The 57671-nt window shown below is 58.3% G+C and carries 49 protein-coding genes, 1 tRNA gene and 1 pseudogene (1 of these 51 running past the window's edge); 25 read left to right on the top strand and 26 right to left on the bottom strand.

Features of this window, described 5'->3' with window-relative positions:
* From AC2FIB_RS17715 to AC2FIB_RS17690, 6 genes are all read right to left on the bottom strand, one after another.
* On the bottom strand, positions 1-684 hold the 5' portion of the coding sequence (locus AC2FIB_RS17715; protein WP_496842530.1) for a replicative DNA helicase. 807 nt of this gene lie to the left of the window's left edge; 684 of the gene's 1491 nt are visible here — the first part of the coding sequence; its start codon is at positions 682-684; the stop codon falls past the left edge of the window.
* 225 nt (positions 685-909) lie between these two features.
* Positions 910-1590 carry an orotate phosphoribosyltransferase gene (locus AC2FIB_RS17710; protein ID WP_496842529.1) on the bottom strand — a complete coding sequence of 227 codons (681 nt, stop codon included), beginning with the start codon at positions 1588-1590 and terminating at the stop codon, positions 910-912.
* Between the two features lie 143 nt (positions 1591-1733).
* On the bottom strand, positions 1734-2915 hold the full coding sequence (locus AC2FIB_RS17705) for an ammonium transporter (RefSeq protein ID WP_496733473.1): 1182 nt from the start codon (positions 2913-2915) through the stop codon (positions 1734-1736).
* A 160-nt stretch (positions 2916-3075) separates the two neighbouring features.
* A complete protein-coding gene (locus AC2FIB_RS17700; RefSeq protein ID WP_496733472.1) occupies positions 3076-3552 on the bottom strand; it encodes a CinA family protein in 477 nt (158 codons plus the stop codon).
* Positions 3549-4046 carry a phosphatidylglycerophosphatase A family protein gene (locus AC2FIB_RS17695; RefSeq protein WP_472723883.1) on the bottom strand — a complete coding sequence of 166 codons (498 nt, stop codon included), beginning with the start codon at positions 4044-4046 and terminating at the stop codon, positions 3549-3551. Before AC2FIB_RS17695 ends, AC2FIB_RS17700 begins: the two co-directional genes overlap by 4 nt.
* On the bottom strand, positions 4043-5173 hold the full coding sequence (locus AC2FIB_RS17690) for a bifunctional 2-C-methyl-D-erythritol 4-phosphate cytidylyltransferase/2-C-methyl-D-erythritol 2,4-cyclodiphosphate synthase (protein ID WP_496842528.1): 1131 nt from the start codon (positions 5171-5173) through the stop codon (positions 4043-4045). Before AC2FIB_RS17690 ends, AC2FIB_RS17695 begins: the two co-directional genes overlap by 4 nt.
* Before the next feature lie 184 nt (positions 5174-5357).
* On the opposite strand from AC2FIB_RS17690, the gene dusB reads away from it, so the two are divergent.
* The 5 genes from dusB (at position 5358) to ntrX (ending at position 12602) form a co-directional block, all read left to right on the top strand.
* The gene (gene dusB, locus AC2FIB_RS17685) at positions 5358-6341 is read left to right on the top strand and encodes a tRNA dihydrouridine synthase DusB (protein WP_496842527.1); all 984 of its coding nucleotides are present in this window, start codon (positions 5358-5360) and stop codon (positions 6339-6341) included.
* Positions 6338-7402, top strand: coding sequence for a two-component system sensor histidine kinase NtrB (locus tag AC2FIB_RS17680; RefSeq protein WP_496733467.1), 1065 nt, complete (start codon positions 6338-6340; stop codon positions 7400-7402). Before dusB ends, AC2FIB_RS17680 begins: the two co-directional genes overlap by 4 nt.
* Positions 7403-7440: 38 nt before the next feature.
* On the top strand, positions 7441-8808 hold the full coding sequence (locus AC2FIB_RS17675) for a response regulator (protein ID WP_496733466.1): 1368 nt from the start codon (positions 7441-7443) through the stop codon (positions 8806-8808).
* A gap of 99 nt (positions 8809-8907) precedes the next feature.
* A complete protein-coding gene (locus AC2FIB_RS17670) occupies positions 8908-11196 on the top strand; it encodes a sensor histidine kinase NtrY-like (protein WP_496733464.1) in 2289 nt (762 codons plus the stop codon).
* Complete coding sequence (gene ntrX / locus AC2FIB_RS17665; RefSeq protein ID WP_282118298.1) at positions 11193-12602, top strand: nitrogen assimilation response regulator NtrX; 1410 nt, start codon at positions 11193-11195, stop codon at positions 12600-12602. Before AC2FIB_RS17670 ends, ntrX begins: the two co-directional genes overlap by 4 nt.
* A gap of 12 nt (positions 12603-12614) precedes the next feature.
* Here ntrX and AC2FIB_RS17660 read toward each other — a convergent pair whose 3' ends face one another.
* Entirely contained in the window at positions 12615-13097 is a 483-nt protein-coding gene (locus tag AC2FIB_RS17660) for a hypothetical protein (RefSeq protein ID WP_496733463.1), read from the bottom strand.
* A 96-nt stretch (positions 13098-13193) separates the two neighbouring features.
* On the opposite strand from AC2FIB_RS17660, the gene trkA reads away from it, so the two are divergent.
* From trkA to AC2FIB_RS17635, 5 genes are all read left to right on the top strand, one after another.
* A complete protein-coding gene (gene trkA, locus AC2FIB_RS17655; protein ID WP_108858467.1) occupies positions 13194-14570 on the top strand; it encodes a Trk system potassium transporter TrkA in 1377 nt (458 codons plus the stop codon).
* The gene (locus tag AC2FIB_RS17650; RefSeq protein ID WP_496733461.1) at positions 14570-16108 is read left to right on the top strand and encodes a TrkH family potassium uptake protein; all 1539 of its coding nucleotides are present in this window, start codon (positions 14570-14572) and stop codon (positions 16106-16108) included. The genes trkA and AC2FIB_RS17650 overlap by 1 nt, the downstream gene beginning before the upstream one ends.
* Before the next feature lie 126 nt (positions 16109-16234).
* Positions 16235-16474, top strand: a complete 240-nt coding sequence (gene hfq / locus AC2FIB_RS17645; protein WP_005982826.1) for an RNA chaperone Hfq — start codon at positions 16235-16237, stop codon at positions 16472-16474.
* Positions 16474-17745 (top strand): GTPase HflX, encoded by a 1272-nt coding sequence (gene hflX, locus AC2FIB_RS17640; RefSeq protein ID WP_108858469.1) that lies wholly within the window; start codon positions 16474-16476, stop codon positions 17743-17745. The genes hfq and hflX overlap by 1 nt, the downstream gene beginning before the upstream one ends.
* A gap of 18 nt (positions 17746-17763) precedes the next feature.
* On the top strand, positions 17764-18048 hold the full coding sequence (locus AC2FIB_RS17635; protein WP_496733459.1) for a putative quinol monooxygenase: 285 nt from the start codon (positions 17764-17766) through the stop codon (positions 18046-18048).
* Between the two features lie 12 nt (positions 18049-18060).
* Here AC2FIB_RS17635 and AC2FIB_RS17630 read toward each other — a convergent pair whose 3' ends face one another.
* From AC2FIB_RS17630 to hemB, 4 genes are all read right to left on the bottom strand, one after another.
* Entirely contained in the window at positions 18061-18456 is a 396-nt protein-coding gene (locus AC2FIB_RS17630) for an SgcJ/EcaC family oxidoreductase (protein WP_496733457.1), read from the bottom strand.
* A 108-nt stretch (positions 18457-18564) separates the two neighbouring features.
* A complete protein-coding gene (locus AC2FIB_RS17625) occupies positions 18565-21027 on the bottom strand; it encodes a penicillin acylase family protein (protein ID WP_496733455.1) in 2463 nt (820 codons plus the stop codon).
* Between the two features lie 171 nt (positions 21028-21198).
* Positions 21199-21771, bottom strand: coding sequence for a lipid-binding SYLF domain-containing protein (locus AC2FIB_RS17620; RefSeq protein WP_058271789.1), 573 nt, complete (start codon positions 21769-21771; stop codon positions 21199-21201).
* Positions 21772-21913: 142 nt separating this feature from the next.
* The gene (gene hemB / locus AC2FIB_RS17615) at positions 21914-22912 is read right to left on the bottom strand and encodes a porphobilinogen synthase (protein WP_496733453.1); all 999 of its coding nucleotides are present in this window, start codon (positions 22910-22912) and stop codon (positions 21914-21916) included.
* Between the two features lie 118 nt (positions 22913-23030).
* Between hemB and AC2FIB_RS17610 the strand changes: the two genes are divergently transcribed.
* Positions 23031-23558, top strand: a complete 528-nt coding sequence (locus AC2FIB_RS17610; protein ID WP_496733451.1) for a component of SufBCD complex — start codon at positions 23031-23033, stop codon at positions 23556-23558.
* 19 nt (positions 23559-23577) lie between these two features.
* A complete protein-coding gene (mfd, locus tag AC2FIB_RS17605) occupies positions 23578-27036 on the top strand; it encodes a transcription-repair coupling factor (RefSeq protein ID WP_496733450.1) in 3459 nt (1152 codons plus the stop codon).
* Here the strand turns inward: mfd and AC2FIB_RS17600 are convergent.
* The 5 genes from AC2FIB_RS17600 to AC2FIB_RS17580 form a co-directional block, all read right to left on the bottom strand.
* A complete protein-coding gene (locus AC2FIB_RS17600; protein WP_496733448.1) occupies positions 27033-27689 on the bottom strand; it encodes an SH3 domain-containing protein in 657 nt (218 codons plus the stop codon). The two genes, mfd and AC2FIB_RS17600, sit on opposite strands and share 4 nt — an antisense overlap.
* On the bottom strand, positions 27686-29350 hold the full coding sequence (locus tag AC2FIB_RS17595; protein WP_496733447.1) for a hypothetical protein: 1665 nt from the start codon (positions 29348-29350) through the stop codon (positions 27686-27688). The genes AC2FIB_RS17600 and AC2FIB_RS17595 overlap by 4 nt, the downstream gene beginning before the upstream one ends.
* 57 nt (positions 29351-29407) lie before the next feature.
* On the bottom strand, positions 29408-30616 hold the full coding sequence (locus AC2FIB_RS17590; RefSeq protein ID WP_496733445.1) for a multidrug effflux MFS transporter: 1209 nt from the start codon (positions 30614-30616) through the stop codon (positions 29408-29410).
* 75 nt (positions 30617-30691) lie between these two features.
* Entirely contained in the window at positions 30692-31351 is a 660-nt protein-coding gene (locus AC2FIB_RS17585; RefSeq protein ID WP_496842524.1) for a DsbA family oxidoreductase, read from the bottom strand.
* Entirely contained in the window at positions 31348-32865 is a 1518-nt protein-coding gene (locus tag AC2FIB_RS17580; protein WP_496733441.1) for a class I adenylate-forming enzyme family protein, read from the bottom strand. Before AC2FIB_RS17580 ends, AC2FIB_RS17585 begins: the two co-directional genes overlap by 4 nt.
* Before the next feature lie 65 nt (positions 32866-32930).
* On the opposite strand from AC2FIB_RS17580, the gene AC2FIB_RS17575 reads away from it, so the two are divergent.
* Positions 32931-33554 carry a helix-turn-helix domain-containing protein gene (locus AC2FIB_RS17575; protein ID WP_058271780.1) on the top strand — a complete coding sequence of 208 codons (624 nt, stop codon included), beginning with the start codon at positions 32931-32933 and terminating at the stop codon, positions 33552-33554.
* On the opposite strand, the gene AC2FIB_RS17570 is transcribed toward AC2FIB_RS17575, so the two are convergent.
* Both AC2FIB_RS17570 and AC2FIB_RS17565 read right to left on the bottom strand, forming a co-directional pair.
* Positions 33543-33779, bottom strand: a complete 237-nt coding sequence (locus AC2FIB_RS17570) for a hypothetical protein (RefSeq protein ID WP_058271932.1) — start codon at positions 33777-33779, stop codon at positions 33543-33545. The two genes, AC2FIB_RS17575 and AC2FIB_RS17570, sit on opposite strands and share 12 nt — an antisense overlap.
* A gap of 469 nt (positions 33780-34248) precedes the next feature.
* On the bottom strand, positions 34249-36063 hold the full coding sequence (locus tag AC2FIB_RS17565; protein ID WP_496733439.1) for an extracellular solute-binding protein: 1815 nt from the start codon (positions 36061-36063) through the stop codon (positions 34249-34251).
* 293 nt (positions 36064-36356) lie between these two features.
* Between AC2FIB_RS17565 and AC2FIB_RS17560 the strand changes: the two genes are divergently transcribed.
* A complete protein-coding gene (locus tag AC2FIB_RS17560; RefSeq protein ID WP_496733438.1) occupies positions 36357-37130 on the top strand; it encodes a 3-hydroxybutyrate dehydrogenase in 774 nt (257 codons plus the stop codon).
* Positions 37131-37194: 64 nt separating this feature from the next.
* Positions 37195-38220, top strand: a complete 1026-nt coding sequence (locus AC2FIB_RS17555) for a patatin-like phospholipase family protein (protein ID WP_496842523.1) — start codon at positions 37195-37197, stop codon at positions 38218-38220.
* On the opposite strand, the gene AC2FIB_RS17550 is transcribed toward AC2FIB_RS17555, so the two are convergent.
* The 4 genes from AC2FIB_RS17550 to AC2FIB_RS17535 all read right to left on the bottom strand — a co-directional run bounded on the left by AC2FIB_RS17550 (position 38221) and on the right by AC2FIB_RS17535 (position 41445).
* On the bottom strand, positions 38221-38898 hold the full coding sequence (locus AC2FIB_RS17550; protein WP_113790156.1) for a DUF502 domain-containing protein: 678 nt from the start codon (positions 38896-38898) through the stop codon (positions 38221-38223).
* A 67-nt stretch (positions 38899-38965) separates the two neighbouring features.
* Positions 38966-39880, bottom strand: a complete 915-nt coding sequence (locus tag AC2FIB_RS17545; protein WP_496733433.1) for a pseudouridine-5'-phosphate glycosidase — start codon at positions 39878-39880, stop codon at positions 38966-38968.
* Entirely contained in the window at positions 39877-40770 is an 894-nt protein-coding gene (locus AC2FIB_RS17540) for a PfkB family carbohydrate kinase (protein ID WP_496842522.1), read from the bottom strand. Before AC2FIB_RS17540 ends, AC2FIB_RS17545 begins: the two co-directional genes overlap by 4 nt.
* Positions 40771-40824: 54 nt before the next feature.
* Complete coding sequence (locus AC2FIB_RS17535) at positions 40825-41445, bottom strand: thiamine phosphate synthase (protein ID WP_282151322.1); 621 nt, start codon at positions 41443-41445, stop codon at positions 40825-40827.
* A gap of 153 nt (positions 41446-41598) precedes the next feature.
* On the opposite strand from AC2FIB_RS17535, the gene AC2FIB_RS17530 reads away from it, so the two are divergent.
* The 4 genes from AC2FIB_RS17530 to AC2FIB_RS17515 all read left to right on the top strand — a co-directional run bounded on the left by AC2FIB_RS17530 (position 41599) and on the right by AC2FIB_RS17515 (position 46399).
* Positions 41599-42342: an RNA methyltransferase gene (locus AC2FIB_RS17530; RefSeq protein WP_496733429.1), complete on the top strand. Its 744-nt coding sequence runs from the start codon at positions 41599-41601 to the stop codon at positions 42340-42342.
* 62 nt (positions 42343-42404) lie between these two features.
* The gene (ctaA, locus tag AC2FIB_RS17525) at positions 42405-43550 is read left to right on the top strand and encodes a heme A synthase (protein ID WP_496733427.1); all 1146 of its coding nucleotides are present in this window, start codon (positions 42405-42407) and stop codon (positions 43548-43550) included.
* A 5-nt stretch (positions 43551-43555) separates the two neighbouring features.
* Positions 43556-45025, top strand: coding sequence for a carboxypeptidase M32 (locus tag AC2FIB_RS17520; protein ID WP_496842521.1), 1470 nt, complete (start codon positions 43556-43558; stop codon positions 45023-45025).
* Between the two features lie 159 nt (positions 45026-45184).
* Positions 45185-46399, top strand: coding sequence for a DsbA family protein (locus AC2FIB_RS17515; protein WP_496733423.1), 1215 nt, complete (start codon positions 45185-45187; stop codon positions 46397-46399).
* Between the two features lie 28 nt (positions 46400-46427).
* Here the strand turns inward: AC2FIB_RS17515 and gyrA are convergent, their stop codons facing one another.
* Positions 46428-49157, bottom strand: a complete 2730-nt coding sequence (gene gyrA, locus AC2FIB_RS17510; RefSeq protein WP_496705394.1) for a DNA gyrase subunit A — start codon at positions 49155-49157, stop codon at positions 46428-46430.
* A gap of 193 nt (positions 49158-49350) precedes the next feature.
* Here gyrA and AC2FIB_RS17505 point away from each other — a divergent pair, with 193 nt between their 5' ends.
* A complete protein-coding gene (locus AC2FIB_RS17505; protein WP_058271768.1) occupies positions 49351-49620 on the top strand; it encodes an usg protein in 270 nt (89 codons plus the stop codon).
* Positions 49621-49711: 91 nt separating this feature from the next.
* Positions 49712-50407 carry a lipid-binding SYLF domain-containing protein gene (locus tag AC2FIB_RS17500; RefSeq protein WP_496733422.1) on the top strand — a complete coding sequence of 232 codons (696 nt, stop codon included), beginning with the start codon at positions 49712-49714 and terminating at the stop codon, positions 50405-50407.
* On the opposite strand, the gene AC2FIB_RS17495 is transcribed toward AC2FIB_RS17500, so the two are convergent.
* Positions 50408-51361 carry a radical SAM protein gene (locus AC2FIB_RS17495; RefSeq protein ID WP_496733420.1) on the bottom strand — a complete coding sequence of 318 codons (954 nt, stop codon included), beginning with the start codon at positions 51359-51361 and terminating at the stop codon, positions 50408-50410.
* 161 nt (positions 51362-51522) lie between these two features.
* Between AC2FIB_RS17495 and zwf the strand changes: the two genes are divergently transcribed.
* The 4 genes from zwf (at position 51523) to AC2FIB_RS17475 (ending at position 57068) form a co-directional block, all read left to right on the top strand.
* The gene (zwf, locus tag AC2FIB_RS17490) at positions 51523-52977 is read left to right on the top strand and encodes a glucose-6-phosphate dehydrogenase (RefSeq protein WP_496733418.1); all 1455 of its coding nucleotides are present in this window, start codon (positions 51523-51525) and stop codon (positions 52975-52977) included.
* Entirely contained in the window at positions 52974-53645 is a 672-nt protein-coding gene (gene pgl, locus AC2FIB_RS17485; RefSeq protein ID WP_496733416.1) for a 6-phosphogluconolactonase, read from the top strand. The genes zwf and pgl overlap by 4 nt, the downstream gene beginning before the upstream one ends.
* A 5-nt stretch (positions 53646-53650) precedes the next feature.
* Positions 53651-55264, top strand: coding sequence for a glucose-6-phosphate isomerase (gene pgi, locus AC2FIB_RS17480; RefSeq protein ID WP_496733414.1), 1614 nt, complete (start codon positions 53651-53653; stop codon positions 55262-55264).
* A gap of 184 nt (positions 55265-55448) precedes the next feature.
* Entirely contained in the window at positions 55449-57068 is a 1620-nt protein-coding gene (locus AC2FIB_RS17475; RefSeq protein WP_496733412.1) for a long-chain-fatty-acid--CoA ligase, read from the top strand.
* Between the two features lie 20 nt (positions 57069-57088).
* Here AC2FIB_RS17475 and AC2FIB_RS17470 read toward each other — a convergent pair.
* Together AC2FIB_RS17470 and AC2FIB_RS17465 are read right to left on the bottom strand one after the other, a co-directional pair.
* Positions 57089-57163, bottom strand: a tRNA-Asn gene (locus AC2FIB_RS17470).
* A gap of 232 nt (positions 57164-57395) precedes the next feature.
* Positions 57396-57590 (bottom strand): annotated as a pseudogene (locus AC2FIB_RS17465) (DUF4156 domain-containing protein); the annotation flags it as partial.
* Positions 57591-57671: the final 81 nt, after the last annotated feature.

The following is a 57671-nucleotide window of genomic DNA, read 5'->3' as shown; positions in this document are numbered from 1 at the left end:
CCCCATCGACGGACGACCGGCAAGAATGATCAGGTCAGAAGGGTGCAATCCACCCAGTTGTTTGTCCAAGTCGGCCAGACCGGTGGAAATCCCTGCCATGCCACCACCGCGCTGGTACGCTTCGTTGGTGACGTTGACGGCTTCTGTGACCGCCTTGAGGAAGGATTGAAATCCCTGTTCGGTCTGGCCCTGCTCGGATAACTGATAAAGCTGTTGCTCGGCCTCGACGATTTGTTCTTTCGGCTCGCTTGCGACATCAACCCGCGCCGCCTTGTCCGAGATATCCCGACCCAGCCGGATCAGCTCGCGCCGGATTGCCAGATCATAAATCATCTGGGCATAGTCATGCACCGCAAAGGCGCTGATCGATGCGCCCGCCAGTTTGACCAGATAGGCCGGGCCACCCAGTTCCTGTAAGCCCTCATCCTCGGCCATGAAGGATTTTAACGTCACGGGCGAGGCCAGCGCATTCTTGGCGATCCGGGTGGAGGCGACCTCATAAATCCGGGAGTGAACCGGGTCATAGAAATGCTCGGCCCCGATGATTGAGGCGACCCGATCATAAAGATCGTTATTGGTCAGGATCGCACCCAGAAGCTGCTGTTCGGCCTCAATGGAATGCGGCATGGATTCGGCGTTCTGAATCCGAGCTGCTGCCTGCTCGATGCTGCTTATCTCGTTCATTTTGTCCCCGCTGCCCTGCGGCGCTTTCTACACGCTATTTCGGCGTGTCGGCTATCTGGAAATACCTGTGGCTAACTATGGATAAAGCCTTGGGATAACTTTCCTGACAGTTTGGATACCTGTGTATGCGTAGCTTATTATGTAGGAATTGGGGGAAAAGTCACCAGATATCGTGGCCGGTCGACCGATTCTTCTGGGCTTATCCCCAATCTGTCCACAAGAGGTTTACGTGGATTTATTTGCTTCCTGCCAGCCACGCGGGTCCTTCAGGAAGGCTTCGACACCGTCAAGTGTTTCCTGATCAAAGGCTTTCTGCGCTTTGGCCTCGGCCAAAACATCCCACCATGTGCACAGGTGATGCAGTTGGATGCCGTGGTCGCCCAAGGTTTTTTCGGTCTCGGGGAAGATGCCATAGTAGAAGATGACAGCTGTATGCCCGCAGGTGGCACCTGTTTCACGGATCGCATCCACGAAGGACAGCTTGGACCCGCCATCGGTGGTCAGATCCTCGACCAGCAGCACACGCTCTCCTTCGATCATCGCGCCTTCGATACGGGCGTTGCGGCCATAACCCTTTGGCTTTTTGCGCACGTAGGTCATCGGCAGCGCCATACGCTCAGCCACCATGGCGGCGAAGGGGATGCCCGCGGTCTCACCGCCGGCGATATTGTCGAATGCCTCAAACCCGGCATCCCGCATCACGGTGACGGTCAGGAAATCCATCAGGGTCGACCGGATTCGCGGGTAAGAGATCAGCTTGCGGCAGTCGATATAGGTCGGGCTGGGCAAGCCGCTGGCAAGTGTGAAAGGCTCACGCGAATTGAAATGGACGGCCTTGATCTCCAGGAGCATCCGCGCGGTCAGGCGAGCGATTTCGGTGCTATCGGGGAAAGAGCTGGGGATCATGGTGCAACCTCGGGACAAAATGACGTTGCGGGCTGATAGCCTGTCCCCCGTCCCAGAGTCGAGAGGGGTGTGCGCAAAAGAAAAGCGGACCTCACGAAGAGGCCCGCTTTGGCCCTTGCGGGCAAGAGGCAGCCAAGGTGGGCTTAGCTGCTCATGTCATAGGCACGCTCGCCGTGTACCGAAAGATCGAGCCCGTTTGTCTCGGTTTCTGCATCTACGCGAAGCGGGGTGATCAGCGCAACCACCTTGATCAACACAAATGTGACAACTGCCGTAAAGACACCTACGATGACCAGCCCGCCCAACTGCGCGGTCCAGGCACCAAGGCCGAACACAGCGATCATGATGGTGCCAAAGATGCCGCCTACGCCGTGCACCGCGAACACGTCCAGAGTGTCGTCGATTTTCAGCTTATTACGGATGATGTTCACGGCCTCCTGACACAACACGCCTGCTACGGCACCGATGATCAGCGCCTGAACCGGATCGACATATCCCGAGGCTGGGGTGATCGAGGCCAGGCCCGCAATCGTACCTGTAACCAGGCCCACCATCGAGGCTTTGCCGTATTTGATGCGTTCATACAGCGCCCATGTCAGCGATGCGGTTGCGGCTGAGATATGAGTGACTGTTATCGCCATAGCGGCACCGCCATCTGCCGCCAATTGTGAACCGCCATTGAAGCCAAACCAGCCTACCCACAGCATCGCGGCACCGATCATGACATAGCCCGGATTGTGCGGCGGGGTCGTGCGGTTGCGGCGCGGGCCAAGCGCCACGGCGATGATCAGCGCGGCCAGACCTGCGGTTTCATGCACCACGATGCCACCGGCAAAGTCACGCACGCCGATCTCGCCCAGAATGCCGCCATCGGTCAAAATGCCGCCGCCCCAGATCCAGTGAACAACCGGTGCGTAACACAGCAGCATCCACAGGCCCGAGAAGATCATCACAAACCCGTAACCCACACGTTCGACATATGCGCCGATGATGAGGGCGGGGGTGATGATTGCAAAGGTCATCTGGAAGGCAAAGAACAGAACCTCAGGCAGGGTGCCCGACAGGCTGTCGACGTCAACTCCGTTCAGGAAGGCTTTGCCCAGACCGCCCCACAGACCCGATCCGCCGTCACCAAATGCGATCGAATATCCGGCGACCAGCCACAGGATGCTCATCAAACAGGCGATTGAGAAGCAGTGCATGAAAACGCTCAGCACGTTGCGGGCGCGCACGAGGCCGCCATAGAACAGGGCGAGGCCCGGCAATGTCATGAATAGGACCAGTGCAGTTGCAACTATGATCCAGGCGGTATCGGCTCCGTTCATCAGCCGGTCTCCTCTGTGGCGTCTTCAGCTTGCGTAGCTGGCGTTGAAGCGGAGAGAAGGCGGGGAAAAAAGAGGCAGAGGTGGTTTTTGACGCCTGTTTTAAGGGCCTTTTGTGAACCGGTGATTAAATGAGCGCCAAAATGAGTGGAGTGCTAGATTATTAAGCAATTGACGAAAGGCCGTGCGACAACAGGTCCAAGGCATGATCGCGGGCGGTCAGCCGCACCTTGTCACGCCCCAACGCCCCGAATTCCACGGTTTCGGTTATCGTCTTCTGCCCGTCCACTGCCAATCCAAAGCACACGCGGCCTTCGGGTTTGAAATCGGATCCACCTGGACCCGCGATGCCGGTGATGGACACAGTCAATTGCGCGTCTGAATTCCTCAACGCGCCATCGGCCATCTCTTGCGCCACTTCCTCGGACACCGCGCCATGAGTTTCCAGCGTTTCGGGCTGCACACCCAGCATCTGCTGCTTGGCTTCATTGGTGTAAGTGACAAACCCGCGATCCACCACGGCCGAGCTGCCTGGAATATCCGTCAGTGCGGCAGCGACCATGCCGCCAGTGCAGCTTTCGGCTGTCGCGATCATCACGCCTTGCGACTTGGCGCGGTCAAGCAAAGCGGCGACATTCATAGGCCCAGAACACCGTGTGAGATGCCGGCGAGAACCAGAACGCCGATCCCGGCAAAGACGCCGGCGATCACATCGTCCAGCATCACACCCATCGCGTCACCTTTGCGGTCAGCCCAACCCACCGGGCCGAGTTTCGTGATGTCGAACAGGCGAAACAGAAGGAAACCTGCGATCCAGCCGGGCCAAAGGGCTGTGATATCAATTCCATGCGCCCAAGATGGGTAGGAAATGGCCCAAAGCGCGATGAACTGCCCGGCTACTTCGTCGATGACGATTTCGGACGGGTCGTGATCTTCCTGCCCAGCAGTCATCACTTTGGTTGCCCACAGGCCACCGACAAAAACGGCCACAGTGGCGATGACCAACAAGGGAAAACCGCCCAGCGTATGCAAAACCCAGGCCAGAGGCAGGGCGGCCAGAGATCCCCATGTTCCGGGTGCCGGGCGCAGATATCCGACACCGCAAACCGTCCCGATCAATCGCGCGGCGTTCATGACTTCACCAGGCAAGCTGTCGCCAATGAGGCGATGCCTTCGCTTCGCCCGGTAAAACCAAGGCGTTCGGACGTGGTCGCCTTGACCGAAATCTGATCGACGCGCAACCCCATAATGCGCGCTATTTCTGCACGCATCGCGGGTGCGTGCGGACCGATCTTGGGGTATTCGCAGACCAGCGTGCAATCGACATTTGAGATGCTGTAACCCATCTGCTCGGCCAGCTCGACCGCGTGGTGCAGGAATATCTCGCTTGCGGCGCCCTTCCATTGCGGGTCCGTGGGCGGAAAGTGCTGGCCAATATCGCCCTGCGCCAGCGCGCCATAGATTGCATCAGTAACCGCATGCATGCCGACATCCGCATCCGAATGGCCCTGCAGCCCCCGGTCATGCGAAATCTTAACCCCGCACAGGATTACGTGATCTCCGTCACCGAACCGATGCACGTCGTATCCGTTGCCCAGCCTTACATCCATTTCTTTTCCCAATATGCGTTCCGCCCGGGCAAAATCCTCGGGTCTTGTGATTTTGATGTTATCAGCATCGCCTGGCACGATCATCACGTTCATGCCAGCGGCACGGGCGACCTCGACATCGTCCGCCGCGCCGCCAGAATGGGCCGCGTGCGCCGCGACAATCGCGTCATAGCGAAAACCCTGTGGGGTCTGCGCCGCAAAAAGACCCGTCCGGTCCTGCGTTCCGGTCACAGCGGCTTCGTCACCGGTCCAGAGCGCATCTGTAACGGCCAGACCGGGTGCTGCAGCCTCCTGCTTGGTCAGGGCGGTCAGGACGTCCGCAATAGTCTGGCCGCTCACGCAGGGGCGGGCGACGTCGTGAATCAGGACATGTTCGATCCCCAGCCCATCTAATGCATCCAGCCCGTTCCGTACCGACCCGGCACGATCGCTGCCACCTTTTGCCAGCAGCAGATCAGAGCCTAAAAACTCGTCCCAAGCGGTCTGATCATCCTCGGACAGCACCAGAACAATATGATCGACCTGATGGCGAAACCGGTCGATGGTCCAATCCGCAACTCTGCGTCCGGCCAATGGTCGCCATTGCTTGGGAATGCCGCCTCCGGCGCGCAACCCGCGTCCTGCGGCGACGATGATGGCGGCGGTGGTCATTGGGCGAATTCTCCGATGATTTGAGCGCAGTGTTTAAGCTGCGGTGAATGTAGAGGCAATCACCCGCGTCAAGTTGCTTAAAAAATAGGCAAGTGGTGATTTTGCAAGCTTGTTTCCTGCCGTTTTGTTGTTCATATGCGCCGAATTCGATATCTAAGACGCAACTGCCCAAGGATTAAGCACGTTGACCCTGCACCTCGCCGACAAAACCTTAAATCCGCCGGTCATGCTGGCCCCGATGGCCGGGATCACCGATCGACCGTTCCGCGATCTGGTGATGCGCTTTGGCGCGGGCATGGTCGTCAGCGAAATGGTCGCTAGTCAGGAAATGGTGCAGGCCAAACCGGGCGTGCGGGAACGGGCCGAGCTGTCTGCTGACGTTGAAAACACCGCTGTTCAACTTGCAGGGCGCGAGGCGCATTGGATGGCCGAGGCTGCGCGTCAGGTGGCCGATCGCGGGGCGCGGGTGATCGATATCAATATGGGCTGCCCGGCAAAGAAGGTGACGAATGGCTATTCCGGTTCGGCGCTGCTTAAGACGCCGGATCACGCGCTGACGCTGATTGAGGCCGTGGTCGAGGCTGTCGACATTCCGGTCACTCTGAAAACTCGTCTGGGTTGGGACGACAACTTGCTGAACGCACCGGATGTGGCGCGCCGGGCGCAAGGTGCGGGCATCCAACTGATCACAATCCACGGGCGGACGCGGTGCCAGTTCTACAAAGGACGCGCGGACTGGCAAGCGATCCGTGCGGTGAAAGAGTCGGTCTCGATCCCCGTCATCGCGAACGGGGATATCGTAGATACTGATGCAGCGCGCACGGCTTTGGACCACTCAGGCGCCGATGGCGTCATGGTTGGACGCGGGGCACAGGGTAAGCCATGGCTGCTGGCCCAGATGTGCCACGATTTATATGGCGCACAAGCGCCGGTCATCCCCGCTAATGGCGACCTGATCGACATGGTGCGCGGTCATTATGAGGCGATGCTGGACTTTTACGGCACCGATCTGGGGCTGCGCGTGGCACGTAAACATCTTGGCTGGTACATGGATGAGGCCGCGACCCCGGCAACCTTGCGCCGTGCGGTTTTGACCTCGCGGGATACAGCCGAGGTGCTGCGTCTGTTGGGCGATGCCCTGCACGGCGACGCAGAGGCAGCAGCATGACCTCGGACCAGAACATCTGGGCATCGCTGCCGGTTCCGGCTTTCATCATTGATGCCGATGACCGGATCACAGATGTGAATTCCGCCGGGGAGGGGTTCCTGAATGCGTCCCGCAATGCAGTCATCGGTCACCCGGTCTGGGACCAGATCGCCGTGGATGCCCCACTGGAAGAAGCGTTTTTGCGCGCACGCCAACAGGGCACACCGCTTTTCGTGAACGATGTGGATGTGGGGTCAGGCAATCGGGCGCCGCTGCAATGCGCTTTGCAAATTGCGCCGCTGCTTGGGCATCCGGGGTCGATGATCATGACCATGTCCCCACGCGAACTGGCGGGGCGGATGACACGGGGCAACACGGTAAAATCTGCGGCGCAATCGGCGATTGGCATGGCGGAAATGCTGGCACATGAAATCAAGAACCCATTGGCGGGGATCACCGGGGCTGCGCAGCTTCTGAGCATGAATATCAGCCAGCAAGACCTTGAACTTACAGATCTTATCGTTGCTGAAAGCCGCCGAATAGTGAAGCTTTTGGAGCAGGTCGAGCAGTTTGGAAACCTGACCCAGCCAGATTTCAAACCGGTCAATATCCATGACGTTCTGGACCGTGCGCGGCGCTCGGCGCTGTTAGGTTTTGGCGCGCATATGACGATTATCGAGGATTACGACCCCTCGCTGCCGCTGGCCTATGGAGACCCGGATCAACTTTTGCAGGTCGTACTGAACCTGCTCAAGAATGCATCCGAGGCGTCCCCCAAAGGCGGGACAATCCGCCTGCGGACGTATTTCGAACATTCCTTCCGCCTGCGCCGCAGCGACGGTTCGGGGCATTCTTTGCCCCTGCAGATCGAAATCATCGATGACGGCCCGGGGCTGCCGGACAAGATCCGCAGCGACATTTTCGATCCGTTTGTGTCGGGCAGGGAAAACGGCACCGGTCTTGGGCTGGCGCTGGTCAGTAAAATCATCTCGGACCACGACGGCTGGATCTTGGCTGAGTCGGTTCCGGGACACACCGTATTCCGCCTGTCCCTCAGACGCGCGCCGCGCGACGGGACCTGAGATGGACAACCGGGCAGAGATAGTAAGGAGAGCACCTGATGGATGGCACAGTACTGGTCGCAGATGACGATCGCACAATCCGAACCGTACTGACTCAGGCCCTGACGCGGGCCGGGTGCAAGGTTCATGCGACATCCTCGCTGACCACCCTGATGCGCTGGGTCGGCGAGGGCAAAGGAGACGTTGTAATCTCGGACGTGGTTATGCCGGATGGCAACGGGCTGGAGATGTTGCCCAAGATCGCGCAGGATCGTCCGGGGCTGCCGGTCATCGTGATCTCGGCGCAGAACACGATTATGACCGCCATTCAAGCGGCCGAGGCGGATGCATATGACTATCTGCCCAAACCCTTTGATCTGCCAGACCTGATGAAGCGGACCGCACGGGCCTTGGAGCAAAAGCAACGCGTGCAGGCGGATGCGGTCGTACCTGCCGAAGACTGTCCTGAGGAGCTGCCGCTGGTCGGGCGCACTCCGGGGATGCAGGCGCTGTATCGCCTTGTGGCACGTGTGATGAATACCGATCTTTCTGTCATGATTTCCGGTGAAAGTGGCACCGGCAAGTCCTTGATAGCGCGAGCTATTCATGATTTTTCGGACCGGCGCACGCTGCCCTTCGTCACTGCGACCGCTGGTGATCTGCGTGACCTCGAGGGACCTGCGCGCATTATGGCCAGGGTACGGGGCGGCACCCTGTTGATCGACGAGATCGCTGATATCGAAGATGAGGTCCAGGCACGTATTGTCCGGATGATGGACACGCCCGGCGATCATCTTCCGCGTTTTATGGCGACCAGCCAATCGGACCTGACCGAAGCGATGGAAAGCGGGCGGGTGCGTCAGGATCTGTATTATCGACTGTGCGGTGCGACGATCCACGTGCCAGCGCTGCGCGAGCGGGTGGACGATATCACCCTGCTGGTTGATCACTTCCTTGCCCGCGAAGAACGGGAGAATGGAACAAAGCGCTGGCTCAGCTCCGAGGCCGTAGAACTGGTCCGAAGGTATTCCTGGCCCGGTAATGTACGACAGTTGGAAAACGCGATCCGACGTTTAAGCCTGACCAGCCGGGTCGAAGAAATATCGAAAGCCGAGGTTGAGATGGTTTTGGGCAGTCAGCCCGAAGCGGAACCGATTCTTGGTGACGGCGAAAGGGAGAAACTCTCGGCCTCTGTGGCCCGTCATTTGCGTCGCTATTTCGATCTGCACGGCAATTTGTTGCCACCTCCGGGCCTGTATCAGCGCATCCTGCGCGAGGTTGAGGGCCCCTTGATCGAGCAGGCACTGGACGCAACCGGCGGAAATCAGGCGAAATGTGCGGATTTGCTAGGGATCAACAGGAATACGCTGCGCAAAAAAATCACCGATCTCGATATTCAGGTGACACGCCGACGCAAACTGATGTAATATCGCCACACAAAGCGTGGCATCCGGGTACAAGCCCGGCAACGACCACGAGATATGGCGGTACGCCGCGTAAGCGGCACATCAGGATGAGGGCAGACGGTGGCAACCCGAGCACAGAGCGGGCTGATCCTATCGATTGATCGGTGGCGGAAATCCCGAAAGCTGCGCAATTTTAGCACCTTGGGGCTGGTCCTTCTGGGGCCAATTCTGGCGTTGGCCACGTATCTGGTCATCGGTCCGTTTGATTTAGGTTCGGCAGCGCCCACGCTGCGGCTGATTCTGCTGGCGGATCTGGTCTATGTGCTGGTCGTTGCAGCACTTGTTCTGGGGCAGGTGTTCAGCCTGATCGCTGCACGCCGGGCAAAATCTGCCGGGTCTCGTCTGCACCTGCGGCTGATCGGTGCGTTCACCTTGCTGGCGCTGGTGCCGACAGTGACCGTCGCGATCTTTGCCGGCCTTACGGTGAATATCGGGCTTGAGGGATGGTTTTCGGATCGGGTCCGTCAGGTTGTCGGATCATCCCTGTCGGCGGCCGAGGCCTATGAGCTTGAACACCGCAGCGGCCTGACACAGGACGCTATCGTTCTTTCCCGATTCCTCGACAATGCGCGAACGCTGGACTTCTACATCTCGGACGCAGAACTGCGCGAGGTTCTGGCACAGGGACAATCGCAGATTCAGCGGGGCTTGCGCGAGGCCTATGTCATTGATGGCAGTGGAGAAATTAAATCCCGTGGCGACCGGTCCTACTTGTTCAACTATGAACCACCGACACCGGAGCAGATGGTTGAAGCAACCGACAGCGGCCTTCTGATCATTGCAGATTGGCAAAACAACGAGTTCCGCGCGCTGGCGCCGTTGCAGGCTTATCTGGACCGGTATCTCTATGTTAGCCGAGAGGTGGATGGCGAACTGCTGAAATTGCTGGATGACACCAAGGAAACGGTTCAGTTCTACCAACAGCTTGAAAGTGAAAGGGGCCGGGTTCTTTTTGAGTTCGGGCTCCTGTACCTAGGCTTTGCGGTCATCTTGATCCTTGCCGCGATGTCGTTGGGGATGTGGTTCGCTGAACGCCTGTCGCGCCCGGTTGGCCGTCTGACTACAGCCGCACAAAGGGTCGGCGCCGGGGATCTGAGCGTTCAGGTCATCGAAGAGGCCAGCGATGACGAAATCGCCATGTTAGGTCGTTATTTCAATCAGATGACGCGGCAACTTAAAGGGCAGCGAGAAACGTTGTTGGAAAACACGCGTCAAATTGAGCGCCGCCGCCGCCTGTTCGATTCTGTACTGAGCTCGGTGACGTCCGGTGTGGTCGGCGTCGATTCGGATGGATGCGTCACATTCGTGAACCGTTCAGCCGAGCGTCTTCTGGATTGGTCGCGCGGTGAAGAACAATTGGCCATCGGAATCGCGGTCCCCGAATTCCTTCCCTTATTCGAAAATCTGAAAGGCAGCGGTCAAGAGGCCGTGCAGGGTGAGGTTAAGGTCACGCGTAAGGGGCGGTTGGAAAACTTGCTGGTGCGAATGGCGATCCGGCGCGGCGAGGATGGAGGGCTGGAGGGCTACGTGGTGGCCTTCGATGATGTGACCGATCTGGTCAGCGCACAGCGTATGGCGGCCTGGGGCGATGTGGCCCGCCGTATTGCTCATGAGATCAAGAACCCGTTGACGCCCATCCAGCTCAGCGCGGAACGGATCAAGCGCAAATTCTCGCGCAAACTGGACGAAGAGGATTGTGACAGCCTTGTATCCATGACCGATGTGATCGTTCGGCAAACCAACGATCTGCGGCGGATCGTGGACGAGTTCTCAAAATTCGCGCGGATGCCTGAACCCGATCGGCATGAGGAAGACGTCGTCGGCTTGGTGCGCGAAGCTGTTCTGTTGCAGCAAGCCGGACAGCCGGATGTGCAGATCGACGCGACCCTGCCGGAAAAGCCCATCCTGGCGGATGTGGACGCGACGATGTTGAACCAGGCGTTGACAAATTTGATAAAGAACGCGGGAGAGGCCATCGAAACACTTAAGAAAAAAGGTCCGCCAGAAAATTTGAAGCCACAGATCGAAGTGGACATTTCCAACGATGATGCGGGGACGGTCATTACAATAGCGGACAATGGCATAGGGCTGCCCGAAGATCGGGCGCGGTTGTTTGAACCCTATGTCACTACACGCGACGAGGGCACGGGTCTGGGCCTGCCCATAGTCAAGAAGATCATAGAAGAACATGGCGGAGCGCTGACTTTGGAAGACGCGCCCGTATTCGACGGACAGGACCATTTCGGTGCGATGGCCGTGATCCGTTTGCCGGGGGGCAAAATTTCCCAGACTGGAGCGCCACAAAAGCAGGCAATTCATACTAACAAACTGAAAGCAGGCCAAAGATGAGCGACATTCTGATCGTAGATGACGAACGCGATATTCGCGAACTGGTGTCCGACATTCTGGAGGACGAAGGCTATTCAACCCGGCTGGCGGCAAACTCGGATGAGTGTATGTCGTCGATCAATTCCGAGCCACCGGGACTGTTGATCCTTGATATCTGGCTGAAAGACAGCCGCATGGACGGGATCGATATCCTGAAGTCGGTTAAACGCGACAACCCTGATGTGCCGGTGGTGATCATTTCCGGTCACGGCAACATCGAGATTGCTGTGGCGGCCATCAAGCAGGGCGCTTACGATTTTATCGAAAAGCCCTTTAACATTGATCAGTTGATGGTCGTGATCCGCCGCGCCATGGAGACCTCGCGCTTGCGCCGCGAGAATGCCTCGCTCAAGCGGCGTGAGGTCACCAACTCGGACATGATCGGCAAATCAGCCTCGTTCCGGGCAATGCAGAGCCAGCTGGACAAGGTCACCAAGTCGAACGGCCGCGTGATGTTGAGCGGGCCAGCTGGGTCGGGCAAAGAGATTGCCGCGCGTTACATCCACGCCCATTCCAACCGCGCCAACGCTCCTTTCGTCACCGTTAACTGCGCAGGGATTGAGCCTGAACGCGTCGAAGAGGTGCTATTCGGGCGCGAGTCATCGGAACGCGGGATCGAATCCGGCTTGTTGGAAGAGGCCCATGGCGGAGTGATCTATTTTGACGAAGTGGCGGACATGCCCTTGGGTACGCAATCTAAGATTCTACGGGTCCTGGTCGACCAGCAATTCCAGCGGGTAGGCGGGTCTGACAAGGTACGAGTGGACCTGAGGGTCATCTCGTCGACAAATCGCGATCTTGATGCTGAAATCGAAGCTGACCGGTTCCGCGAAGAGCTGTATCACCGCCTGAACGTCGTTCCGATCGCCGTGCCTTCGATGGAGGACCGGCGCGAGGATATTCCGGTTCTGGCACAGCATTTCATTGAAATGTGCAACGAATCCCAAGGCTTGCCAATTCGCGAGATCTCGGAAGAGGCGGTGGCATTGTTGCAAACCATGACCTGGCCCGGCAATGTTCGGCAGCTGAAGAACCTGATCGAGCGTGTCCTGATCCTGGGCGATGGAACAGGTCCAATCGAAGCCCGCGAATTGCCAACCGAAGAAGAGAAAACCGACGACTCGGGTCGCGTGGTTTTGTCTGGTGCACTGGCAACCCTGCCGCTGCGCGAAGCGCGCGAGGCGTTCGAGCGTGAGTACCTGTTGACCCAGATCAACCGTTTCGGTGGCAATATCAGCCGAACCGCCAGCTTTGTTGGCATGGAGCGCAGCGCGCTGCACCGCAAGCTCAAATCGCTTGGTGTTGTGACCTCGAACAAATCCGGGGCACGGGTGGCGCAAATCGACGAACCGGAACCGGCGGAATAATCCGCCGGGACATTACCCTGCCTGTCCCGGGTTGATGATCTGAAACGAGCCATCGTCGAACTTCACATAGCAGGATTGGGTTCCCAGCGGCGGCAGCTTCGTTGTGCGCGCAGGTGGAACCTGTGATTTAACACTCTGTTTGCAGGGTGGCAGGCTGATCGGACGAAAGCCTTTTTTGGCCATGCATTGGGCCTCGACCTGATTGCGCAGACCGGCATTCACGTCGACCGTATAAACGCGCCCGGGCTCCCACCAACCAGGCGAACGATAGCAGTGTCCCCGGTTGTCGCAATAAGTACGTCCCGGCCAGTATGTGGGCGGGCTTTGCCGCACCTGATTGGCGACGGGAACGTCATTTACCGCCTTGACCTGACATTGCGTGGTCTCGGACTGCGTGCGCGACACGCTTTCACCTTCGCGGTAATACAGCGAAAGTGGGCCGCTGCAAGCGGACAGGACAGTCAGCGGAATTAGTAAGTGAAGCACTGATTTCATAGGGTTATCTTGCCCCAGCTTTGTCAGAATGACAATTCAATTGACCACTATAGGGGCATCTGTCATTCAAGGATTTCAGGCAGAAGGGCCAGAAACATGAAGGTCATCATATGCGGTGCCGGTCAGGTCGGCTGGCAGATCGCACGTCACTTGTCGGGCGAACTGAATGACGTAACGGTGGTGGACAACAATCCCGATCTGGTGCGCCGGGCGACGGAAACGCTGGATGTTCAGGGGATTGCCGGATTTGCCAGCTATCCTGACGTGCTGGAACGGGCAGGCGCACGGGATGCCGATATGATCATCGCAGCGACCCATTCAGACGAAGTGAATATGGTCACCTGTCAGATGGCGCATTCGATCTTTTCCATCCAGCGCAAGATCGCGCGGTTGCGGGCGAAATCGTATTTGCAGGCGATCCATTCGGATCTGTTCCGTCGTGACCACTTGCCCATCGACGTCGTGATCAGCCCGGAACGCGAAGTCGCAGCCGCTGCCATGCGCCGCCTTTCGGCCCCGTCCGCCTTTGATACTGAAATGTTCATGGATGGGCAGGCGCAGCTGCTGGGCATTCGCATCGACGAAGATTGCCCCATCGTGAACACCCCCTTGCGGCAGCTCACGGACCTGTTTTCGACCCTCAGCTCAATTGTCGTTGGTGTTCGGCGCGATGGCACGCTGTTTGCGCCTGAATCCGAAGATCAGCTGTTTGTCGGCGACGAATGCTATGTCTTTACCAATGTCAAAGACGTGGACCGCACGATGGAGGTTTTTGGCAAGGCCCAAAAGAAACAGGACCGCGTCGTGATCGTTGGCGGCGGCAATGTCGGGTTGGAAGTGGCCCGGACGTTGGAAGAGCGAGAAAGCCGGGTACGCGCCAAGGTGATCGAGCGTGATCGCCAAAGCGCTGAAATAGCCGCCGAAACACTGGAACGAACGATTGTCCTGAATGGCGACGGGCTGGATGCCGCCTTGTTGCGCGAGGCCGGGATCGAACGCGCCGACGCGATGCTGGCAGTCACCGATGACGACCGTGCCAACATGCTGGCTGCGGTGCGGGCCAAGGCCGAAGGTTGTGCCTTGGCAATTGCCTTGATCAATGATCCCAGCATGGTGGCCTTGATGGGGCCGCTGGGGATCGACGCTTACATTAACCCGCGTGCAACCACAGTCAGCTCGATCCTGCGCCATATTCGCCACGGTCGTGTGCGGCAGGTCTATTCTATCGGGGATGCCGAGGCAGAAGTGATCGAGGCCGAGGTGCTGTCGACTTCACCCATGGCAGGGCAGAAGCTGCGGGATATCGATTTTCCCGAAGGTGTTCTGGTAGGCGCCGTCCGAAAAGGCGATGAGCTTTTGCGCCCGACCGGCAGCCTGCGGATCGACGAAAAGGACGTGGTGGCAATCTTTGCGATGGCCAAGGACGTGCCCGAGGTCGAGCGCCTGATGCAGGTTTCAATTGATTTCTTCTGATGGCGCGCGCTCGGAGACAACAGATCACTTTGATACAGCGGCTGCCGCTGTTTCTGTTGATCTGGGGAATCGCGGCGCTGTCGATGTGGGTTCCGGCGATTTACGCACTGGCCTTGGATGATCACGACACGTCGCGATCGTTTTTCTATTCCGGTCTTCTGGGGCTGTTCGTGGTATCCACGATCGCTGTGGCAGCATCAAACCGGGTGCCGCGACGTGGGACGCTGGGGCAACTGGCCGTGTTGCTGGGGTGTTTTACCGTTCTGCCGCTTTTTCTGGCGATTCCGCTGCATGATGCCTTGGGCACCACCACTTTTCTGAACGCGTATTTTGATATGGTCAGCGCTGTGACCACCACCGGTGCGGACCTGTTTCCGGACCCGGATCGCCTGACTGCACCGCTGCACCTGTGGCGTGCTTTGGTCGGCTGGTTGGGTGGCTTGCTGATGTGGATTGCCGCGGCTGCGATTCTGGCGCCCTTGTCGTTGGGTGGGTTCGAGATTACAGCACGTGGCCAGCCTGGCCGTCCGGTGTCGGGCGTCGCACAAAGCGAAGAGGTCGACCCCCGCGGCCGTCTGATCCGTGTGACCCGGACCTTGACACCAGTCTATACCGGTCTGACCGCAACCATATGGATCCTGCTACTGATCGCCGGCGAAAACGGCCTGACTGCCGTGTGTCACGCCATGTCAACCATGGCCACGTCGGGGATATCTCCGGTCGGCGGGCTGGAGGGGGCGCAGGCCGGAATAACAGGCGAAGCGATCCTGTTTCTGTTCTTGTTCTTCGCCTTGTCGCGGCTGACGTTTTCGACCGATACGGCGACCACAGGCTATTCCCGGCTGGACCAAGACCCCGAATTCCGGATTGGCTTGATGATTGTGGGTGTCGTCGCGGCACTGTTGTTCGCGCGCGTCTGGGCCGGCGTTCTGGAAATCGGCAATCAGCTGGAACCGCTTCAGGCACTCAGCGTGATCTGGGGTATGATCTTTACGGCGTTGTCTTTCCTGACCACAGCCGGTTTCGAAAGCGCAAACTGGAATGATGCCCAGCAATTGTCCGGCCTTGGCACCCCCGGGCTGATCCTGATGGGTCTCGCCCTGATCGGAGGGGGGGTGGCCACAACGGCGGGCGGGGTCAAACTGCTGCGGGTCTTTGCCCTGTACCTCAATGGCGCGCGCGAGATTGATCGGTTGATCTATCCCTCATCCGTTAGTGGCATTGGCGGCGGTAACCGTCGCATTCAAAGCGACGGGGCCTTTATCGCCTGGATCTTCCTGATGATGTTCGCCTTGACCGCAGCACTGTTCAATCTGCTGCTGGCCGCGATGGGGTCGGGGTTTGAACAGGCGATGGTCCTCAGCGTTGCGGCACTCAGCACCACCGGGCCGCTGATCGAACTGGCCACCGATGTTCCCATCCGTCTGGTCGATTTGCCCTGGGGCGCAAAGCTGACCATGTGTGCGGCGATGGTGATCGGGCGATTGGAAACTTTGGCGATCATTGCGCTGATTACGCCAACCCTCTGGCGAGACTAAGAATCCTCACCTTTGCCGACACCTTATTTTTCATCTGGAATATCGGTTAACGACACTCCATACTCTGCCAGAGGGAGCGCGTTGGTCCGCAGCGCGTAGCAAGAACAATGGCGAGATTATAATAATATGGCTTCGGACAGACAGAATCTGCAGGACGCGTTCCTGAATAATGTACGGAAAGCAAAGGTCCCGGTCACAATTTTCCTGATCAACGGTGTGAAATTGCAGGGTGTCATCACCTGGTTCGACAATTTCTGCGTATTGTTGCGCCGCGACGGACAGTCGCAGCTGGTCTACAAACACGCAATTTCAACGATCATGCCGTCACAGCCGATCAACCTGTATGAGGGCGAAGACGCCTCTTGATGGAACACGACAGGACGCGCACCCGGGCTTGGGTGCTGCATCCGGAAATCAAATCAGATGAACAGCGCCGTGTCCCTGGACCGGCGTTGGAAGAGGCGGTGGCACTGGCTGCCGCTTTGCCCGATCTGGATGTGATCGGGTCCGATATTGTGCGTCTGCCACGTGCCCAGCCGGGGCTGTTGTTCGGGACCGGCAAGATCGAGGAGCTGGGCGAACGGTTTCATGACGCCGAGGTCGAGCTGGTTCTGATCGACGGGCCGGTTACCCCGGTTCAGCAGCGCAATCTGGAAAAAGCGTGGAAGGTCAAGATCCTCGACCGGACCGGGTTGATTTTGGAGATTTTCAGCGACCGCGCCCGTACCCGTGAAGGTGTTCTGCAGGTCGAGATGGCCGCGCTCAGCTATCAGCGTACGCGTCTGGTTCGCGCCTGGACCCACCTTGAACGTCAGCGGGGTGGATTGGGGTTTGTCGGTGGTCCCGGTGAGACCCAGATCGAGGCTGACCGAAGGGCCATCGACGATCAGCTTGTGCGCCTGCGCCGTCAATTGCAGAAGGTGATCAAGACCCGGACCTTGCACCGAGCTGCTCGGGCCAAGGTGCCATATCCGATTGTGGCGTTGGTGGGCTATACGAACGCCGGTAAATCAACTTTGTTCAATCGCCTCACCGGGGCCGAGGTAATGGCGAAGGACATGCTGTTTGCCACGCTGGATCCGACCATGCGGCGGGTTGAACTGCCCGATGGTCCCGAGGTGATTCTGTCGGACACGGTGGGGTTCATTTCGAACTTGCCGACCGAACTGGTCGCGGCCTTCCGCGCCACACTTGAAGAGGTTCTGGGCGCAGATATCGTCGTGCATGTGCGCGACATCAGCCATGAAGACACCGAGGCACAAGCCCGGGATGTCGAGACCATTTTGACCTCGTTGGGCGTTGATGACGAACGGCCCCGGCTTGAGGTCTGGAACAAAATCGACCTGTTGAACGAAGATGAGCGCGAGGCCACGTTTGCCCGGGCCGACCGCGACCCGTCGATCTTTGCCATTTCCGCCGTGACGGGCGAAGGCATCGAACCATTGCTGGCCGAGATCGCGGTTAATTTGCAAGGGGTTCGGCACGAGACAGTTCTGACGCTGGCATTTGCCGAAGGCAACAAGCGTGCGTGGCTGTTCCGTCAGGACGTTGTTCAATCCGAAGAGCAGACGGATGACGGATTTCAGATCACCGTATTGTGGACCGACAAGCAAGCGGCGCAGTTCGCCGCGCTTTGATCGACAAGCGAGGTCACGATGGCAAAAATTAAGGTGGTTCTGCGTGGTCATATTTCGGTGCCTGCCGACCGTGTCACACAGGTGCGTGAGGCGTTGCCGGACCACATCGCCCTGACTCGGGCCGAACCGGGTTGCATCACATTCGACGTTACAGAAGACGCGGATATTCCCGGTCGGTTCAACGTACACGAAATTTTTGAAAACCAAGCGGCCTTTGACGCCCATCAGGCGCGAACCAAAGCCTCGACTTGGTTCAAGGTGACAGAAGGCATTCCGCGCGACTACCAGATCACGCGCGTTTAGGCGGGGCGTCCGCTACTGCCCGTCTATCTGGCGCTGATAGTCGTCAGCATCGAACCAACCCAGCGACGTTTGCACCTTGTTGTCAGCGGTCAATTCCCATTCTTCCCAACCACGCGTGACGACGTGGTTGCCGGTCTCGGAGTGATGGCCTTCCAGCGTCCAGACAAAAATCGCGTGTGATCCGGCCCATCGCAGCATGTCGCAGCGCACTTCCAGATCCGGGAAGTCGGCGTAGAATCCGCGCGCCATTTCTGCGACGGCGGCACGGCCGACAATTGGTTCACCCCGGTTGATCGTGATCTGCCCGTCGGGTGCAAAAAAGCTGGCAACCGCATTTGGGTCGCCCGAGCTCCACGCGATTGCGTAATCGCGTGCGAGATTGTTCAACATATCCCGAAAACTGGCCATCTGTACCCCCAAGGTCCCGAATTGTCGGCTTGCAGATCGTAGGCGAAAACACCTGCGCGCGTCCACGGCAGCTTGCAAAAGGGGCAAGGTCCTGCCGAAGCAGTGAAATCAGCGCGGGGTCAGGTTGGTTACGCCGACCGCTGCCGCGCGGGCCAGATCCATGTCCAGTGACATGGGGATATACTCACCTCGCCGCCAAAGCTGGGCCTGGTCGTCGTAGTAGCGCGACAGGAAATGCCCCGACTGACCTGTGGCCGTGATAAAGACCGAACTGTTGGGATCGGCAAAATCATAGACACCGCGATATCCCGCACCGTGGACGTTTTGGAAAGGGTTGGGCCCTTCGCCCGATGTCCGCCCGCGCAGCAGAGTGTTGTCGCCGCCGCTAGTGGATTGGCGGATGTTGACGAAGAACCGCAGAACGGGAACCGTGCCCAGAACCGGGTGGTCATGCGTGGCCTGATGGGCGTCTCCCCAGCGCAGGGATTCCAGCGAACCACCGTATTTCTCGCTGATCCAGATCAGCGCATCGTCCAGCGCCAGTCGTGCCATGTCGGTACAGGTTTCCACGGGTGCGCTCTGACGCACGTCGCACCAGACCGACGCGCCGTCGATATCGCGGTACACCCGTTCGATGAACAGCGGCTCAACATGTTTGTATTCGGCCGCCAGCGGCCCCAGCTCGTCCGAGATCAGCCGGATTTGCAGCGCGCGCAACCATGCGGCATAGATCAGCGGTTCAGGCAGGTGCTCGTTCATCTCACCGTTCCACTCGGCCAGCAGGGCCAGCGCGACCTGACGCTGGCGTTCCGGTGTGCCCTCGGGCGCAGAGGCTCCGGTAAACCAAAGATCGGCGCCGATTAGCGGCAGAAGTGAACGGGCGGTAAAGCTGACGGTATCAAGTTGCGCTTCGATAAAGCTGTCGCGGGTGTGAACCTCGCGCGATTGCATCAGGCGTTCCCAACGGTGCACCCTTTGGGTGTCACCCCATTCGTATGAGACGTGGTTGGGAAAGGGGCGGTCGATGATCTTGTTGTTTGTATTGCCCAAAATCCCGCCTGCTGGCGTCACGAATTCGGGGTTGTTTGCATAAGGCAAGCGGCCTTGCCACAGGTTCTCGGCCAACCAACCGGGCGTTGGGATACGGCCGCGGCTTTGGTTGCGAAGATCTCGGTCAGGCATTGCGCCGATCAGCTTCATGCCGATCGTGTCCTTGTCGACCAGCGACAGGTTTTGCGACGGCGCAATGAACAGTTCGGCCACGTCGATGGCTTCGCGCACACTGCCCGAATTCATTAATGCCATCGAAGCCGTCATCGACGTGTCGCGCGGGCTGAGCGCGGTCCATGACAACGACGCGACGTGTCCGGGCGGCGTGATCGTTTCCAGATCGTAATGGCTGCCGGGCAAGACGGGTCCGTTGTCGGTCCAGCGCAGAGTCAGGGTGATGGGGGCTTCGTCTTTGATCTCGATGATCGAGGGGCGAGAGCGGAACCGTTTGAAACCATCAGGCGACAGGTACTCTTCTGGGTTTTCAGGGTTCAGCTGTTCGATGTGAACATCCTGATCGTCCAGGTAAGACGACGTCAGACCCCAGCCCAACCTATCACTGCGGCCCGTCATGATCGCCGGAACGCCCGGAATGGTCGCGCCGATAACACCGCCTTTGGCAAGCTCAAGCCGTGCCAGGTACCAAATGCCCGGTGCGGTCAGACCCAGATGGGGGTCATTGGCCAGCAGGGTGCCTCCGATCGCGGAACGCGAGGGCGCGGCCGACCACGCGTTCGACGCCCCGGCCAAGCCGCGTTTAGGGAATGGTGACAGCGGCGTGTCGGGCATTGGCGTGCCTTCGGCATAGCGCGGCAGTTCTGGGAACAAAGACGCATATTCCGGCAGCGCCGCAATACCCGCGCCCGGTACGTCTGGCAGGATATCGGCCAGCCGCTTTGGATCGTTCAGCATTAGGGATGTGCGGGCGCGCAGGACCTCATCTTTCAAATGGCCAGACAGTTGCAGGCTCATCAGTTTGATGATCGCAATGCTGTCGCCGGGCTGCCACGGCGATACAGATGCGTTGAAAAGGAACATCTCGGGCGCGCCGCGTCCCAATGCGTTCTCATTGATCTCATCCAGCCGGGCATTGACGCCCGCAGAATAAGCGCGCAGCGCAGCTTTGGTGTAATCGTCCTGCACCTCGACCGAGCGGTGGGCAAGACTGTAAAGGTCAAAACGGCGCAAGAGCTTGTCGATAGGGGCAGTGCGCTTGCCGAACACTTCGGATAAACGGCCCTGCGCAGTGCGTCGCATCACGGTCATCTGCCACAGGCGATCCTGCGCATGGGCATAGCCCAGGCCAAAGAATACGTCAGGGTCGCTTTCGGCCAGAATATGCGGAACATTGGCGGTGTCACGCACGATCTCGACCGGCGCACGCAGCCCGCTGACTTCGACGGTCTGGTCATAATCCGGCAGGGACTGGCTGGCCAGGAAGTAGACAAGACCCACAGCCGCAACGGCCAACAGGATCAGGCCCGTAGCAATCCGAACCAGCCAGCGAAAGACAAGACCCATGAACGCCCCATATCCCCATAAGAAATTATTGGCTGAACCCTACTGGAAGGACTGGGCAACCGAAAGAGGAACGCCGCGCGAACGTTGAGTTAACATGTTGAGATGAAAAACCCCGCCACATGGTTTTGAACATGTGGCGGGGTCCGTGGCAAAGGGGGGTGGTATTCGGTATCAGGGGATGATGCGCGTGTACTTGGTGCCTTCGACAGTCGCGCCGAATTTCAGACCAGCCTGTCCGAAAACGGCGGCCAATACTGGCTTGCGCAATTGGGTTGTGTCGGTCGAGAGCGAGTCGCCGGTGGCGTCGACGACATAGCCGATATCCGCCCCTGCGGTCCAACCGCTGGAACGGCGGAAGTCATCCAGCGCGTCCTGCGTCATGAAGAACAGGACATGCGCATATTGTTGCGCGCCGATCTGCAGACCAGCACTGCCGGATAGGGCCGAGTAGTAGTCGACCGTTGCACCGTTAATGCGCAGCGCGCCCTGGCCATAGGCACCGCCAAAGATGAACCCGGCCTCGGTGATCAGGGGCATCACCAGCATGCCGTCGGCTTTGTTGGCGATCTCGACGGTGTTGGGGTACTTGCTGAACATTTCGTTCAGCGTCACGTTCACACGGGCGTCGATCTGGGCCGCATTGGAATTACCTACACCATTTCCGCATGCTGCTGTCAGCGTAAGACCGGCCATGCCAAGCGCAAAGCCACGACGGTTTAGTCGGGGAGAGTTGGAACTGCTCATGTTTTTTTCTCTGTATAAACTGCCTGAAGTGTCGGGTGTTCCCGATCTTGTGTGCAAGAATACGCCGATTGCGTCCGTGTGTCACGGGAAAGCTGGTCCAACAGCGTTCACAATCGGCGAAAAGTCGCGACCGTCCGGGGTTTTAGCCCTGAAGGATGCGTGCGACCTGCGGTGCAAAGTAGGTCAGGATTCCATCGCAGCCTGCGCGCTTGAAGGCCAGCAGGCTTTCCAGCATGACTTTCTCACCATCAATCCAGCCGTTCTGCGCCGCCGCCTGTACCATCGCGTATTCACCGGACACCTGATAGGCATAGGTTGGCGCGCCAAACGTGTCTTTCACGCGGCGACAGATATCCAGATAGGGCATGCCTGGCTTGATCATCACCATGTCTGCGCCTTCTGTCAGGTCACGTTCGATCAGGCGCAGCGCCTCGTTCGAATTGGCCGGGTCCATCTGGTAGGTCTTCTTGTCTCCGGTCAGCGCACCGGACGCGCCTACTGCATCGCGGAAGGGGCCGTAGAATGCGCTGGCATATTTGGCTGCATAGCTGAGGATCATCACGTTGTGGTGCCCGGCAGCCTCAAGCGCGCGGCGCATTGCGCCGATGCGGCCATCCATCATGTCTGAGGGACCAATGATGTCGGCCCCGGCTTCAGCCTGCGCCAGTGTCATTTTGACCAGCGCCTCGACGGTCTGATCGTTCACGATCTCGCCATCAACGACATAGCCGTCATGGCCATTGATGTTATAGGGGTCCAGCGCCACGTCGGTCATCACGGCGATATCTGGAGCCGCAGATTTGATCGCCCGAATGGCCCGGTTCGACAGGTTGTCTGGGTTCCACGCCTCGGCGCAATCTTCGGTTTTCAGGCTGGGATCAGTATAGGGAAAGATGCAGATCGCCGGGATGCCCATAGCCTGTGCCTCGACTGCAGCCTTGGCGATCAGATCGACCGAGCGCCGCACAACGCCGGGCATCGAAGGTACGGGTTCTTCAATGCCTTCACCATCGCGCACGAAAACCGGCCAGATCAGATCGTCCGTCGTCAGCGCGTTTTCCCGCACCAAGCCACGAATGGCGTCGGATTGGCGTGCCCGGCGAAATCGCGTAAGGGGGTAGGGGGCGATGGTCGGTTTCATGTCGCGCTCTCCTTGAATATTCGTGCATTGGGTGGCATGAATTCCCGATGGTCTCAAGGGTAACATTGGACGCGCCTGCGCGAAGAACGCCCAAGGACAATGAACAAAGGGCTGATGCGTGGATTTGCACTCTTCGATTTTCGAACTCATTGACATGCGCAGCTTTTCGAATCTGTGGTACTGGATTGTGTTGGCGGTGCTCTGGTCGTCGGCCAGCCACTGGGCGATGGGGGTTCCCTACGATCTGCTTGTGCGTGCCCGTCGTGTTGGCGGTCAGTCCGAGCAGGACCTGCTGGATATCGTAAGGATCAACCGTAACAGGATGCTGTACATCGTTGATATGTCAGGCCTGGTTATTCTTGCCTTGAGCTGTTTCTTTTTTACCGGGCTTGCGATGCTGGGTTTCTACTATGGCGTCGAATTTGCACAGGCCCTGTTTTTGTTGCTGTTCCCTGTGAGTTTGGTGACCCTGATCAACATTCGCGCCGCACGCAAGTTGCAGCGCATCGAGCCGGTGCTCGAAAGCATATCGAAGATCCTTGTGCGCTGCCGGATTTACACCCAGATCATTGGCATGATCTCAATTGTCATTACTTCACTTTGGGGTATGTACCAGAACGTCTCGATCGGTGTTCTCGGGGGATGAAAATCAGAAAGGCAAGGCGATGACGGCTCCGAACCATGTGACGGTTGGTGGCGCTCCTGAAGGGTTTGACGCGCAGCTTGTTCTGAATGAAATCGCGCGCGTTGGCGGGCCGGCCTGTCATGTCGCGCGTGATGACAAACGGATGGAGGCGATGCGCGCCGCACTGGCTTTCTTTGCCCCCGATATGCCGGTCTTTGTGTTTCCGGGGTGGGATTGTCTGCCATATGACCGGGTATCGCCCAACGCCGACATAGCGGCGGCCCGTGTGGCGACTTTGGCGGCACTGGTTCATCAGATGCCGGATCGGTTTGTCCTGCTGACCACGCTGAATGCCGCGACCCAGCGGGTGCCTGCGCGTGATGCGCTGCGCGAGGCTGCTTTTACGGCCCGCGTGAACCATCGCGTCGACGAAACGGCGCTGCGGAACTTCCTTGTACGCATGGGGTTCACGCAAAGTCCGACAGTGATGGAGCCGGGCGACTATGCCGTTCGCGGCGGTATCATCGACATTTTTCCCCCGGGCGAATCCGGTCCCGTACGTTTGGATCTGTTCGGAGACGTGCTGGACGGCGCGCGCCGGTTCGATCCGGTTTCGCAACGCACGACCGAAAAGCTGGATGTTGTCGAATTGGCTCCGGTTTCCGAGGTCATTCTGGACGACGCCGCCATCACGCGGTTCCGCCAAAACTATCGCATCGAATTTGGCGCGGCGGGCACCGATGATCCGCTGTATGAGGCGATCAGCGCGGGCCGCAAGCATCAGGGCATCGAACACTGGCTGCCGTTCTTCCACGAAAAGCTGGAAACCCTGTTTGATTATCTGCCGGATGCGACGATCACTGTGGATGATCAGGTGACACCCACGCGGCTTGCCCGCTGGGATACAATAGCCGATCAGTATGAAACGCGGCGTCTGGCGCTGGAAAACCGTTCGCGCATGGATACGGTGTATAAGCCTACACCTCCCGGATTGCTCTATCTGGACGATGCCGCGTGGGAGCAGGCGGTCGGGGACCGGCGGGTGATGCAGTTCAGCCCGCTGCCTCAGGCCAGCGGTCCCGGTGTGATTGATGCAGGCGGGCGGATTGGCCGCAATTTCGCACCAGAGCGGCAGCAGGAAAACATTAGCCTGTTTGGTGCTTTGGCAAGCCATATCACCGACAAGATGGCCAAGGGGCCCGTCTTGATTGCGTCGTATTCTGAAGGGGCGCGAGAGCGTCTAACAGGCTTGATCGAAGATGAAGGCCTGGCCGAAGCCGTCCCTGTCACCAATGGCACCCGGATTGGCAAACGCGGATTGCATCTGGCTGTCTGGGCGCTTGAGCACGGGTTTGAAACGCCCGGTCTGACCGTGATCGCCGAACAGGACGTGCTGGGTGACCGCCTCATCCGCCAGCCCAAGAAGCGCCGCAAGGCCGAGAATTTCCTGACCGAAACCCAATCGCTTAGCCCGGGCGATCTGGTGGTGCATGTCGACCACGGGATCGGGCGATACATAGGGATGGAAGTGGTCACGGCGGCCGGTGCTGCGCATGAATGCCTGCTGCTGGAATATGCCGAACAGTCCAAGCTGTATCTGCCGGTTGAGAACATCGAGCTGCTGTCGAAATACGGTCATGACGAAGGTCTGCTGGACCGCTTGGGTGGCGGCGCTTGGCAGGCTAAGAAAGCCAAGCTGAAAGAACGCATCCGCGAGATGGCGGACAAGCTGATCCGTATCGCTGCGGAACGCGCTTTGCGCAAAGCTCCGGTCATGGATCCGCCGCCCCACGCGTGGGAGGAGTTCAGCGCGCGCTTTCCATATCAGGAAACCGATGATCAGTTGCGCGCGATTTCCGAGGTGATGGAGGACATGCATTCCGGCGCGCCGATGGATCGGTTGATCTGTGGTGACGTGGGCTTTGGCAAAACCGAGGTTGCCATGCGCGCGGCCTTTGTCGCCGCGATGTCCGGTGTTCAGGTGGCCGTGATCGCACCGACCACATTGCTGGCGCGTCAGCACGCGGCCAGTTTCAAGGAACGGTTCCGGGGCTTTCCGTTGGAGGTGCGGCAGCTATCGCGCTTTGTGTCCGCGAAAGATGCACAGCAGACCCGTGATGGTATGGCGCGCGGGACCGTCGACATCGTGATCGGCACCCATGCGTTGCTGGCCAAGGGTATCCGGTTCAACAATCTGGGCCTGTTGATCATCGACGAAGAACAGCATTTTGGCGTCGGTCACAAGGAACGACTTAAGCAGCTGCGCAGCGACATTCACGTTCTGACCCTGACCGCCACACCGATCCCACGGACACTGCAACTGTCACTGACCGGGGTGCGCGATCTGTCGATCATTGGCACACCGCCGATCGACCGTCTGGCCATTCGTACCTATGTCAGCGAATTCGACGCGGTCACTGTCCGCGAGGCGCTGCTGCGCGAACACTATCGTGGCGGGCAGAGCTTTTACGTTGTTCCCCGTATCTCCGACCTGCCAGAGATCGAGGAGTTCCTGAAAGAACAGCTGCCCGAACTGACTTATATGGTGGCACATGGGCAAATGGCGGCGGGCGAACTCGATGATCGTATGAACGCCTTTTATGACGGAAAATACGACGTGTTGTTGGCGACGACGATTGTCGAAAGCGGGCTTGATATTCCCACCGCGAACACGATGGTCGTGCACCGGGCGGACATGTTCGGGCTGGCGCAGCTTTATCAGATCCGTGGTCGGGTAGGGCGGTCTAAAACCCGTGCCTATGCGTACCTGACCACCAAGCCGCGTCAGAAACTGACGGCGACAGCCGAAAAGCGCCTGCGGGTTCTGGGCTCGCTGGATACTCTGGGGGCCGGGTTCACGCTGGCTTCGCAGGATCTCGATATTCGGGGTGCGGGCAACTTGCTGGGTGAGGAACAATCCGGCCAGATGCGCGACGTCGGCTATGAGCTCTATCAATCGATGCTGGAAGAGGCGATTGCCAAGATCAAAGCAGGCGAGATGGAGGGGCTGTCTGAAGCCGACGACCAATGGGCGCCACAGATCAATCTGGGCGTGCCGGTTCTGATCCCCGAAGATTACGTGCCCGATCTGGATGTGCGTTTGGGGCTTTATCGTCGCTTGTCATCGCTTTCGACCAAGGTCGAATTGGAAGGCTTTGCCGCAGAACTGATTGACCGGTTCGGCACGCTGCCGAAAGAGGTAAACACCCTGATGCTGGTCGTGCGTATCAAGGCGATGTGCAAGCGGGCAGGGATCGCCAAGCTGGATGGCGGGCCGAAGGGTGCGACAATCCAGTTCCACAACGACAAGTTCGCCTCGCCGGAGGGTTTGGTAGAGTTCATTCAGAACCAGCGCGGTTTGGCCAAGGTCAAGGACAACAAGATCGTCGTCAGACGTGATTGGAAGAAGGACAGCGACAAGATCAAAGGCGCATTCGCCATCGCCCGCGACCTGGCGGAAAAGGTCATGGCGGCGAAGAAGAAAAAGGCGAAAGCCTAGTCTCCGCTGACGAAAGTGCACAATTGCCATTCGCCCGCGTCGGATTTTACGAATGCGGCGCGGTGGCCTGTCATGGGCCAGAGAAAGTCGCCGTGCATGAATCCCCGCGTGCCGTCGGTCAGCATCACCGGTTGATAGTCGGCACCGTCGCGATAGTTCGGGACGATGACGATCTCGTAGCTGATGAGGCTCAGCGCTGGGGAGCCCGGCTCGGCAGCTTGCCGAAGAGTCACGTCCTCACCGGTCACAAAGTAGGCCACGTAAGGGTCCAATGAGGCAGGCAAAGTGATCTGCCATTGATGCGGCATCCAAAACTCGCCCTCGTCGTCGAAATAGCCCGGTTGGGACAGGGTGGTTTCCAGATCGCTCCAATAGGCTTGGCGGATCTGATCTTCTTGAGAGTCGCTGGTTTCTGGGGCGAGGTAGTCAAGGAATTCCCCGGGTCCGCCATTTCCGCCATGGCTGAGGTAGATGTCCGGGCAAGCGGCTGCGATCACGGCCTCGGTATCCCGCACGGCCACGCTCGCCAGCAAACTATCCCGAAAGGCTACGAGGGTAGGATCGCGTTCTGCTTCATCGACCGGCGGAAAGGTCTGACGGTCAGCCAGGGCCGGGCCGCAGATTAACAGTGACAATAGAAATGCGCGGATCATTCTGCGGCCCTCATCGCGGCCTGCGCGCAAAAACACGAGGCCCCGACGGCCCGGTCAGCGCGGGCAAGCGCTAGATCAAGACGTTGTTTGATCAATTTGATCTCAACTGTCTCACCGCGTGCTTTCAGACAATCATGCAGGCCCTTCAAACTCCAGACATTGTCGGGGTGGATTGAGGCGCGGCTCAGAGTGCCGCCAAGCCCAAGATCTTCGCGATACACTGCTTCGGCCTCGGCCACGTGGCCCTGTTCGTACAACAACGCACCAAGCGCGTGGCGCGCGGGTTGCATCCATCCCCATGGCTCGTCGTAGGGCAGCGTGTCGTCCAGTTCGACCGCGCGCCTCAGATGGGCGAATGCGGCGTCATAGTTGCCTTTGCGATACTCAATCTCTCCGCGCAGCATTTCGCGGGCGATGTCCAGCAAGTCGATCACGCGGTTGTTGTGCAGCAGGCGAGTTTCCGGCACTCGATCCTTGGCGGCAAGGAACAGTTGCTCTTCGGCCTCTGCCTCGGGCACCTCACCTGTGGCCGCATAAGCGAGTGCGCGCGCGTAATGGGTAGTCGCGGTGACAGTGCGGTAGAGATCCTGGTCGCCGGGCAGCGGTAGGTTCTTTGCTTCTTCCCACCGGCCAAATCGGATCAGGATATGCGGACCCATCGACATGTAGCTTTCGAAGAAGTCCGCCATGGGCGGGCTTTCGGTGCGTAGCATCTCTTCAGGGGTGGTGTCCCAGATGCCTTGATTGGCACGCAGCGCGGGTTCCATTTGACCAAGAAACAGCGCGCCGTAGATGGCAAAATGATAGTCGTGCTGGCGATAGCCTGTGTAGATATTGAACGCGCCTTCGCGCTCATAATACTTCAAGTCAGCCTCGGTCGCCTTTTCATTCCAGTGAACGACGTTCTGATAGTGCCCGCACAACACGTCGATATGGGTGGGCATATGCACCAAATGCCCCGCATCCGGGACCAATGTGCGCAACACGTCGCCAGCCTTCAGAGCCTTTTCTGGTGTCGGCGACATCTCCATCAGATGAACATAGAGGTGCAGTAGACCCGGATGCGACATCGCCGCCGGATCGTCTGCCATCGCGTCTTCCAGGGCTTTTTGCGCCTCCAGCGTCGCAGCGCCGTCAGCGGGCTTGCCGCTTTTCAGGTCCCACATCTGCCAGGGGGTCAGGTTGAGCAGCGCTTCGACGTAGATGGTTCGCAGATCAAGGTGATCAGGCAATACACCAAAGGCCGCCCGCATCGCGCCGGCGAAATCGTGGTCCCAGCTATGCATGTCGTCGACGGGATCGCGCTGTGGATACCGCGCGGGCAGGGCGCGGATCAGCGCCTGTTCCGTCGGGCTGCACCCTTCGGCCAAAGCCTCGGCTTTCTGCGTGGCATCGTAGGCCAGCGCCAGCGCTTTTCGTCGCCCGCGGTCATCCAGCAGGTTCCAAGGCAGGTTGTAATTCGGGCCCGCGGCATAAGCCACGCCCCAGTGAGCCATCGCGCAGTCAGGGTCAAATTCAAGCGCGCGCTGAAAGCACACAACCGCTTCGTCGTGGTTATAGCCGTAGGTCCAATTCAGCCCCCGGTCGAACCAGAGCTGTGCGTCTGTTGAAGCCGTCGTTATCGGACAGGAATATGCGCCAAGATCGTAATAGTCGCTCACTGAAAAACTCCACTCATATTGAGCAAAGGTTAGCCTGATTCATCGTTCCTGCACAGATCAGGCTGGCAGCCTGTTTTCGATCCGCCCCATATGCAGCATCAGGCCGAATCCTGCAGCGCTCATGGCCAGGATGCCGACAGCCAGCGGGGTGATGGACCCGTCGAACATCTGCCCGATGGGGGCTGCGATCGCGGCAGCAAACACGGTCGAGATCGCACCGATCACAGAAGCCGCCATACCCGCGATATGGCCCATAGGCTCCATCGCGATAGCGTTCAGATTGCCCATAGTCATACCTGCCATAAAGAAGACCGCAGTTTGCCAGCTTACGAAAACTGCGAAGGACAGCGTGGGCGATAGGTCTGTCGCATTCAGGGCGATGACGGCTGTGGTAAAGAGGACCTGTGCGCCCAGCGCCCATGTCACGATCCGGCGCATGCCCAATTTGATAACAAGGGCCGCGTTTAAAAGGCTGGCTGAGCCTGCCATCAACGCCACGAACCCGAACCAGAACGGAAAACTGTCGGCACTGTCGTGGATGACATCGTAGACCGGTTGAACCATCGTCAGCATGGTGAACAACATGCCCAGACACAGTGTCTGAACCAAGATCGACAGTCGGACAGTTGGGTGTGTGAACATCTGGCGCGCGGCGTCCAGTATAAGGGGCATGCGCAGCGGGCGACGGTTCTCGACCGACAGGGGTTCCGGAAGGCGCAGGCCCATCCAGACGATGGTGATCAGTGAGAACAGGATGAATGAGGCAAAGATGCCCCGCCATCCGGTCAGTGCGATCACGCCGGCACCAAGCATTGGCGCAATTGCCGGTACCAGGGTGAAGATCATCATCGCAATCGATACAATCCGCGCCATCTCGCGGCCCGAATACAGGTCGCGAATAATTGCCATTGCCACCACGCGTGGGGCCGCACATCCGATCCCCTGGAAGACACGGGCGACCAATAGCATTTCGAGTGATGAACTGGCCCAGGCAGCCGCCGCAGCGATGATATACAGTGCCGATCCGACGTAAATCACTGGTTTGCGGCCAAAGGCGTCCGACAGCGGACCGGTGAAAAACGTGCCAATCCCCATGCCCAACACAAACGAAGTCAGGATCAGCTGGGCTTTGTTGACGTCGTTGGGGCTGAGTTGCGCGCCGATATTTGGCAGTGCAGGCAACATGGAATCGATCGAAAACGCGATTGTCGCAAACATCATTGCGACAAGTGCTACGAACTCACCCCGTGACATGCGATTGGCCATAACGCCCTCCTGATCTGTTCGCGCTATCACGGCAAATCAGTTGGCGCTAGGTGTCAAATTGCACAGAGGTCTGTGCTAATTTGCAGGGGAGGCCTCAAGTTGAGACATGATTTCAGCAATCACTTTTTCCCACATTTCAGGGGGTTGCACCCCGGGGACGGCATGTTGATTGGCGACGATGAATGTTGGGACAGAGCTGACGCCCATCTGCCTGGAATGGCTGTCACGGTTGCTGATATCCTCGCGGTCCGCGTCGGATTTCAGCAGTTTCAGCACGACCGCTGCGTCCATTCCCGCATTGTCGGCAATATCCGCCAGAACCTCATGATCGCCGATATCGCGGGCCTGCACGAAATAGGCATCGAACAAGGCATCGACCACGGCATTCTGTTTGCCTTCAATCCCGGCCCAATGGATCAGGCGGTGGGCATCCAGTGTGTTGGGCGTACGCTCCATACCTTCGAAGTCGATTTTAAGGCCTGCGTTCTCGGCATGATCTACAACCGGAGCATAGGCCCGCACCGCGCCTTCCTTGCCCCCGAACTTGCGTTCGAGATATTCGCGGCGGTCCATTCCGGCATCCGGCATGTCGGGGTTCAACTGGAACGGATGCCATTCGATCACAAACGGATGGTCCGGGATCGCCGCCAGCGCCTTGTCCAGATGGGTTTTGCCGATATAACACCACGGGCAGATCGGGTCGGACATGATATCAAGCTTGACGGTCTCGGTCATCGGTTGGTCGCCTTGAAATAGGCCGGCAGCGCCCGGCGCAGAAGTTTCCCGTTCCCGCCGGTGGGCAGTTCAGGCAGATGGATAAAGGCGCGCGGTTGCTTATAGCGCGCCAGATTTGCCTCGACATAGGTGCGCAGGGCGTTGTCGTCCAGCTTTTCCGGTCCTGTATAGAAGGCTGCTATCACAAATGTGTCCTGTTTAACCTCGACTGCCGCAGCCCCGACCTGCGCGATGCCGGGGTATCGAGACAGCGCCGCCTCGACTTCAACCGGTGACACCCTATAGCCGCCGGCATTCATCATATCGTCATCGCGACCCAGATAAGTGATCTGGCCATCCACGGCCATGGCCCCTTGATCGCCGGTCAGGAACCATTCGTCCTGCATCCGGGATTCGGCCTCGTCGGGGGCATTGAGATAGGTCAGCATCAGGCCGGGGTCGGACCTGTGGACGGCAATGGTGCCTTCCTGACCCTGAGGTACGGGACCGTCAGGTCCCAGGATAGCCACACGGCGGCCAGGCTGCGGTTGGCCCAATGCATCGGACCGCGCTGGATGCGCCGGGCTGGACGAAATGAAAGTCGAACACTCGGACATGCCATAAGCTTCGTAGAGTTCAGTGCCGGTCGCCTGCGTCCACTGTTCATGTAGATGCCGTGACAGTTTTTCTCCGGCGCATAACCCATGCCGCAATTCCGGCAGGTCCAGGTCGTCTGTTGTGCTCACCACCTTACGGAATACACCCGGTGCTGCAGCAAAGATGGTGACTTGATGATGGCGTAGCAGGGCAGGTAGTGCGTCCAGATCGGTGCCAGGCGCGGGTATAAGGGCTGTTGCGCCAGTGGTCCACGGATCCATCAGACCGGTGCCTAGGGTATAGGTCCAGTTGAACGCGCCCGCGTGACACAGGCGATCGGTTTCACGCAGCCCGTACCAGCCATCCACCATCATCCGACGCGCCCAGATGGCGCGATGGGCATGGGCCACAGCCCTCGGTTTTCCCGAGGTGCCCGAAGTATAGACGACATAGGCCATCCGTTCCGGGTCACCCATTTGAAACTCAGCAGCAGGCAGATCACGCATTCCGGCCAAATCGGACAGGTCAATCTGAACCGGGTGCGCGGCGCACGCAACCTGTGGGTCACGCAGAATGGCGGCAGGCATGAGGTCCTTGATCATGCGCTCTGTTTCCGGCTCGGTCAGCTGCGATGATGTTGGGACCGGGATGATGCCGACAGCAATCGCTCCGAGATAGGCAATCGGGAAATCGACCGTGTTCCCAAGCCGCATCAACGCGATATCGCCGGGCTTCAAACCGGCATTCAACAACCCCGTGCCAGTTCCCAGAATGGCCTGCCGCAACGCGCTATACGTCCAATGCTCGGTATGCGAGGACCCCAGCACAGACAGGGCGGTCTTGTCCGCAAGCCTGTCCGCACAGCGCAGTACATGCGCTGCCAGATTGAACGGAGACGGGCAGGCCGGCGGCGGCCCCTGATCAAAAACAGAAAGCATGGCAACTGGCTAGCGCGACCACTGCTGCGTTGCAAGCGCGACGGGCTGCGCCTATAGAATGACGCATGAGCACCCAAGACCAGACATCTCTGATCCGCATTGCCCGGGACTCGGGCGAACATACGGAAGTTGAACCACTGGACCTCGGCGCGCGCGTGCGCGAGCTGCGGAAAGCACGGAAATGGACGCTTGAACAGGCTGCCACGCAGGCCGGTTTGGCGCGTTCAACGCTCAGCAAGATCGAAAACGGTCAGATGTCGCCCACCTATGACGCGCTGAAAAAGCTTGCGACCGGCCTTGAGATCTCGGTGCCGCAACTGTTTACGGCGCCACAGCGGGACCAGGTGATCGGCCGGATGGCCGTGACGCGCATGGGCGAAGGGTCAGCCCATCCCACAACCACCTATGAACATGAACTGCTGGCCGAAACGCTGACGAAAAAGCAGATGTTGCCCTATCGGGCCCGTGTCCGCGCGCGGTCAATGGATGAGTTCGACGGCTGGGTCCGCCACGACGGCGAAGAGTTCTTGTATGTCCTGACGGGTGTTGTGCGCCTTTACACCGAGTTTTATGAACCAGTCGAAATGCGCCGCGGCGACAGCGCCTATTACGACGGGAGCATGGGTCACAATGTAATCTCGGTCAGCGACGAAGATGCAATGATCCTGTGGGTAACATCACTTACTTAACGACCGGCTGAATTCGCGGTTCAAACCTTCCGTGAACAAAAAGTCCTCAAGCTCTTCGTGGGCTTCGTTCATGGTCAGTTGATGGCGTTCAGCCAGATACGCTTCGAAACATTTGCGGTCTTGGCTTAACCGCACCATGTCCTGATCCCGCAGGTTTGGAAAGCGCCGTTTGGCGCGGGTATACATTGCACTCCAGTCTTGCGTCAGATCGGTCCATTTCAACATTAGACAGCTTTCCGTTTTCATGGTTTCAAACCGCTCGTCCCAAGAACCAGCGTACGAAGGTGATGGGGGCGTTCGGGCATGACAAAATGTCGCACCCGGGGTCGGGTGGCGGTTTGATTTTTGACGGGGGCGAAAGTGCCCGTTGCAGCCTATCCGCAACGGGCAGACGGACCTGATTTTTGAGTGAGTGGAGGCCGGTCCGTAAATTCGATGTTCTGCGCACCGGACGAAGAGTTACGTTTTGAATTTCAAAGCAATAATCAATTCGTGCAGCGTACTGCAGTATATGTACAAGCTATATCGCTAAACCCCGGTCAGTAAAGCTTTTTGTGTGAGTTTTTTAGGGGAACACTTGACGTTGGGGTAATTGCAACATGTTGGCATGGCAAAAAACCGACCCGCAATATGCGGTGCCAATAGGCTGTGCGCCGATTTCCGCCCACGTCCCTTAGGTGCCGCGCGTGACCCGTTACTGTTCGTACCACCAAACCTGCGGCATGTACTCGGGCCCATCGCCATAGATCGGCAAGTTTTCCGGCTGCTTGAGTTCCTTGGCGTGGGCGATCCGGCCTACATCAAAGTTCCAAATCGGAATGACATAGCGCCCGGCGGTCAACACACGATCAAGCGCGCGCGTTGCAGCGACGAAATCCTCATGACTTTCCGATGCCAACATGGCGTCAATCATTCCGTCCACAGCGGGTGAAGCCACCCCCATCAAGTTGCGCGTGCCCGGAGTATTCGCGTTTTCGCTGCCCCAGTACAGGCGCTGCTCGTTGCCGGGTGACAGGGACAAAGCACGACGGAAATAGGTCATGTCGAAATCCAGCTCGGATGTACGGCTGGTGAACTGGGCGCTGTCGACCTGTTCCGTGCTCACTGCGATGCCAAGACGTTCCAGTGCGCGCGTGTAGATCTCGATTGCCGTTTCGCTTTCTGTGTCGCCCTGTTGCAGCAACACGGTCAGAGTAAAGGCATCCCCGTTTTCGTTACGCAGCACGCCGTCCTGGATGGTCCAGCCCGCCTCAGCCAACAGTTTGGTTGCAGCGCGGATGTTTGAACGGTTGCGGGCCGATCCGTCACTTTCCGGCAAGATATAGCCTTCAAGCGTTCCGGGCGGCAGGTCGTCCTTGAACGCCAATAACAGATCTTCCACACGACCACTTGCCGGGCCGGGTTGCATCGCAAGGTCCGAGCCCGAGAAATAGGATGAGATACGCGGCTGCGCGTTGCCGGTAATCGTGTCGTTGATGAATTCGAAATTGAACGCCAGCGTCAGCGCCTCGCGGACACGCCAGTCGTCAAACGGTGCTTTGCGGGTGTTCATGACAAACCCGGTCATACCCGAGGGCTTGCCGTGCGGGATCTCGGTCTTGACCACATCGCCGCGCTGGACGGCCGGGAAATTGTATTGATTAGCCCATTTGTCGGCATTGAATTCACGAACCGCAGTCAGTTCTCCGGCTTTAAATGCCTCGAATAGAACAGTACCGTCGCCGTAGAATTCGATCCGCATTTCGTCCAAATTCATGGTGCCTTTACGGAAGGGGATGTCAGTGCCCCAATAATTCGGGTTCCGCTTGAGGTTCACGTATCTACCGGCCTCATAGCTGTCGACGACGTAGGGCCCGGTTCCGACCGGAATGTCATGCAATCCGGCATTGGCAAAATCTTTGCCTTCCCACTGGGCTTTCTGCAGGATCGGGCGCAGACCTGCGATCAGGGCAAGCTCGCGGTCGGGCTCGTTGAAGGTGATGCGCACCGAGCGGGGACCGGTTTGTTCGATGCTGTCGATCTTGCTCCACAGCCCGCGATAACGCAGATGACCTTCGGTTCCCAAAGTCTCATACGACCAGATGACATCATCCACTGTGACAGGCGTACCATCCGAGAATTCGGCGTTCTCACGCAGGGTGAATTCGACCCAGGACCGGTCCGGCGCTGTCTCAACTGATTCGGCTAACAGCCCGTAAAGAGTGAAAGGTTCGTCCCAAGATCGACCCATCAGGCCCTCATGGGTCCAAAATCGCAATTGCCAGGGCGAGCTGCCTTTTTGCACGAACGGGTTCAAACTGTTATAGCCGCCCGTATTTCCGAACACGACTTTCCCGCCTTTTGGCGCGTCCGGATTTGCGTAGGGCAGGGACACAAAATCCGGTGGTAAGGCCGGGTCACCATACATAGCTATGCCATGGGTCGATTCTGCATGGGCAATTGACGTGCTCAAAAGTGCAGTGATTCCCGCGACCAATGGACGAACGGGGCGTAGAAAATCGGGGCTCATTTTGGAAACAATCCTGCTCTGGCCTTATTTTGTTGGGATTCATCGTAGCGATGATTTTTCTTATTTTCAAACTTTTAGCTTGGACGAAGGCACGGAATTGCTTATAAAGGGTGCACTGCTCGATAGGTTTCTTGCCTGTATGAAACCTGCCTCAATAACTTAACGCCCGCTTCGTGCGGGCGTTTTTTTTGTGCGGGTCTTTCAAAGGATGCGCCGCCCGGATGTTTCCCCGTTTTCTTTGCAGCTGCAGCATGGCACTGTGTTGCCAAAGTTGATTTTGTGGGAGTTCGGCTATGAGCCTTTCGGGAAAAACAGCCATCATCACCGGTTCGAATTCAGGGATCGGATTGGGCGTCGCGCGCGAGCTGGCGAAGGCCGGGGCCAACGTGGTGCTGAATTCCTTTACCGACCGCGACGAAGATCATGCGCTGGCCGCCGAGATTTCGAAAGAGACCGGGACCAGCGCACGCTATATCAAGGCGGACATGTCCAAGGGTGAAGAATGCCGCGCGCTGATCGAAAAGGCGGGGGCATGTGATATTCTGGTGAACAACGCGGGCATTCAGCATGTTGCGCCGGTTGATCAATTTCCGGTCGAAAAGTGGGATGCGATCATCGCAATCAACATGAACTCGACTTTTCATACGATGGCCGCCGCTTTGCCAATGATGCGCAAGGCCGGGTGGGGACGTATTGTGAATATCGCCTCGGCTCATGGGTTAACAGCGTCTCCGTTCAAGGCGGCCTATGTCGCGGCAAAGCACGGCGTGGTTGGTATGACCAAAACCGCGGCGCTGGAGACCGCGCAGGAGCCAATCACATGCAACGCGATCTGCCCGGGATACGTCCTGACACCATTGGTCGAGGCACAGATCCCAGGCACCATTAAGGAATACGGCATGAGCCGTGAGGACGTGATCAAGAACGTGATGCTTGAACGGCAACCTTCGAAAGAATTCGCAACGGTCGAGCAATTGGGTGGCACCGCGATCTTCCTATGCTCGGATGCGGCAGCGCAGATCACCGGGACCACGATCTCGGTCGATGGCGGTTGGACAGCGTTGTGAGTTTTGACGGGGGCGCTGCCCCCGTACCCCCGGAGTATTTTGGAAAAGATGAAGGGGCAGGACGGTGAAACGGATCAATCTGGCTTTGCAGGGTGGCGGCGCGCACGGTGCCTTCACCTGGGGCGTTCTGGACCGAATTCTGGACGAAGAAGATATCGAGGTTGCGGCGATCACTGGGACCTCGGCCGGGGCGTTGAATGGCGCTGCCTTCAAATCCGGGATGGTGCACAACGGAAGCGACGGCGCGCGGGCTTGTCTGGACGGGCTATGGGCACGGATGGGTGCGGTGGGGGATATGCGCCTTGCCGATTGGATGCAGGCGCTGGAGCCCGCACAGATTGCCCAGTCGATGGAGTATTCACTGCCATTCTCGATTGGTGATGCCTGGTCGCGAATGGTGTCGCCTTATGCTTATGGTCCGTTTTACCGCAACCCTCTTGAACCGGTTGTGGATCGGTTCAACTTTGATGAGATTTGCACGGATCAGGGACCCCAGTTGTTTGTCTGCGCGACCTGTGTGCGCAGCGGCAAGATCCGGGTGTTCACCGGGGAAGAGATTTCAACGGATGCCATTCTGGCCTCGGCCTGCCTGCCGAGCCTGTTTCAGGCCGTCGAGATATTTGACCCCATCTCGGGCCGGACCGAGGCATATTGGGATGGTGGTTACACTGGAAACCCGGCGCTTTATCCCCTGTTTAACAGTGATTTGCCTGAAGACGTCGTGGTCGTGAACATCAACCCGCTTGAGCGTGATGAGGTGCCGAAAACTCCGCAGCAGATTCAGAATCGGATCAATGAGATCAGCTTTAACTCATCCCTGTTTCGCGAGTTGCGGGCGATCAATTTTGTTCAGCGTCTGTTGGCGGACGGCAAGCTGACGGCCGGAGAGATGAGCCGCGTATTTGTTCACATGATCGCGGATGACGAATTGATGAACGATTTGTCCGTGGCGACCAAGACGGTTCCCAACCCTGTGATCCTGCACAAGCTGAAGGAAGCCGGGCGCGCCGCGGCGCATCGGTTCATCGGCGATCACAAAGCCGATCTTGGCGCACGCAGCACCGTCGACCTGCCCGAGATGTTTGGCTGATCACTCGGGCGGCTGCGTCGGGTCTTTTTCGTTGGGGTAAACAAGGCCTGCGGAAATCACCAGCTTTGCGGCGTCCTCGATTGTCATATCCAACAGGATCACGTCCTCGGCCGGGAAGAACAATAGGAAGCCAGAGGTCGGGTTGGGCGTGGTCGGGACGAAGACACCCAGCAGTTCACCACCGGTTTCAGCCCGCTCGCTGACTTCGCCTTTTGCCGCGGTAGAGACGAAACCAATCGCCCAGATACCGCGGCGCGGGTATTGGATCAGGCATGCTTTTTCGAACGACCGTTCAGTCTGCGCAAAAACCGTTTCCGAGATTTGCTTGATCCCAGAATAGACAGACCGGACGACAGGCATCCGGCTGACAAGACTTTCGGCAATTTGGATCAGGGACCGGCCCAGAATACCTTTGGCGATCCATCCAACCAGAACAGTGAAGATCAGGAAGATGACAACGCCGACGCCCCGCAGGTTGATGCCCACGTATTCCTGCGGCTGGAACCGTTGTGGAATTATGGGCAGAACCGCACTGTCGATCCAGCCGACCACGGACCAGATCAGCCAAATGGTCAGCCACACAGGCGCAATCACGACGATGCCCGTCAGGAAAGACGCGCGCAGTCGCGAAAACAGGCCCGGGCGGCGTTGTGGTTCTTCGTCAAATGGCGTGTTCATTGCGGTCCTGAGCGGTTTTCTGCCAAATTAGTTAAGCAGTTGGGTGCCTTGGTACAATAGGCTTATGTCAATCGGTTCGGTCGGACAGCGCCCGAGCAATTCCGGCCGCCAGTCGCGCGTTATTACGAACCAGGGCAATATTGGCCGTCAGCGAACGCCCTTCGGTCTGTTCGTAAATCCGTTGCAGCAGGTAAGGCGTGACGCCCTTGCCGCTGATCCGGTGAGTATCAGCGTCGGCCTGTGCTGATGCAATGATGGGAGCCAGTTCTTCGGCCGGGATCTGATCGGCGGTCGGAATTGGGTTGGCAACCAGCTGGCCGCCGGGCAAGCCAAGCGCGCGGCGTGTGGCGTGGGCTGTGGCGATGTCCTCGGCGCTGTCCATGCGCAGGGGCGCGGCATAAGGGGATTTAGCCGACCAGAAGGCCGGGAATTCGTCCTGCCCGTAGGCGATGACCGGAACGCCCAGCGTTTCCAGAACCTCGAGCGTTTTTGCCAGATCGAGGATGGCCTTTGCGCCTGCAGCGACAACCGTAACCGGGGATTGCGCCAGCTCATGCAGATCGGCTGAGATATCAAAGGTTGTCTCGGCACCCTGATGCACGCCGCCGATGCCACCGGTGGCAAACACTTCGATCCCGGCATAATGGGCAGCGATCATCGTCGCTGCGACTGTGGTCGCGCCAGTACCGCCGGTCGCCATGCAGGCGGCCATATCTGCGCGGGACAGCTTGGCGACGCCCTGCGCCTGACCCAGCGACTTTAGCTCGTCGGCTTCCAGACCCACGTGCAGTTTTCCTTTGATCACGGCCATTGTAGCCGGAACCGCGCCTGCGTCACGGATGTCTTGTTCGACCTGTGCCGCAACCTCGATGTTCTGAGGGTAGGGCATGCCGTGAGTGATAATGGTGCTTTCCAGCGCAACGATGGGCTGGCCTGCGTCCTTGGCGGCGCGGACCTCGGCGGAATATTGAATGTCGATCACAGTGGGGTTTCTCCGGATACGTATGTTGCGGCGGCGTGCAGGGCGCGGGCCAGGGCCTCTTCGCTGGAAGCTCCGTCGGATTCTGAGGCGATGTGGGCCGCCATGAATGTGTCGCCTGCGCCGGTTACGCGGGTAACCAGAACGGACGGGGGTGTTTGGGTCAGGATTTCATCCGCATTACCAACCGTGGCCGAACTTCCGCCGTCGGTGACCAACACGCGCAGCGCGCCGCGATCCAGCAGGCCTTTGGCGGCGCTTTCGGAATCCTTGAATTCGCGCTGGCACAGGATACCGGCTTCTTCGAGATTCACATACAGCGTGGCCCGCGCATGCTTCAGGAACGGCAGCAAGCGTTCGGCTTTACCGGGCGAGGCCGGTGCCACACGCAGATCGGCGCGCGCAAAGGCGGGGCTTTGGGCGATTTCCTCAAGCAAGGTCAGTGTCAGATTGCCGTCCAGCGCGATAGGGCCTCCGAACGGCTCGTTTTCGTACCCTAAAGGCCCGTGCATCAATGGACGCAAGATTTTGGCACCCGCGGCCTCAAGCGAATGCGCATCAGCGATGGCTGCTATCAAGCCGTTGGCCCCTTCGACCGCCATGTAACGGTCGGTCGGCAAATCCTGCGAACGGTAAATGTGATCCGTCACCATGCCCAGTCGGGAACAGGCATTTGCCAACTCATCGCCCTCAGGATCGCGTCCGATGGCGGTCAGCAGGGTGGGGGTCATGCCAAAACGCACCAGTGTCATGGCGATGTTCATGGCCACGCCACCCGGTAGGCGGGTGATCCGCCCCGGCACGTCCGACCCTTGCCGCATGGCGCTGGCGGACCGGCCAATCACGTCCCAAAGAACCGATCCGATACAAAGGATGTCGCTGTTTTGTGTCATGTCGTCGTCATGCCGCAGCCCCGGCGTAGGTGCAAGCGTTAACGCTCGCACCGATCAGCGCATCGCGTCGGTCAGACCCTTCAGCGCGGCCAGAGGGTCATCCTGTGACCAGATCTCGTCCCCGATACCGAAAAAATCGGTGCAGGGGGTCAGATCGCGAACCAGGTCGGGGTTCAGGCCACCCTCGGCAACGACCGGAACTTCGATCGTCTCAGACCACCACTGGAACAGATCCATTTCGGCGATTGTGCCATCACCCAGCGTTGACGCGCCCACTGGTCCAAAGGCGACATAGTCCGCACCGGCCTCGCCAGCAGACATGCCGTCATGGCTGGACGCACCGCAAAAGCTGCCAACGATGGCTTCCGCGCCCAATTCCTTTCGTGCAAACCGGACCGAGCGCGCGGCGTCATCCAGATGCACCCCGTCCAGCCCCAACCGCTGCGCCAGCAGAACATGGTTCGAGATCACCAGCGCCACATCGCGCGCATGCGCAACCTCACGGCAGGCATCCGCCGCGCGGGCGATCGTGTCTTCATCTCCACCGGCCAGCGCCAATCGGATACAAGCGATCTCTGCCCCGTCCAACACGCTGGCCAAACGGTTCGTAAAGGTGCTCAGTTCGATGGTCGGTGGCGTAATCAGGTAAATCTGCGGCTGCTCGGGGGTGTCCATTGGCGCGTCCTTCGCTTTCAGTCTTTTGCGCGGTTTAGCGGATTGCGGCTGGGAAGCAAACTTTTATGCTGGTTTCCGGCCCAAATGAAGGCGCGGATGGCTTGCCCTGCCTGTGCGCGCAGATTAGAGCAGGCGGAACCTTCGGAGACAGCCATGCCTAGCGATAAATCTCAGCCCTCATTCGTGCTTGTGCGCCCGCAGATGGGTGAAAACATCGGTGCCGCCGCGCGGGCGATGTGGAATTTCGGGCTGGATCGGATGCGGATCGTGGCACCTCGGGACGGATGGCCGAACCCCAAGGCTGTGGCGATGTCCAGCGGCGCCGGGCGTCTGTTGGATGAGGCGCAGCTGTATGACGATCTGGCCGGTGCGCTAGCCGACAGCACTTTTGTTTTTGCGACCACGGCGCGGCAGCGTGGATTGACAAAGCCGGTCTACAGCCCGGAACGCGCAATGCAACTGGCTGCCGAAAAGGTTGCTGCTGGTGAAAAGGTCTGTGTTCTGTTTGGCCCGGAACGCGCAGGGCTCGAAAACGAAGACATCGCTAAGGCAAACGCCATCATCTCGGTTCCGGTAAACCCGGAATACGCCTCGCTAAACCTTGGGCAGTGCGTGTTGCTGACCGCCTATGAGTGGATGCGCCAAACCGGCGATGTGGTTCATGAGGCCACCGATCTGGGCAAGGGCGACTGGGCCACGGGCATCGAGGTCGAGAAACTGGTCGAACACTATGAAGACCGGCTGGAAGAGGCGGGGTTCTTTTATCCGCCCGAAAAGGCCGAGGGTATGAAGACCAACCTGCGCAATTTGTGGTCCCGTATGCGGATGACCCGGTCCGATGTGCAGATGTTGCACGGGATCATGCGTCAGATGGTCCGCTGGAAAGACAAAGGCTGAGGCTGGACCTATGTTCCGCTTCATCCTAGCTTGCGACAAAATCCAAGGCACAAGAGGACAGCATGAGCGGTAAGCGCAGCATCTTCGAAGACGTCTCAGACACTGAAAAACAACAAGCCGTTCAACCGGGTATGATCGATCGTGGCCGCGGGGGTGCGCGCAAGGCCATTCGCGCCTGGCTGATGATCCTGTTTGCGCTGGTGGTCGTCATGATCGCTGTGGGCGGGCTGACCCGCCTGACCGACAGCGGGTTGTCGATCACCGAGTGGCGGCCGCTTACCGGGGCCATCCCGCCGATGAATGAGGCGGACTGGCAAGCCGAGTTCGACAAATACAAGCAAATCGACCAGTGGCGCATTCAGAACCAATGGATGGAGCTGGGTGACTTCAAATCCATCTACTGGTGGGAATGGGGCCATCGTCAGCTGGGGCGCGTGATTGGGCTGGTCTGGGCTCTTGGCTTCTTTGGCTTCCTTATCGCGCGGAAAATACCAACCGGCTGGACCGGTAAGTTGTTGATTCCGGGCCTTTTGGGCGGTGTTCAGGGTGCAGTCGGTTGGTGGATGGTCGCCTCGGGCGTGACGCAGGGCGAGGGGATGATTGCTGTGGCCAGCTATCGTCTGGCGATTCATCTGGGGCTGGCTTTTGTAATTCTCGGCTTCCTTGCATGGTACATCTTTGAGCTGGGCCGCGACGAACGTGACCTGATGCAGGCCCGACGCGCGAAAGAGGCGAAATTGTTCTCGCTATCCACCGGGTTGATGCATTTCGCCTTTTTGCAAATACTCATTGGTGCGCTTGTCGCCGGGATCGACGCCGGGCGGTCTTATACCGATTGGCCGCTGATCGGTGGTCAGCTTCTGCCGCCTGACATGGCGATGCTGGAACCGATGTGGCGCAACTTCTTTGAAAGCCCGGGTCTGGTTCAGTTCATCCACCGTTGCGCGGGCTATCTGCTGTTCATCTTCGGCATCGTCGTCTGGCGGCGCGGCAGCACCAGTGCACATCCGCAAACTCGCTTTGCCTTCAACGCGGCCTTCGCAGCGCTTTCGCTGCAGGTGGTGATTGGGATCGCGACCGTGATCTACGCAGCCCCGTGGCAGATCGCCATCTTCCACCAGTTCATGGCCGTCGTCGTCTGGACCCTTATCCTGCGGGCGCGATTCCTGACCGCTTACCCAATAGCAACCTCTTTGCGCGGAGCCTGATACCGATGAGTGCTTATGACGATTTGATGGCCTTCCAGCGCGAAACATCGGCCTTGGGCGAAATTGCCGGACGCTTGGGCTGGGATCAGGAAACAGTGATGCCTCGCGGAGCCGCGCCGCAACGGGCCGAGGAGATGGCCGCGATCGAGGCTGTCTTGCACGCGCGCCGATCCGACCCGCGTGTTGCTGAATGGTTGAACGCTGCTGGACCGCGGGACGCGGTCGGACAGGCCCAGCTTCGCGAAATTCGTCGATCATATGAGCGGACGGTCAAGGTGCCCGCCGATTTGGCAACGGCCATCGCGCGCGTGACCTCTGCAGCGCAGGGAACCTGGGCTCAAGCTCGCGCAGACGAAGATGTCGCTGCTTTCCTGCCAGCACTCAGTGAGGTTGTCGCGCTAAAACGCGAAGAGGGTGCCGCGCTGGCACAGGGTGGCGATATTTATGACGCGATGGTCGAGGATTATGAGCCTTACACGACCGGATCGCAGATTGCCGAAATCTTTGACCAGATGCGCCCGCGTTTGGTGGCATTGCGTGCAGCTGTTCTGGACAAACCTGCACCTCAGGCTTTGGCGGGGAGTTTCGATGAGCTGAAACAAATGCAATTGTCAGAAAAACTGGCAACCACTTTCGGGTATGACCTGAATACAGGCCGCATCGACAAGGCTGTTCACCCGTTCAGCTCGGGCAGTGGATCGGATGTTCGGATCACCACCCGGACCAGTAAAACCGATCCGTTCAACTGTTTCTATTCGACAATCCACGAGGTCGGCCATGCCGCTTATGAACAAGGGATTGATCCGGCTTATGCCCTGACGCCTTTGGGGCGGGGTGTGTCGATGGGCGTGCACGAAAGCCAAAGCCGGATTTACGAGAACCAACTGGGCCGATCCCGAGCCTTTACCGGTTGGTTGTTTGGCCAAATGAAAGACGCGTTTGGCGATTTTGGCATCTCCGACCCGGATACGTTCTATGCAACGGTCAACGGTGTTCACAACGGTTATATCCGCACCGAGGCGGATGAGGTGCAATACAACCTCCACATCATGCTGCGCTTTGATCTGGAACGCGCGCTGATGGCCGGTGACCTCCAAGTGGATGATCTTGAGGCCGCGTGGAACGACCGTTTCAAGGCGGATTTCGGATATGCGGTCGATAAACCTTCGAACGGATGTCTGCAGGATGTGCACTGGTCAGTGGGTTTGTTTGGTTATTTCCCAACCTATTCGCTGGGCAATGTCTATGCAGGATGCCTTTATCGAGCGTTGCGGAACGCTGTGCCGGAACTGGATGCGCAACTGGCAGCAGGTGACACGTCAGGCGCAACCGATTGGCTGCACGAGAATGTGCAGCAACATGGCGGGCTTTACGCTCCACGCGAGACCATTCAACGTGCAAGCGGTATGGAACCCGGACCTGACCCGTTACTCGGGTATCTGGAACAGAAATTTGGCGGGTTATACGGGCTCTGAGGTCAGAAAACGTTTCGTCAAGTTGCCGTGTAGGTGCATTGGTTTTGACCTGAATGAGAGTAGGGTGGTTCGAACGGTTTTACCAAAGGAACCACTTTGTTCTTTGCAACACATGTCAAACCACACATAGCGTCAATTCTGACCAGCAACACGCGCCTGATGGCGCGTAGGCGCGTGCTGGAGGCAAAGCATCACGTGCTGAACCGCCCGCGCGTTGTCCATTATTTCCATGATGTTTCCGACCCATACTGTCACCTCACCGCACAGGTCTTGCAGCGGTTTCGAGACACCTATGATGTCGAGCTGCGCCCGCATCTGATTTCGGGCCCTCCGGCCGAGGCTTTGCCGGACCCGGCAGCACATCGGCAAAATGCTATCAAAGATGCGGCAAGACTGGCCCGAAAGCTTGGTCTCAGTCCTCCTGAAGACTCAGTTCCTGACGAGGCTTTCATTGCAGTTGCGGAAAAACAGATGGCAGCCGAACTGACGAATGAGAGCTTTGTTAACAATGTCCGGGTTATCAGCAAAGATCTTTGGTCGGGAAAGGGTTTTTCGTCTTCGGATCACCCCTTACCGGCTGCGCTGATCGAGGATGGTGACCAACAACTTTCCGATTTGGGTCACTATCTCGGCGGAACATTTCACTACGATGACGAATGGTATTGGGGCGTTGATCGTCTTCATTATCTCGAAGACCGGTTGCTGCTCGCGGGTTTGGGAAGTGGGTCGTCACCGATAGTGTCTTTGCCTTCAGTGCAATTGGGCCAAGAGAAGCCTCAGGATCAGGAGATCGAGTTCTTTTTTTCTTTCCGCAGCCCTTATTCTTATCTGGCATTTGACCGGGCCGTCGACTTGGCACGCCACTACAACGCACGGCTGGTTCTGAGGCCGGTTTTGCCAATGTTGATGCGAGGTTTACCCGTCCCTCCACCCAAATCCTCCTACATCCTTTATGATTGCGTGCGCGAAGCGCGTCGGCTGGGAATCCCGTTTGGGCGTATCTGTGATCCTTTAGGCAAAGGAGTCGAGCGTGGCTATGCCTTACTGGATTATGCCGAAGCGCAGGAAAAACTGCCTGAGTTCTGTTCCGCCTTCCTGCGCGGCGTCTGGTCAAAGGGTCTAAATGCTGCAACCGATCGTGGGCTTCGGATTATCGTCGAAAACGCGGGGTTGGATTGGCAGAGTGCGAAACCGCACGTTAGCTCGGATCATTGGAGAGATCGGGTAGCGGTCAATCAGGACCGCCTGCAAGAGATCGGGCTATGGGGTGTCCCAAGTTTCCGTGTCGCCGGGGAAAGTGTCTGGGGACAGGATCGCCTTTGGGCGGTCGAAGACCTTTTGATAAATAAAAAGGCGCCACACCCGAAAGTGTAGCGCCTGAATAATGTTATGGATCTGTCGGTTACTCTTCCGCTTCGTCCTCGTCGCCTTGATCGGCGATCCAGGCAACACTGACGACCACTTCGCCTTTGCCGGTGTTGAAGACCTTCACGCCACCGGCCGAGCGGGAGCGGAACGAAATCCCATCAACCGGCACCCGGATCGATTGGCCTTTGGACGTCGCCAGCATGATTTGATCTTCCATATCGACCGGGAACGAGGCGACGAGTTCGCCACCACGCATCGCCTTGTCCATGGCGGCCACACCCATCCCGCCGCGTCCGCGGACTGGGTAGTCGTGGCTAGAGCTCAGCTTGCCCGCGCCGCCTGCTGTGATTGTCAGGATCAGGTTTTCGGCTGCCGACATCTCGGCATACTTTTCCTGGTTGAAATCACTGCTTGCCGCGGCTTCCTCTTCGTCACCAGCGTCATCTTCGGTAAGCCCTGCAACCGCACGGCGCATTTTGAGGTAAGCCACACGATCTTCGGGGGTCGCTTCGAAATGGCGGATCACCGACATCGAAACCACGCGGTCTCCATTGGACAGCCTGATACCGCGCACACCGGTGGATTCGCGCGAGTTGAACACTCGTACATCGGTGGTGCGGAAGCGGATTGCACGACCCGAATTGGTGACCAGCATCACATCTTCATCTTCCGAGCAGATACGGGCGTTCACCAGCTCAACATCTTCGGGCAGTTTCATTGCGATCTTGCCGTTGCGTCGGACATTGGTGAAGTCTGACAAGCGGTTACGACGCACGTCGCCCGCGCTGGTGGCGAAGATGATTTGAAGGTTCTCCCATTCTTCATCGGGTACATCCACCGGCATGATCGCGGCGATGGAAACACCGGTCGGGATCGGTAAGATGTTGACGATTGCCTTGCCCTTACCAGTGCGCCCCGATTGCGGCAGACGCCAGGTCTTGAGTTTGTAGACCATGCCATCCGTCGTGAAGAACAGCAGCTGCGTGTGGGTATTGGCAACGAAGAGGTTAGTGACAACATCCTCTTCCTTGGTCTGCATCCCCGACAGGCCCTTGCCGCCCCGCTTTTGCGCGCGGAAATCGGCCAGCGGAGTACGCTTGATGTATCCGCCCGACGTGACGGTCACGACCATATCCTCACGTTCGATCAGATCCTCGTCTTCCATGTCGCCGGACCAATCAACGATCTCGGTGCGACGGGGCACGGCAAACTGTTCACGAACGCTGCGCAGCTCATCTCCGATGATCGACATGATGCGCTCTCGCGAGGACAGAATATCGAGGTATTCCTGGATCTTACCTGCCAGTTCTTCCAGCTCGTCCGTGACCTCTTTGACACCGATCTGAGTCAGTCGCTGCAGACGTAGGTCAAGGATGGCGCGGGCCTGAACTTCGGTCAGGTTATAGGTGCCGTCGTCATTCATCTTGGACAGAGGATCGTCGATCAGGCGCAGATAACTTTCGATCTCAGCCGCGGGCCAGCGACGGGTCATCAGCTTTTCACGCGCTTGCGCGGCGTCAGCGGATGACCGGATTGTGGCGACCACCTCATCCACGTTCGACACAGCCACCGCCAGACCACACAGGATGTGGCTGCGTTCGCGGGCCTTGCGCAGGTCGTACGCAGTGCGACGGGCCACGACATCTTCACGGAAGTCGATGAAAGAGGTCAGGAACCGGCGCAGGGTCAACTGCTCGGGCCGGCCACCATTCAGCGCCAGCATGTTGCAACCAAACGAGGTCTGCATCGGCGAGAAACGGAAAAGCTGGTTCAAAACAACTTCCGGCGTCGCATCACGTTTGAGTTCGACCACGACACGCACCCCATTGCGGTCGGATTCGTCCTGAACGTGGCTGACGCCTTCGATGCGTTTTTCGCGAACGGCTTCGGCGATCTTTTCGATCATCGAGGCCTTGTTTACCTGATAGGGGATCTCGTCCACGACGATGGCATAGCGGTCCTTGCGGATTTCCTCGACGCGGGTCTTGGAGCGGATAATGACGCTGCCGCGCCCTTCCAGATAGGCTTTGCGCGCGCCGGATCGGCCCAACATCACACCACCGGTTGGGAAATCAGGGCCGGGGATATATTCGATCAGCTGTTCGGATGTCAGATCCGGTTCATCGATCAGCGCCAGCGTTGCGTCGATGACTTCGCCAAGGTTATGCGGCGGGATGTTGGTTGCCATACCGACGGCGATACCACCGGCACCGTTGACCAGCATGTTCGGGAAACGGGCGGGCAGAACCGTCGGTTCGCGGTCCTTGCCGTCATAGTTGTCCTGAAAATCGACCGTTTCTTTTTCGATATCGGCCAGCAGGGACGCGGCAGGCTTGTCCATGCGTACTTCGGTGTAACGCATGGCCGCCGGGTTATCACCGTCCATCGAGCCAAAGTTGCCCTGACCATCCAGCAGCGGCAGCGACATCGAGAAATCCTGCGCCATCCGCACCAGCGCGTCATAGATCGCGCTGTCACCATGCGGGTGGTACTTACCCATGACATCGCCAACCGGACGGGCCGATTTGCGGTATGACTTGTCGTGGGTATTGCCCGTCTCGTGCATGGCATAGAGGATGCGCCGGTGCACCGGTTTCAGGCCATCGCGCAGATCGGGGATCGCGCGGGACACGATGACCGACATCGCATAGTCCAGATAGGACGTGCGCATCTCGGATTCGATGGATACCGTCGGGCCGTCATATACGGGACGCTGGGGCGGTGTTTCATCCATGTTTTCTGGGGTTTCTGGCGTATCGCTCACGTAACCTGCCCGTTTATTGTGCTGGGTCTATATCTTGTGGATGTACCTTATCAGACCCGGCACATAAGGTGCAAGCAAGCAGCGCATTCTGGGCAAAAAACACCCGTAACACTGGGGTAACATATTGTTAACCAAGGGTTAGGTGGTTTCTGTGCTATGCTGAAGAGACCTTGCAACAATTTTGGAGGTCTGCATGGAGCAAAGCGAAACAGAACTGATGCTCAAGGGGTATGGGCTGACGACGGCCGAATTTTTTTATCACATGCCCGACTATATTCACGTGCTAAATACATTTATCTGGCAGGAATACGACCTTGCGCCGGATCATCCCAAACTATTCGATTTTATTGAATTCTGGCAGCGAGAGATCGAAGGACCGCTGCATTCCGTGCGGTTTACACATCGCAAGATGATCGCGCCCGGGGAATGGCGCAACGTGGTAGGCGAATTCCGAGTGAATTGACGCCCGGGCACATCAGGCCTAAACCCATATACATTTCCGGTGCATCCGGTATCGTGGCGGCGAAGTCATTGGCCACAAGCGGAAACACGGAATGCCCAGAGTTTTATTGATTGCAGTTGCCATCTGTCTAGCCGGGCCAGTGTCGGCCGAAGGTGTCCTTGATAAAATCAAGAAGGGCGCTGAAAATACGGCTAATGCTGTCGGACGCGGGGCAGAAACCGTCGGGCAGACACTCGAAAAAGGGGCGAACGCGGTTGATGAAACCATCACGTCCACCTCTGATTTACTGTCCAACGAGGCGACGCCCGAAGAGACTCGTGCCAAGCTGGATGTCATGGCCGTCGATGTGTTGGCGCAGTTGCTAACCGAAAATCCCGACGCACAGGCGCTATATGATGTCAGTGCGGGATACGCTGCGTTCGATTCTCGCAAGGTGACAGTTTTCCCGGTGTCCGCAGGGTACGGGCGCGGTGTTGCCGTGAACAAAGAGACTGGTCAGCACACCTATATGAATATGGGAACCGGTGGAGTGGGCGCGGCGATCGGTATCGGCGGGTTCGAGACCAAATTCGTGATCCTGTTTGAAACCCCAGCAGATTTGGACAGTTTTGTCACGCACGGTTACGACGCGACTGCGGAATCCGGCGCGATGTATGGAGATGAGCGCACCGATGAGACGCTCAGGTTCATAGACGGGCGGTCGTTCTTTGTGCTCAGCAAAAAGGGCTGGCGCGTTTCGGCTGGGGCGTCAGGCACAAAATACTGGAAATCGCCCGAGCTGAACTGATCAGCCCGAGCAGCTGGCGCCGCCCAGAACGCAGAACTTTGCGCAATGTGGGTGGTTGAGGTGCACGTCGGCCTCGGCCTCGGCCAGTGTGGTGCCCATTTCAAACTCAGGCTCGTACGGCAGTAGGGTACAGGCCAGAACGGCAGGCCGTTCTGCGCCTTTGCGTTTGACCACCATGCGGGCATTCGAACACATTACAGCCTCGGGTGCTTTATCCAGAATGCCCCAGCAAGCGGTTGTGATTTCGGGGACTTCGACGGTTTCGTCCATCTCGGGGAACAAAACGGTCTGGCCGGGATTCTGTGCGTCGATGTCAAAACGGTGCTGCTTGAAGAACGCCTCATACCCGGCGCGACTGTCGGCGTCGCTGTCACCCCAGACCGTGCGACCTGCGATAGCGATATTGAACCCGTTGTCGCGCAGCCACTCCATTCCGGTGATCGTCTTGTCAAAGCTGCCTTTGCCGCGTTCCTCGTCATGCAGTTCGGGGCGATAGTGGTCCACGGAAACTCGAAGTGTCAGCTTGTTTCCATAGTTGCGCTTCAGATCCAGCAACCCCTCGCGCATCTTGCGGCGCATCATCGGCAGCATTGCATTTGTCAGGAGCAAAACTTCATAGCCGCGTTCCAACGCGACACGAGTCATGTCGATCATTTCCGGGTTCATAAAGGGCTCGCCCCCGGTGAACCCAATCTCACGCACCGGCCAGACGCGTTGTTCGATCTGGTCCAAGTAATCGCGCACCTCTTCGGTGGTGATATAGACCAACGCGTCGTTGGTTGGACTACTGGCGATGTAGCAGTTGACGCATTCGATATTGCAAAGGGTGCCGGTATTGAACCACAACGTCTCGGGGTTTTTCAACGCTACGGAAGCGCGAGTTTGCCCATCTGCTGTCACCAATTTGTTCTTAAACTTGCCGATATTGGCGGTCTGAGGCGCGTTGTCTTTCATTCCGGTATCCGGTTCTTTGAAGTTACTTCTGATGTAGCTGCTCGACTCGGATTAGTTAAGTCAGGCAAGTGCGACCTGACAGAGTTTTGATGATGGGGGATTTAGGCTGACCGATTGCGCTAACATTGGACATGCCCGGCGGGGCAAGATAAGGAAAAACCATGGTTTCTCGCGTCATACCAGTTGATCCGTTCGATCTCGTCATTTTTGGCGGGACCGGCGACTTGGCGCAACGTAAGATTCTACCGGCCCTGTTTCGGCGCTTTTGTTCAGGGCAGTGGGCCGAGGGCGTTCAAATCATCGGCGCTGCGCGCACGGTCCATGACCGCGCGGGGTTTCAGGCAATGGTCGCCGAATCGCTGCAAACCCATGCGGCTGCGCAATGCCAGGACGAGGGCGCATTGCGCGCGTTTCTGGACCGCGTCGACTATGTGACACTCGACGGGAATTCGAATGAGGGCTGGGAACAGCTTGCCGACAAACTGAACTATGACCGGGTGCGGGCGTTTTACTTTTCTGTTGGCCCGCGTCTGTTTGGACCATTGGCCGAGCGGATCAAGGCACATGATCTGGCGACGCAAAATACGCGGATTGTCGTCGAAAAGCCCTTTGGGCACGATCTGGAAAGCGCAAAGGCGTTGAACGCGACCCTGGCTGAGCATTTCAGAGAAAGCCAGATTTATCGGATTGACCACTATCTGGGTAAGGAAACCGTCCAGAACCTGATGGCGGTTCGTTTCGGCAATATGCTGTTCGAACCGCTGTGGAACAGCCAGTATGTGGATCACATTCAGATCACCGTGGCCGAATCCGTGGGTATCGCCGGGCGAGAAGAGTACTATGAGCGCGCAGGCGCCATGCGCGACATGATGCAGAATCACCTGATGCAGTTGTTGTGCCTGATCGCGATGGAGCCGCCGGCAAAGTTTGATCCGGACGCAGTGCGGGATGAAAAGCTAAAGGTCATTCGCGCCCTCGATCAGGTCGAACCACATCATATCGTGCGCGGGCAGTTCGATGGAGGCGGCAGCGGGAACGGATACCGCGAAACCGTAGGCAATCCGCGCTCGACCACCGAAAGCTATGTGGCGCTGCGGGCGCATATCAGCAATTGGCGTTGGGCGGGCACGCCGTTCTATCTGCGCACGGGCAAACGTCTGGTTGCGCGGTCATCGGTGATCAATGTGATGTTCAAAGATGCGCCGCATTCAATTTTCGGCGAAGAGGCCGGACGCCACGCGAATGTCCTTTCGATACGCCTGCAGCCGAACGAAGGCATAACGCTGAAGGTGACGATCAAGGAGCCGGGGCCGGGCGGTATGCGTCTGGTCGATGTGCCCTTAGACATGAGCTTCGCCGAGGCGCTAGGGTCAGGAAACCAAGACCCCCCGGATGCATATGAACGGCTGGTCATGGACGTGATCCGGGGCAACCAGACACTGTTCATGCGCGGGGATGAGGTCGAGGCCGCATGGGCCTGGACCGACCCGATCATCGCGGGCTGGCACGCGCGCGGTGACGTTCCAAAACCTTATGAAAGCGGCAGCACAGGCCCGGGCGACGCCGAGCTGTTGATGAAACGAGATGGTCGCCGCTGGCAAGGAATAAACCCATGAAGATTCAGGAATATGCTGATCGCGACATGCTGGCAATTGATGTCGCAAACGCCTTGGCCGGAGAGTTGGAGGCTGCCTTGCTGCATCACGACACGGTCTCAATGGCCGTGCCGGGCGGTACGACCCCTGGGCCGGTCTTCGACGGTCTTTGCGCGGCCGATCTGGCATGGGATCGGGTGCGGGTTTTGCCCACCGATGAACGCTGTGTTCCGGGTGACAGTGACCGGTCGAACGAACGGCTGATCAGGCAGCGCTTGCTGACAAACCGTGCTTCGGTTGCCCAGTATGTGCCGCTGTATCTTGAGGGTAAGGAACCCGACGATGTCCTGCCGGAAATCGAAGACCTGATCGCGCCGGTTCTGCCATTGTCAGTTCTGGTATTAGGGATGGGTGAGGATATGCACACCGCGTCACTGTTTCCGGGGATGCAAGGGCTTGAGGCCGCGCTGGACAGCCATGCGCCCATCCTTGCGGTTGCCCGTCCCGAAACCCAGCCCGAGGCACGGATTACGCTGACCGGCCCGGTGCTGGACGGCGCGCTGTCCAAACACCTGATTATCTATGGCGCCGCCAAACGTGACGCGTTGGAAAAGGCCATGTCGCTGCCACCAGAAGAGGCCCCGATCGCCGCCACGCTGACCGGCATGACGGTTCATTGGGCGGAGTAACGCAGATGCAGTTGGACCCACTCAAAAATCTAGCATCCGAAGTGCAGAACGAGGCCATCCTCGGGCTGTTTGAAAGCGATCCGAACCGGGCTCAGAGTTTTTCCGCGTCTACCGGAGATCTGCTGTTTGATTATTCTAAAACCCAGATCACAGATGACGCCCGAAAGGCCTTGATCGCGTTGTGTGATGAGGCTGGCCTGGCTTCGCGCCGCGCGGCGATGTTCGATGGTGAAAAGATCAATGAAACCGAAGGCCGTTCCGTTCTGCACACAGCGCTGCGTAATTTGGATGGTGGCCCGGTTGAGGTCGATGGTCTGGACGTTATGCCCGACGTTCTGGATACGTTGCAACGGATGCGCGTCTTTGCAGAAGAGGTGCGTGGCGGCGCGGTCACCGGGGCAGGGGGCGCCTTTACCGATGTGGTCAATATCGGGATCGGTGGTTCGGATTTGGGCCCAGTGATGGCGACGCATGCGCTGTCCCCGTATCATGATGGACCAAGACTGCACTATGTCTCGAATGTGGACGGCGCACATATCGCCGATACGCTGCGTCAGCTTGACCCAACGCGGACACTGGTGATTGTTGCCTCCAAAACTTTCACGACCATCGAGACGATGACCAATGCCCGAACCGCGCGAGCTTGGATGGAAGATGGCGGCGGCGATCCGGGCAAGCAGTTTGCCGCCGTGTCCAGTGCGTTGGACAAAACCCAAGCCTTTGGTATTCCCCAAGAGCGCGTTTTCGGTTTTGCCGATTGGGTTGGCGGGCGCTATTCGGTCTGGGGCCCAGTGGGCCTGCCGGTAATGATCGCCGTCGGATCGAACGCTTTCGATGCGTTCCTGCGCGGCGGTCAAGCGATGGATGTACATTTCCGCGCCGCCGACTGGGTCGAAAATATGCCCGTTATGCTGGCTTTGGTCGGCATTTGGCATCGTCAGGTTCTGGGCAACGCTAGCCGGGCCGTGCTGCCTTATGATCAGCGCTTGCTGCGATTGCCAGCGTATTTTCAACAGCTCGAGATGGAATCGAACGGCAAATCTGTTGCCATGGACGGCAACACTCTGACCATTCCCTCCGGCCCCGTCGTCTGGGGGGAGCCGGGCACCAATGGGCAGCATGCATTTTATCAGTTGATCCACCAAGGCACCGACGTGATCCCCTGTGAGTTCATGGTCGCGGCCGAAGGGCACGAACCGGAATTGACCCACCATCACCGACTGTTGCTGGCCAATTGCCTGGCGCAGTCCGAGGCGCTGATGCGCGGTCGATCCTTGGGCGAAGCACGGCAACGGATGGCGGAGAAGGGGCTGGAAGGGGACGAGCTGGAACGGCAAGCCCGTCACCGAGTTTTTCCGGGCAACCGTCCTTCGACAACGTTGATGTATCCAATGCTCACGCCGTTTGTTCTGGGCCAGATCATCGCGCTTTACGAACATCGTGTGTTTGTCGAGGGCGTCCTATTGGGCATCAACTCGTTCGACCAGTGGGGCGTTGAGTTGGGCAAGGAACTTGCGACATCTCTCGGCCCGATCGTCGACGGAGAAGAAAGCGCCACTGGCAAGGACGGTTCGACCGCTGCCCTGGTTGCCTATGCAATGCGCCACCGCGATCAGTAACGCGGTTTTTTGCGGCCTGCCGAATAGGCAAGCCGCATTCTTTTATTGTCAGACAATTAAATGATTGGCAGGGTCTGTTCTAGGGAACGCCCTGAACACTTTGCCTTGCGCACGCTGGCGAGTGGCATCAGGCAAGCAGACAGCACTGCCCAATAGAGGCGACGCTGATAATGGGAGGATGTCCATGCTGGGACAGATGATGACGCAGCCTTTGCTGATTTCGTCGCTGATTGATCACGCCGAACGCTATCATGGCCAGACCGAGATCTACTCGGTCGAAACCGATGGATCGGTCACCGAAACCACATGGGAGCAAGTGGCGCAAAACGCGCGAAAACTGGGATCAGCGCTGACCAAGCTGGGGTTGGAGCCGCAGGATCGAATTGGCACGTTGGCCTGGAACAACCGGCGACATCTGGAGATCTACTATGCCACCTCCGGCGCGGGTTTTGTGTGCCACACGGTGAACCCCCGGCTTTTCCCGGAACAGCTGACTTACATTATCAACCACGCCGAAGACCGGGTTCTGTTCTTTGATGCGACATTCATCCCTCTGGTCGCGGCCCTGCACGAACACCTGACCGAAGTGCGCCATTTCGTTTTGATGGGCCCACGGAATGAAGACGCCGTTGCCCAAATCCCTGGCGTCGCGTTCTATGATGATCTGATCGAAACTGGCGATGGCGATTTTCAGTGGCCGAGTTTCGATGAAAACACAGCGTCCAGCCTGTGTTACACCTCGGGCACGACGGGCAATCCCAAAGGCGTTCTGTATTCCCATCGTTCCACAGTCCTGCACAGTTTTGGATCGAACACGCGAGATGTCATAGGCTTTTCTGCTATGGATGTCGTGATGCCGGTGGTTCCAATGTTCCATGTCAACGCCTGGGGGTCGCCCTATGCCTGCGCCATGTCGGGTTCACGCATGGTGCTGCCCGGGCCGGGTCTACATGGCGAAGCACTGGTAAATCTGGTCGATACATATGGCGTGACGCTGGCAATGGGGGTTCCGACGATCTGGCAAGGCTTGCTGGCACATGCCGAGAAGTCAGGTAGCAAACTCGCCAGCTTGAACCGCACTGTGATTGGCGGTGCTGCGTGCCCGCCCTCGATGATCGAAACTTTCCGCGAGACCTATGGTGTCGATACGGTTCACGCCTGGGGCATGAGCGAGATGAGTCCGCTGGGAAGCACGAACAACCCACTGGCCAAACATCTGGACCTTCCGCCTAAAGAACAACACAAGCTGCGCGAAAGCCAGGGTCGTCCACCCTATGGGGTCGAGTTGAAAATTGTCGATGATGACGGCAATGATCTGCCCAATGACGGCGTCACGCAGGGCGATCTGCTGGTGCGCGGTCATTGGGTGTTGGACAGCTATTTCCAGATGCAGGATGAAGACCTGCTGCAGGACGGATGGTTCGCGACCGGAGACGTCGCAACGCTGGACCCCGACGGGTACATGACTATCCGCGACCGGTCCAAGGACATCATCAAATCCGGCGGCGAGTGGATCAGCTCGGTCGAGTTGGAAAACATCGCCGTAGCCCACCCGCAACTTGCCACTGCGGCCGTTGTTGGTGTGCCGCATCCCAAATGGGACGAACGCCCCTTGTTGGTGGCCGTCAAAGCCGAAGGCGCGGACCCGAGTGAAGCGGAGTTGCTGGCTTTCTTCGACGGTAAAATCGCCAAATGGCAGGTGCCCGATAAGGTTGTCTTTGTGGATGCATTGCCACTGAACGCGACCGGCAAGGTCTTAAAGCGCAACCTGCGCGCGGACTTTGAGGGTGCTTTGATGGGCTAAGCGCCTGATATTGTTGAAAATGGCTCCGGCGGTAGGGATCGAACCTACGACCAATTGATTAACAGTCAACTGCTCTACCGCTGAGCTACGCCGGAACGGTTCGCGCCGTATAGCAACCTGTTTCTGCGGCGTCCAGAGGGTACGGCACATTTTTTGGATGAAAAAACGAGCCAGGTCCCGGCGCCGATTCCGAGATCAGAAAACGAGCGCTGGTTCGGCGGATCCGGCGCGGACCGAAGTCGACGAACTCAAGACTGAGATGTCATCAACTCGCGGCCCCAGGCGCGGAATCAAGGTGTCAAAACATGGGATTTCTGCCGGGATGCTCTATGGGCATCTATACGCGTCGCCTGAAACTAATGTTCCGCCATCGCTGGTTGAGCTCTGGGTCAAAACGAATCCATTGCCACCCATTGCCGCCACAGAGTTGCGCATTTTGTTCTGCGCGCTTTGCGCATCCATCGGCGTGTCAAAGCCAAAAAGCTCCATTCCACTTACCGGCCCCAAAAACTGACAGTTCTGAACGTGAGCCTCCCCAACTGAACTGGTCCACCGTTATGTTTAGGAAACGGAGGACCACGAATGGCAAACAAGCGACCGAAG

The organism is Ruegeria sp. YTSA072 (assembly GCF_059610285.1).
The sequence above is the reverse complement of the archived record's forward strand: the minus strand, read 5'-3'. Positions and strand labels throughout refer to the sequence as shown.

Bases quoted from the DNA above. Each gene is read 5' to 3' on its own strand.
- pgl (WP_496733416.1), top strand. From the start codon at position 52,974: ATGAAGATTCAGGAATATGCTGATCGCGACATGCTGGCAATTGATGTC.
- AC2FIB_RS17600 (WP_496733448.1), bottom strand. From the start codon at position 27,689: ATGATCCGCGCATTTCTATTGTCACTGTTAATCTGCGGCCCGGCCCTG.
- AC2FIB_RS17550 (WP_113790156.1), bottom strand. From the start codon at position 38,898: ATGAACACGCCATTTGACGAAGAACCACAACGCCGCCCGGGCCTGTTT.
- zwf (WP_496733418.1), top strand. From the start codon at position 51,523: ATGGTTTCTCGCGTCATACCAGTTGATCCGTTCGATCTCGTCATTTTT.
- AC2FIB_RS17585 (WP_496842524.1), bottom strand. From the start codon at position 31,351: ATGACCGAGACCGTCAAGCTTGATATCATGTCCGACCCGATCTGCCCG.
- AC2FIB_RS17580 (WP_496733441.1), bottom strand. From the start codon at position 32,865: ATGCTTTCTGTTTTTGATCAGGGGCCGCCGCCGGCCTGCCCGTCTCCG.
- AC2FIB_RS17570 (WP_058271932.1), bottom strand. From the start codon at position 33,779: ATGTTGAAATGGACCGATCTGACGCAAGACTGGAGTGCAATGTATACC.
- AC2FIB_RS17695 (WP_472723883.1), bottom strand. From the start codon at position 4,046: ATGAACGCCGCGCGATTGATCGGGACGGTTTGCGGTGTCGGATATCTG.
- AC2FIB_RS17495 (WP_496733420.1), bottom strand. From the start codon at position 51,361: ATGAAAGACAACGCGCCTCAGACCGCCAATATCGGCAAGTTTAAGAAC.
- AC2FIB_RS17650 (WP_496733461.1), top strand. From the start codon at position 14,570: ATGGCGCGCGCTCGGAGACAACAGATCACTTTGATACAGCGGCTGCCG.
- AC2FIB_RS17565 (WP_496733439.1), bottom strand. From the start codon at position 36,063: ATGAGCCCCGATTTTCTACGCCCCGTTCGTCCATTGGTCGCGGGAATC.
- AC2FIB_RS17675 (WP_496733466.1), top strand. From the start codon at position 7,441: ATGGATGGCACAGTACTGGTCGCAGATGACGATCGCACAATCCGAACC.
- AC2FIB_RS17520 (WP_496842521.1), top strand. From the start codon at position 43,556: ATGAGTGCTTATGACGATTTGATGGCCTTCCAGCGCGAAACATCGGCC.
- ctaA (WP_496733427.1), top strand. From the start codon at position 42,405: ATGAGCGGTAAGCGCAGCATCTTCGAAGACGTCTCAGACACTGAAAAA.
- AC2FIB_RS17635 (WP_496733459.1), top strand. From the start codon at position 17,764: ATGGCAAAAATTAAGGTGGTTCTGCGTGGTCATATTTCGGTGCCTGCC.
- AC2FIB_RS17475 (WP_496733412.1), top strand. From the start codon at position 55,449: ATGCTGGGACAGATGATGACGCAGCCTTTGCTGATTTCGTCGCTGATT.
- hemB (WP_496733453.1), bottom strand. From the start codon at position 22,912: ATGAAACCGACCATCGCCCCCTACCCCCTTACGCGATTTCGCCGGGCA.
- AC2FIB_RS17515 (WP_496733423.1), top strand. From the start codon at position 45,185: ATGGCGCGTAGGCGCGTGCTGGAGGCAAAGCATCACGTGCTGAACCGC.
- ntrX (WP_282118298.1), top strand. From the start codon at position 11,193: ATGAGCGACATTCTGATCGTAGATGACGAACGCGATATTCGCGAACTG.
- AC2FIB_RS17625 (WP_496733455.1), bottom strand. From the start codon at position 21,027: ATGGGTCTTGTCTTTCGCTGGCTGGTTCGGATTGCTACGGGCCTGATC.
- AC2FIB_RS17575 (WP_058271780.1), top strand. From the start codon at position 32,931: ATGAGCACCCAAGACCAGACATCTCTGATCCGCATTGCCCGGGACTCG.
- AC2FIB_RS17620 (WP_058271789.1), bottom strand. From the start codon at position 21,771: ATGAGCAGTTCCAACTCTCCCCGACTAAACCGTCGTGGCTTTGCGCTT.
- AC2FIB_RS17560 (WP_496733438.1), top strand. From the start codon at position 36,357: ATGAGCCTTTCGGGAAAAACAGCCATCATCACCGGTTCGAATTCAGGG.
- hflX (WP_108858469.1), top strand. From the start codon at position 16,474: ATGGAACACGACAGGACGCGCACCCGGGCTTGGGTGCTGCATCCGGAA.
- AC2FIB_RS17710 (WP_496842529.1), bottom strand. From the start codon at position 1,590: ATGATCCCCAGCTCTTTCCCCGATAGCACCGAAATCGCTCGCCTGACC.
- AC2FIB_RS17660 (WP_496733463.1), bottom strand. From the start codon at position 13,097: ATGAAATCAGTGCTTCACTTACTAATTCCGCTGACTGTCCTGTCCGCT.
- AC2FIB_RS17540 (WP_496842522.1), bottom strand. From the start codon at position 40,770: ATGACACAAAACAGCGACATCCTTTGTATCGGATCGGTTCTTTGGGAC.
- AC2FIB_RS17630 (WP_496733457.1), bottom strand. From the start codon at position 18,456: ATGGCCAGTTTTCGGGATATGTTGAACAATCTCGCACGCGATTACGCA.
- trkA (WP_108858467.1), top strand. From the start codon at position 13,194: ATGAAGGTCATCATATGCGGTGCCGGTCAGGTCGGCTGGCAGATCGCA.
- AC2FIB_RS17530 (WP_496733429.1), top strand. From the start codon at position 41,599: ATGCCTAGCGATAAATCTCAGCCCTCATTCGTGCTTGTGCGCCCGCAG.
- AC2FIB_RS17505 (WP_058271768.1), top strand. From the start codon at position 49,351: ATGGAGCAAAGCGAAACAGAACTGATGCTCAAGGGGTATGGGCTGACG.
- AC2FIB_RS17535 (WP_282151322.1), bottom strand. From the start codon at position 41,445: ATGGACACCCCCGAGCAGCCGCAGATTTACCTGATTACGCCACCGACC.
- AC2FIB_RS17700 (WP_496733472.1), bottom strand. From the start codon at position 3,552: ATGAATGTCGCCGCTTTGCTTGACCGCGCCAAGTCGCAAGGCGTGATG.
- AC2FIB_RS17590 (WP_496733445.1), bottom strand. From the start codon at position 30,616: ATGGCCAATCGCATGTCACGGGGTGAGTTCGTAGCACTTGTCGCAATG.
- hfq (WP_005982826.1), top strand. From the start codon at position 16,235: ATGGCTTCGGACAGACAGAATCTGCAGGACGCGTTCCTGAATAATGTA.
- AC2FIB_RS17705 (WP_496733473.1), bottom strand. From the start codon at position 2,915: ATGAACGGAGCCGATACCGCCTGGATCATAGTTGCAACTGCACTGGTC.
- mfd (WP_496733450.1), top strand. From the start codon at position 23,578: ATGACGGCTCCGAACCATGTGACGGTTGGTGGCGCTCCTGAAGGGTTT.
- AC2FIB_RS17690 (WP_496842528.1), bottom strand. From the start codon at position 5,173: ATGACCACCGCCGCCATCATCGTCGCCGCAGGACGCGGGTTGCGCGCC.
- AC2FIB_RS17500 (WP_496733422.1), top strand. From the start codon at position 49,712: ATGCCCAGAGTTTTATTGATTGCAGTTGCCATCTGTCTAGCCGGGCCA.
- pgi (WP_496733414.1), top strand. From the start codon at position 53,651: ATGCAGTTGGACCCACTCAAAAATCTAGCATCCGAAGTGCAGAACGAG.
- AC2FIB_RS17680 (WP_496733467.1), top strand. From the start codon at position 6,338: ATGACCTCGGACCAGAACATCTGGGCATCGCTGCCGGTTCCGGCTTTC.